Origin of the sequence: Prauserella sp. PE36 (genome assembly GCF_003311655.1) — a bacterium.
In the GTDB taxonomy this organism is placed as follows: domain Bacteria; phylum Actinomycetota; class Actinomycetes; order Mycobacteriales; family Pseudonocardiaceae; genus Prauserella_A; species Prauserella_A endophytica.
This window is the reverse complement of the sequence record NZ_QEQT01000050.1, coordinates 111136-167500: the sequence shown is the minus strand read 5'-3', so window position 1 is coordinate 167500 and position 56365 is coordinate 111136. Positions and strand designations below refer to the sequence as shown.

Genomic DNA, 56365 nt, shown 5'->3' with positions numbered 1-56365 from the left:
GCAACTCCTCCAGGGTGACCCGCAGCATCATCCGCGCCAGCGGGGCGCCAGGGCAGGCGTGGATTCCCGCCCCGAACGGGATCGCCTCGCGGAGGTTGGGCCGGTCGAGCGCGAAGTTCTCGCCGTCCTCGAACACGCTCTCGTCGCGGTTCGCGGAGGTGTAGACCAGTGCGATCGGCTCGTCCTTGCGGATGAGCCGCCCTCCGATCACCACGTCGCGCCTCGCCGTGCGGGACATGCCGCGGTACGGCGTGTAGAGCCGCAGGTACTCGTCGACGGCGGCGGGGATCCGCTCCGGGGCGCTCCGCAGGAGGCGTTGCAGGTCCTTGTGCTCTGCGAGGTGCGCGAGCATCGTGCCGATGAAGACGCTCGGCGCGACCATGCCGGTGACGAGCAGCTGGCGGACGCAGCCGAGCACCATGTCGTCCGGCAGTGGCTCGCCGCCGGGGCGGGCCGCGAGCAGCGCCGTGGTGAGGTCGTCGCCGGGGTCGAGCGCGGCGTCGCGCCGGTGGTCGATCACCTCGGCGGCGATGTCGTAGAGCAGCCTGCTGCTGCGCTTCACCTCCTCGTCGTCGACCACCTGGATGGCCCGCACGTACTCCGCGCTGATCTGCTCGATCCGTTCGGCCAGGTGCAGTGGCAGGTGGAAGAAGTCGGCGAAGACGTGTGCGGGGAAGACGCGGGCGTAATCGGCCGAGATGTCGGACTCACCCCGGGCGACGAGCTCGCCGAGCAGGCGCCCGGCGTGGCCGCGCACGGCGGGTTCCAGCGCGGTCATCCTGCCCCTGGTGAAGAACCGGTTGATGACGCGGCGGTAGTCGGTGTGCTCGGGCGGGTCGAGGTGCAGGGGCGGGCGGCGCCCGGTGAAGGCGAACTTCGGTACCACGTTCTGCACGCTGGTGGTGAACGTGTCGCTGTCGGAGAGAACGGCGGTGACGTCGGCGTGCCGGAACAGGGCCCAGAAGCCGCCGTAGGTCTGGCTGCGGGCCACCGGGCAGCGCCCGCGCAGTTCGCGGTAGGTCTCGTGCGCGCTCGTGAAGGTCTCCTCGGCGAGCGGGTCGAAGTCGTGCTCGTCCGGCTGGGCCGGCCTCGGTGCGGTCATGCGCTCACTTCCCTGGTCGTCTGGTGTGGTTCCGGCGCGGGGGCGGTGGTGCGGAGCAGCAGGCGCCTGCCGACCGCGCACGCGGTGACGGCGGCGGCGACCAGGAGGGTCACGTACGCGGCCACCACCCACGAGGCTCCGCCCGCGGCCTCGACGAGGAGTCCGGCGACGAGCGGGGTGGTGCCGCCGAGGATCGCGTCGCTCGTCTTGAAGCTGAAGCCGGCGCCGGTGACGCGGTCGGCGGGCGGGAAGAGCAGGACGTAGATCGGCACCGACGAGATGACCATGCCGTTGACCGCGATCTGGCCGAGCGCGAGCGCGCCGATCACCACGGCGCTGCTGCCGCTGTCGAGCGCGGCGAAGAGCACCCACGCCACCACGGCGAGCGCGACGGCGCTGCACTGGTACAGGCGCGCGAGGCCGATGCGGTCGATGCGGGACAGCAGCACGAGGGCGGCGGCGACGGCGATGACCTGTGCCGTGGTCATGAAGCCGAGCATCGTGGAGCGGTCGAGCCCGGCGTGGTTCACCGCGTACGACAGCGTGTAGGTGTTGAGCAGGTAGATGCCGGTGACCGCGGCGCCGGCGAGGAAGAACACGAGCGCCATGGGCCTGCCGTTGTGGGTCAGCACGCGCCACAGGTCGTGTTTCGGTCGGATGCGGGTGGCGACCTCGGTGCGGAACACCGGCGACTCGTCCACGCCGAGGCGGATCCACAGGCCCACGGCCACGAGCACGGCGCTCACCAGGAACGGGACGCGCCAGCCCCACGAGAGGAACGCCGCTTCCGACAGGCCTGCCGAGAGCGGCAGCACTGTGAGCACACCGAGGATCGAGCCGATCGGGCCGCCGATGCCCACCATGCCGCCCCAGAAACCACGTCGGTGAGCGGGTGCGTGCTCGACGGCGAGAGTCGCGGCGCCGCCCCACTCGCCTCCGACGGCGAGCCCCTGTGCGAGGCGCAGCACGGTCAGCAGGACCGGTGCCGCGACGCCGATCGTCGCGTAGGTCGGCAGCAGGCCGATGCCGATGGTCGCGAACCCCATCAGCACGAGTGCGGAGACCACGACGGTGCGCCGGCCGAACCGGTCGCCGACGCGCCCGAAAAGCAAGCCTCCCAACGGTTTAGCGAGGAAGCCGACGGCGAACGTGGTGAACGCGGCGAGCGTGCCCGCGGTGGGGCTGAGCGAGGGGAAGAACAGCTCGTTGATCACGAGCGCCGACATCGTGCCGTAGATGCCGAACTCGTAGTTGGCCAGGCAGGCGCCCATCGGGCCGGCGAGCAGGGCTCGCACGCCGGGGGAACGCCGTGCGGGGTGAGCGGGCGAGGCGGGAGTGGACACGACTGCCTCCACTTTGAGACATCGGGTGACCGGCTGTGCGGGCCGGACGGATGAGCGAAAGGCTACACACTCGTGTCCGCAAGGACAAGAACGAGTTGCCTATTGCTGGTCGAGGTCTCTGCCGATCGGGCCGGCCCAGCTCGAAGCCCCCTCGGCGGGCCAGTCGGCCTGGTCGGCGGGCTCCCCTCGCGCGATGTCGTCGCTGGTGCGGTAGGCGGCGAGGTCGGCGAGCGCGGGGGCGTGCGGCGCGAGCAACTGCCGAAAGCGCTGCTCGGCGATCGGGCCCAGCGTGTCGTAGATGTCGATGAAGCACTGCCGGGCCTCGCGCCGGGGCCAGTCGTCCGGCAGCAGCTCGCCGGGCAGGTCCGGGTCGAGGTCGGGAAACGCGCGCCACTCGGTCATGAGCAGCGTGCGCCCGATGAGTGCCTCGGCAGGGCCCACGGCGCCCGCGGCGACGCGGGCGCGTAGTCCGGAATGCCGGTCGAGGAAGGTCAGGTATGACGTGCGGAGGCTATCCAGGTTCCACGCGCGCAGCGGGTGTCCGGGCTCCGGCGTGGTGGGGGCCAACTCGGCGCGGGAGACGGTCGCGGCCTCGACCGCCAGCTCGGTGAGCACGTCGAGCGCCGCCGCGCCGGTGTCCCATGGGCAGACCCAGACGCCGTCGTAGAGCGGCGCGAACCCGAGCCAGCGCAGGCGGCTGCGCAGCGTGCGGCGATTCTCGCGCTGGTCCTCGGGGATCGAGAACATCGCGAACGTCCACCTGCCGTCCCACTCGCGCTTCTCCGCGCCGAACTCCAGCAGGCGCCTCAGGTGGTTGACGATCAGCTCGTGGGTACGGGCGGGCACGCCGTAGGCGGTGGTGCGACCCGACCTCGACGCCACGATGAGCCCGCGGGCCGCCGCCCGCCGGATGGCGGCGCGCGCGGCGGTCTCGGTGAGCCCGAACTCGCACAGCAGCCCGGCAAGCGCCGAGGACGGCAGGTGCTCTGGGCGCCAGAACCAGTAGTCGCCGAGCAACGTGCCCAGCAGTCGCTGCGAATGCTGTGGCCCGGCGTCCGCGCTCATGCGCCGAGTCTAGGCTGGCCGCCGCCTGCTCCCCGATAGGCAACACGATCATTGACGGTCGACACGCAAGTAGTTCATCCTGTTGCGGGCGCTCGACGACGGAGCTCCATCCGGGCTCGGCGCGGCGCCAGGAGAGAGAGGCATTGTGCCGTGAAGCTGTCGCTCCGCTTTCCGCTCGTCACCGCATTCGCCACGGTTCTCGTGGTCACCGCCGCGAGTGCGCTGTCCTCGCCGCCGGAGCCGCGGTCGCCGTCGGCCGCGCCGAGGGTTGCGGCGATCGACACGTTCCACGCCGTCGTGCGGGAGCCCGCTCGGCACGCGCGCGACCTCGCCGCCGAGTACACCGTGTACCGGCCCGCCGATCTCCGTGCCGTGCGGGGGAAGCTGCCGGTCGTCGTGTTCGGCAACGGTGCGTGCAGGCACACCAGCAACCACGTGCTCATCGGAACCCACATGCTGCTGGCCGCGCACGGGTTCCTGGTGGTGTCGGTCGGCGGCTTCGGCAACCCCACCTACGACGAGAAGGGCACGCCCGTGCCCGAGGTGCTGCTGGACGGCATCACCTGGGCCGAACGGGAGAACCGGCGCGCGGACAGCGCGCTGCGGCATCGCATCGACACGAAGCGCGTCGCGGTCGCGGGCAACTCGTGCGGTGGGCTGGAGGCCCTCGTCGCGGGCGCCGATCCCCGCGTGACGTCCGTGCTCTCGCTCAACAGCGGCTTCTTCGCCGACGGCCGCTACGGCTACGGCAGGGCGGAGCTGGCGAAGCTGCACACCCCGGTGCTGTTCCTCGACGGCGGGCCAACCGACCAGGCGCACGAGAACACCATCGCCAACTACGACCTGGTGACGGTGCCCGCGGTGCGGGCGAGCAACCCGTCGGCGGGCCACAGTGGATTCTGGTACGGCGTGCGGAACGGCGACACCGACGCGACCATCCGCGAGGAGGCCGTCACCACACTCGTGCAGTGGCTCGACTTCACGCTCAACGGCGACCGGGCCGCGCGCGCCTACTTCCTCGGTGACGCCTGCGGGCTGTGCGGCGTGCCGGGGTGGTCGGTGTCGGCGAAGAACTTCCGGGCGGGGGAGTAGCCCATGCGCGCAACGGTGCTCCGCCGCCTGGCGGCCGTGTTCGCCCTCCTGCTCGCCGCGGCGGGTCTGCCCTCGGTCGCGGCCGCCGAACCCGCTCACATGTGCCTCTCGGGCACATCCGTGCGGCACCAGTGCGCCGAGGGCGCCCTCGCCGACGGCACGCCCTACCGGTTCGTGCGGCCCGCCCAGTGGAACGGCATCGTGCTGGTGGACCTCGACTTCGCGAGCAGGGCGCCCGACGACGCCCTCGCGCGGCGCCTCATCGAACTGGGCTACGCGGTCGGCGGCACCAGCCGCACCGTCACCGGCTGGGACATCGCCGCCGCGATCGACAACCAGGCCGCCGCGCTGGACCGGTTCGAGGCGGCGTTCGGCGACGCGCGCTGGGCGATCGCCTCGGGACGGTCCATGGGCGGCATGGTGTCGGCCGGTGTCGCCCAGGTGCACCCGGACCGCTTCGCCGCCGCGGTGCCGTTCTGCGGTGGTCTCGGCGGAGCCGTCGGGCAGTGGAACCAGAAGCTCGACACCGTGTTCACGCTCAAGACACTCCTGTTCAGTGACACCTCGCTCCCGGTGACCGGCATCGCCGCCGACGTCGCCCGTGCGCAGCGGGCGTGGCTCGCGGCGGTGGGAGCCGCGCAGCGAACACCCGGGGGCAGGGCCCGCATCGCGCTCGCGGCCGCCATCGGCCAGCTGCCCGCGTGGGGCCTCACCGCCGAGGGGGAGCCGACGCCGCAACCGGACGCGCGCGACCCGGAGGCCCTCCAGGAGGGCATGTACCTCGCGCTGTCCGGTGGCGCGTTGCCGTACCTGGGCCAGGCGATGAGCAGCAGGCGCGCCATCGAGCAGCTCACGGGCGGCAACCCGTCCTGGAACACCGGGGTGGACTACGCCCGCCAGCTCGCGCTCGCCGAGCCTGCGCACCGGCGCGCCGTCCGCGAGCTCTACGCGCGCGCCGGACTGGACCTGGCCGCCGACCTGCGCGTGCTCGCCGGCGCTCCCCGGATCCGGCCCGACCGCCATGCGGTGTCCACTTTGGAGCAAGGCATTGTCTTCGACGGCGACCTGCGGATCCCGGTGCTGACCGTCAACCCGGTCGGCGACCAGATCTCGACGATGGCGCAGCAACAGTCCTACGGCGCCGTGGTGCGTGAGGAGGGCAACGCCGCGCTGCTGCGGCAGACCTATCTGGGCACGGCCGGGCACTGCACGTTCACCACGGCCGAGCAGGAGGCCGCGATCGTCGCCATGGCCCACCGGCTGCGCACGGGCCACTGGGGCCCGACGAACGCCGAGGCGATGAACCGGCTCGCCGGGTCGGACCGCTATCTCGGGTACCGGCCTCCGGTCTTCAACCGTCCCTACTACGGCGAGGAGAACAGGTGAGAGCGTTCTGGCAAGCCACGCTCGCGACGTTGTTGCTGGTCGGCACGGCGGCGCCGGCCGCCGTGGCGGAGCCGGAGCCGCGGGTGTCGCGGCCCGGTGAGTACTCGGGCTACGCGGAGGTGCTCTACGACGAATGGGTGCGCACGTCGCAATACGTGCCGATGCGCGACGGCACGCGGCTGGCCGTCGACCTCTACCGGCCCGCCGTCGACGGACGTGCGGTGGACACACCGCACCCGGTGGTGTGGGAGCACCAGCTGAGCCGTGCCTCGCGGGCCGAGGACGGCTCGGTGAGCCTGCGCGGGGTGACCAGCGGCATGGCGGAGCTGACCCGGTACGGCTACGTCGTGGCGTACGTCGACCGGCGGGGCAACGGCGCGTCCTTCGGCACGATGACCGGCTACCACTCGCGCACCGAGGCGGCCGACGCATACGACGTGATGGAGTGGCTGGCGACGCAGCCCTGGAGCGACGGGCAGCTCGGCGTGTTCGGCTGCTCCAACACCGGCGAGGCCGCGATGCACGCCGCGACGGCCGGATCTCCGCACCTGAAGGCCGTCTTCGCGGGCAACTACTCCTTCCACAAGTACGACGGCTTCGAGCGCGGCGGCATCCGCGCCAACTGGGGCGTCGGTCCGAACCGGACACTCGAGGAGGACCTGCGCAACCTCCCGGTCGACGCCGACCCGGACGGCGAGCTGCTGTACCAGGCCGCGTTGCAGCACCGGGACAACACCGTGCTGCGTGACATGTGGCGGCAGGCCCCGTTCCGCGACAGCTACGTGGACTCGGTCGGCGCGCGGCCGTGGCTCGACTACAGCGTCGCCACCCACTCACAGGAGATCGAACGCTCCGGCGTGCCGATCTACAGCTACGACGGCTGGGACGACGACTTCCGCAAGGAGATCCTCGTGAGCGCGGCGTCGCTGTCGAACCCGCACAAGGTGCTCATCGGTCCGTGGCCGCACTGTGGCCACGACGGGTTCGACCTGGTGGCGGAGCGGCACCGGTTCTTCGACTACTGGCTCAAGGGCATCGACAACGGGATCATGGCGGAGCCGCCGGTGCACTACTACACCGTTTCCGGTGAGTCGGGCCGGTGGCGCTCCGCGGAGTCGTGGCCGCCGAAGCAGCGCGCGGTGCGGTACTACCTCGCGGACGGTCCGACCGGCACGGTCGGGTCGGTGAACGACGGCGGCCTCACCACGCGGCCTCCCCGAGGCGGCACCGACGAATACCGCGTCGACTACTCGGTGAGCTGTCCGGAGCCGGTCGGGCTGAACCAGACCTGCCCGCAGGACGAGAAGGGCCTCACCTACACGAGCGCACCGCTGGCGGGCGACATCGAGCTGACCGGCCACCCGGTGGTGTCGTTGCGGCTTTCGTCGACCGCGGCGGACGGCAACGTGTTCGCCTATCTCGAGTCCGTCGCCCCTGACGGCAGCGTGCGCATCCTCACCGACGGCAGGCTCCGGCTGTCCCTGCGGGAGACCGCGGAGGCGCCCTACGACGTGCTGGGCACGCCGTGGCACCGCGCGTTCGAGCGCGACGCCGAGCCGATGCGGCCGGGCAGGGCGGAACGGGTGTCCTTCGACCTGCTGCCGGTGTCCACGGTGGTCCCGGCGGGACACCGCCTGCGGGTGACCGTCACCGGCGCCGACGTGCGCGAGAGCAACCGCCGGGAACAGAGCCCCGCCCCCGTCTACACCGTGCACCGGCGGCCGGGCGCATTCTCGTCGATCACCCTCCCGATCGCGCGCTGACAACCGTCCCCCAAGGCCACCTTTGTTGCGTTCAACGCAACAAAGGTGGCCTTGGGGGCGGTTACGTGACCCCTCTCAGCGCGTGCCGAGCGGGGTCTCCCTGAGAAGGAGTACCGCGGCGAGGGCCGCCACCGCGAGAGGGATCGCGAGCAGGAACACCGAGCCGAGGCCGCTCGTGTACGAGAGGCGGACCGCCTCGGCTAGGGCGGGCGGCAGCTCGGCGATCCGCTCGGGGGTGCCGAGCAGGCTCCGCACCTCGTCGCCGGCGAGCCCGGAGCCCGCTAGCGCGGAGGGCAGGTCGGTGTGCAGCCGGGTGGTGATCACAGCGCCGAACGCGGCGACACCGACCGCGCCGCCGAGGGTGCGGGTGAACGTCGCGGCCGAGCTGGCCACGCCGAGGTCGCCCGGTCCCACCGCGTTCTGCGCGATCAGCACGAGCACCTGCTGTGTCATGCCGGTGCCGGCGCCCAGCACCGCCATGCCGGCCGCGAGCCACCACGGCGCGGTGTCGGGCGCGAGCGGGGCCAGCATGACCATCCCAGTGGTGAGCAGCGCGCAGCCCGCGACGGGGAAGGCCTTCCACCGGCCGGTCCTGGCGATGAGATAGCCGGACAGGGTCGAGGCGACGATCATCGTGCCGACCTGCGGCAGCATCAGCAGGCCGGCGGTCGTGGCGTCGTGCCCCCGCACCACCTGCAGGTACTGCGGCAGGTAGATGATTCCGCCGAACATCACCGCGCCGAGCAGGAAGCCGGTGGCGCAGGCCACCGTGAAGGTGCGGGTGCGAAAGAGCCTCGGCGGCAGGATCGGGTCGGGCGCGCGCCGCTCGTGCAGCACCGCGAGCACGGTGAGCACCACGATGCCGAGTCCGAACGCGACGGTCGGCCACGACGGCCACGGCCACGCGCGCCCGCCCGCGGACAGCAGCACGACGAGCCCGGTGGCCGCCGCGGCGAACAGTGCGCCGCCGAGCACGTCCACGGTCCCGCGGTGCTCGGCGGGCCTGCGGTGCGGGGCGAGGCGGACCAGCAGGGCGGCGAGCAGGGCCACGGGCACCACGCCGAGGAAGCACCAGCGCCAGCCGAGCCCGGGCAGGCCGACCAGCAGCCCGCCGATCAGTGGACCCGCCACCGACGCGACGCCGAACGACACCCCGAACCACCCGGTGTAGCGGCCCCGTTCCCGCGCGGGAACCAGGCCGGCGATCAGGGTGTTGGTGAGCGCGAGCATCCCGCCCGCCGCCGCGCCCTGGACCGCGCGGCCCGCGATGAGCGTGCCCATGTCCGGGGCGCAGCCCGCGAGCACCGACCCGGCCACGAACACGCCGAGCGCGGCCAACAGCAGGGGCCTCGGGCCGTTCCGGTCGGCCGCCTTGCCCCACAACGGGGTCGAGACCGTCATCGTGAGCAACGCCGCGCTCGCCACCCACGGCACCTGGTCCTGGCCGCCGAGCTCGCCCGCGATGGTCGGCAGCGCGATCCCGACGATGGTGTTGGTGAGCGAACCGACGAACAACGCCACGAGCGCGCCGGACAGCACCGCCGGCATCGAGGGCGGTTCAGCCACGCGCGAGCACCCGGTGGTCGAGCCACTCACCGACCGTGTGCGTGATCGACGCCGCGTCGGCGCCCCTGGCGTCCACGTTGTCCGCGCGCAGCTCCAGCACCGGGATCCCGGCCGCTTCGAGCGCACGCGTGGTGAAGTACCCGCCGCGCGCGTCCTCGGACACGAGATGCACGACGCCGTCGACGCCGTGGTGGCGCGCCTCCTTCACGTACCACTCCGCCGACCACGGCGGCGTGTACAGCTGGTCGGAGAACGCGGCGAACCGCGCGGCGAGCGCGCGCAGCGGATCGTCGCCGTACCGCAGGTAGCCGTCCGCGGCGATCGCGAGGTACATCGACCACACGAACACGGCACCGTGGGACTCCTGGAACCGCCGGTAGAAGTCGAGGTCGAACCACAGACCCCGGCCGATCCACATGAGCCGGGCCCGCTCTTCGGGGCACACGGCGGCGCCGGTCCGGACGCGCTCCGCGACCTCGTCGTGGAACGCCTTCGCCGCGTCGCGCGCCCAGGTGGTGCCGCGATGCCACTGCGGGATCATCACGCTCGGAATGCTGTCCGTGACCGCCAGCGGGCACGGCCGTGCCCGAGCGATGAGGTCACGCGTTCGCCGGTTCCACTCCTGCTGCTCGTTGACCAGCGCCATGACCTCGCGAAAACGCGTCTCGGAGAACACCAGGCCCGTGGTCTGCTCCAGGAACCGGATCAGCCCTTCCAGCTCGCCGGTCAGCAGGTCGAGCCGGTCGCCGCCGACGGCCTCCTCCCAGCGTCTCGGCATCAGCTCCCACCACCGCACCGGGACGTCGTTCTCCGCCGCGCTCTCGAGCGGGTAGAACGTGATCCCCGGCTGCTCGCCCCAGACGTCGAAGATCTTGCGCGAGGCGTCGCCGGTGGTCTCCGCGAGCACGATCGACGGCCGGGGGAGCCCACCCCACGGCGCCGAGGCGGGGTCCTGGTCGAACAGCGACCCTAGGGAGACGGAGCTGTACTGCTCGACGTAGTCCGGGTAACCGCGCTCGCGCAGGTGCTCCAGATAGTCCTGGGTCCGCCGTTTCGCGGTGACGATCGAGGCCCACCACTGGTTCACGACATAGGGGATCCCCATCGCGCGGAAGATCTCCTGCGGCGCGTCGGCGTTCACGAGCGCGAGCGGAGCACCCTCGGCGGCGCTCGCCCGCAGATCGGCGAACCAGCCGCGCTGGTAGGCGGTGGCCGCTGTCGCCGAGGCCAGCCGCGCGCTCATCGGACGGCCCCCACTGGTCCGCGCAGGCCGGCGACCGCCGCGAGCGCCTCCTCGGTCAACCCGCCGTAGGGCTGGCGGACCAGCTGCACCGACGGCAGCCCGCACAAGGCCCGCTGCGCGGGGAAGTCCCACGGCGGCGCGTCGTCGTGCACGCGAGCGTAGGAGATCAGCGCCTCAGCCCCTCGGGTGCGGGCGGCCTCAGCGGTGTGCTCGGCACGCTGCCGGATCGACGCGCGCGGCGCCGAGGGCCCGTTGTGCTGGTACCGCTCGGCGAGCGCGAGCATCGTCGGCGCCTCCACGTCGCGGCGGGAGAGCAGGTCACCCCAGTCGTGGTCCTCGCCGACGATCACGAGCCCCGCCTCCTCCAGCGCCGCGTACACGCCGGGCTCGTCGTGGCCGCTGCCGGTGAGGAAAACGCGCAGACCGTCCACCTCGGACAGTTTCCCGGCGAGCAGTTGCTCGACCAGCGCGCACGCGTCCCGCACGAGCAGCCGCGTCGTGGCGGCCACCACGGACAACGCGTCTGTCCCGGTGAGCGGTGCGGGCCTGCGCCCGCGGAGGGCGCCGATCCGGCGGAGCAGCCCGCGCAGCCGGTTGTGCTCCTCGATCGCCTCGGCGAGGTCGTCGCCGGTGATCGGCCGGCCGGCCCATGTCTCCAGCGTCGCCCGCAGCTCGGTCAGCTTCGCGTGCACGTAGCGGGTGGTGGTGCGGTGCGGCAGATGCAGCACGTCCACGAGCTGCACGGGCGGCAGCGGCGCCGCCGGGTCGATCCGCTTCAGTTCCCTGACCGCGTAGAACAGTCGCGACGACGCCTCGCAGTCGCGGCCGACCACCAGGCCGTCGAGGCAGCCGTAGGCGCCGTCCAGCAGCCGGGTGAGCACCGAGCGCGCGACCGGGTCGAGCCCCGTGCCGAGGTAGCGGTCACCCGCCGTGCTCGGCTCACCCGGCGAGCCGGTCAGCCGCACCGGATGCGCCCCGGCGGCCGTCAGCAGCTCGACGGGCACGTCGGCGCCGACGTAGCCGATCACGGGGCGGCTCCCGCCGGGTCCGGTGGGCGTGGCGAGCCGCGCGAGGGCAGCGGACATGGTGCTCCTTTCCAGAAGGTGTGCGCGGCGGTGTCAGATCACGGCGTCGGCGGCGAGGTCGGCGAGCTCGTCCTCGGTGTAGCCCAGCCGTTGGCGGTACACGGCGTCGTTGTGTTCGCCGAGGGCGGGAGCGGGCCGGTCGAAGCCCGCCCTCGCCGAGGAGAAGCGGATGGGCACTCCGGTCGCCGCGAGGTCGGCGACGTCGCCGTAGCGCGGGTGCGTCACCGGGACGACCTCCTCGCGCTTGCGCACGAGCGGGTCGCGCACGGCGTCCCTCGGCTCCCGGACCTCCGCCGCCGGCACACCCTCGGCGGTGAACGCGTCGATCACCTCGGTGAGGGGGCGCGCCCGGCACCATTGCCGGATGAGCTCGTGCAGTTCGTCGGCGTGGCGCACCCGCTGGTCCCGGTTGCGGAAGCGAGAGTCGCCGATCAGGTCGGGCCTGCCGATCGCGCGCAGGACGCCGTGGGCGAACCCGTCGGTCGGCGCGCAGAGCGCAAGGTGCCCGTCGGCGGCCGGCAGGATCCCGAACGGCGCGAGCCTCGGCACCATCGAGCCGGTGCGCTGCGGCAGGCCGACCGCGTCGAACGCGTCGAACGGCTCGCACGCCACGAGCGAGGTCAGCGCCCCCAGCATCGAGACGTCGACGTGCTGGCCCTCGCCGGTGTGCTCGGCCTGTAGCAGCGCGGAGACGGTGCCGATGACCGCGAACAGCGGCGCGAGCATGTCGCCGACGGGAAGCCCGAAGCGGACCGGTCCCTCGTCGGGCTCGCCCGCGGTCAGCATCACGCCGGAGAGGGCCTGGATGATCGAGTCCATCGCCTTGCCCGAACCCGGTCCGCCCTGCGCGCCGAAGCCGCTGATCGAGGTGTAGACGATCTTGGGGTTGAGCTCGCGCACGGACGCGTAGTCGATGCCGAGCCGCTGGGTGACGCCGGGGCTGTAGTTCTCCACCACCACGTCGGCGTCGCGCACGAGATCGGCGAAGACGGCGAGCGCGCGCGGGTTCTTGAGATTGAGCGTGACGCTCTGCTTGTTGCGGCCGCGCACGAGCATCGAGACGGACATGTCGTCGGCGTCCTCGCGGGCGAGGGAGAGACCGTCGCGGCCGACGTAGGGCGCGTTGTTACGCGCCGAGTCTCCGCCGGTGGCCGGGTTCTCGACCTTGATCACGGTGGCGCCGAGGCCGGCGAGCAGCAGGGTCGCGTAGGGGCCGGCGAGGGCGGTGGTGAGGTCGATGACGGTGCGCCCGGCCAGTGGCTGGTCGGTCATGGTGTCCTACCTTTCGGTGCTCTCGGGCTCGATGACGACGCGGTCGCCGCGGTGGGAGAACCGGCCGTTCAGCCCCGCCGCGCGGGTGATCTGCTCGATGTAGGCGGTGACGCGCTCTCCGTCGGGGGTGCCGGCGCAGGGCACCGGGCGCCCCCGGTCGTCGATCCAGCACGGCACGAAACCGGCCTCGGTGAGGCCGTTCGCGTCGAACCGGCACCACGCGATCGCGGTGTTGCGGCTCTCGGGGTGGAACGGGTAGTACGGCATGTCCGGGTCGGGGGCGAAGCCGTACAGTTCCCTGCGGCGCTTCGCCCACGCCTCGAGCTCGGCGCTGGAGGCGCTGCCCACCCCGGGGGTGAGCGCGTGGGTGACCGTGACGAAGTTGCCGAGCCCGTGGAAGATCGGCTTGCCGCGGTGGGTCTCGATGCCGCGCATGATGTGCGCGTGGTGGGAGAACACCGCGTCGGCCCCCGCGTCGATCGCCGCGCGGGCGACCGGCCGCTCGTACATCGCGACGGCGGCGGGCGTGTGCCCGACGCCCTTGTGCAGCGACACGAGCACGACGTCGGCCTGCGCCCGGAGTGCCCGGACGTCGGACTCCATCGCCTCCAGGCTGTCCGGGTCGGCGAAGGTGTAGATCTTCGGCGGACCGCCGGGGCTGGCGTGGTCGAGCTCGTAATGCGTGAGCACGTGCACGTAGGCGCAGCCGGGTTTGCGGGACGTCGCCCACGACTCGCGCGGGCCGACGCAGTTGTAGGACAGCACTCCCACGCGCAGCCCGCCGCGCTCGACGACAGCGGGGGTGCGTGCCTCGGCGAGGTTCGCGCCCGCGCCGGTGGGCACGAGCCCGGCGGCGCGGGCGTGGGCGACCGTGTCGGCGATGCCGACGTCGCCCGCGTCGTGGATGTGGTTGCCCGCGAGGGTGACGACGTCGAAGCCCGCGTCGGCCAGCGCGGGCAGCGCGGCCGGGTCGGCGGGCGGCGCCGGGACGTCGGTGCTCTGCGAGACGGTGGTGGTCGAGTGCGGAACCTCGACGTGCCCGATCGTCACGTCCGCGGCCCGCAGCAGTGCGGCGGCGGGCTCCAGGAACGATGCCGGGCCGGGCTCGTCGAGAATGAGGTCGCCGACGGAGGCGATCGTGATCACGAGACACTCTCCACAGTGGACGTCGTAGGCCGCGCGTTGTGGTGCCGGGCGAGGAAGGACCGCAGGCGCGCGCTTCGGGGAGCGGTGAACAGCTCCGAGGGCGGTCCGGACTCCACCACGCGGCCCGCCTCCATGAACACACAGCGGTCGGCGACCTCGCTGGCGAAGGCCATCTCGTGGGTGACCACGACCATCGTCATGCCGTCGGCGGCGAGGCCGCGCATGACGCGGAGGACGTCCTCGACCAGTTCGGGGTCGAGCGCGCTGGTGGGCTCGTCGAACAGCGTGATCCTCGGTTTGGTCGCCACCGCGCGGGCGATCGCGACCCGCTGCTGCTGCCCGCCAGAGAGCTGACGCGGGTAGTGGTGGGCGCGGTCGGCCAGGCCCACCCGCTCCAGCAGCTCCATCGCCTCGGATTCCGCCTCGCTCCGCGCCCGGCGGTGGACGCGCACGGGCGCTTCGGTGATGTTGCGCAGCACCGTGAAGTGGGGGATGAGGTTGAACTGCTGGAACACCATGCTCATCCGGCTGCGCTGGGCGGCGACCCGGCGCTCGCCCAGCGCCCGCAGGCCACCCCGGTGCCGCTCGTGGCCGAGGAGCTCGCCGTCGAGATAGATCGCGCCCGCGTCGATGGCCTCGAGCTGGTGCACGCAGCGGATCAGCGTCGACTTGCCGGAGCCCGAGGGCCCGATCACCACGACGACCTCCCCTTCCCGCACGTCGAGGCTCACGTCGTCGAGTGCGGCGTGGTCCCCGAACGTCTTGCGCACGCCCTGCACCCGCAGGGCCGGTTGACCGGTCATGCTGCTGCTCCGTCCGATGTGGATACCGTGGGGCGACGCGCGCTCGTGGCCGCCGTGTGGCCGCGGGAGAAGTGCCGTTCCAGCCAGCGCTGGCCGATGGTGAGCACGGTGACCACCACCAGGTACCAGAGGCACGCGACGATGAGCAGCGGCACGATCTGGTAGGTCCGGTTGTAGATGACCTGGACCGAGTGCAGCAGGTCCGCCATCGCGATCACCGACACGAGCGCGGTTCCCTTGAGCACGCTGATGAACTGGCTGCCGCTCGGCGGGATGATCACGCGCATCGCCTGCGGGAGAACGACCCTGGCGAACGTCTGGGCCGGGGTGAGGCCCATGGCCTTCGCGGCGTCGCGCTGACCGGAATCGACGCCGAGCAGCCCCGCCCTGATGATCTCGGCCATGTACGCGGACTCGACGAGCGACAGTCCGATGACGGCCGCGGTGAGCGGCGTGATCACGGTGTTGGCGTCCCATGACGCGAACTCCGGTCCGAACGGGATGCCGATCGAGATGCGGGGCAGCAGGTAGGCGAGGTTGAACCAGAAGATCAGCTGCACCAGCGGTGGAATGCCCCGGAACACTCCGACGTAGACGGTGGCCGCCCAGCGCAGCGGCGCGAAGTCGCTCAGCTGCGCTGCCGCGAGCAGCCCGCCGACCACCGAGCCGATGGCCATGGCCACCACCGCGAGCAGCACGGTGGTGGCCAGCCCCGACAGCACGGTCGGCTCGAACAGGTACCGCGCGACGACGTCCCACTCGAAGCGGTCGTTGTTCACGAGGAACCAGGCGAGCTGCGCGGCGACGGCGGCGAGCGCGAGGCCGGCCGCCCAGCGCCACGGCCGCGCGCGCCGCCGGGCGGTGGCGACGTCGTCGAACGCCTCGGAGGGAGGCGCGGACAGGGTTGTCATGATGGGGGTCGCTCCTGCTTCGTGACGGTCGGGCTCAGCGCTGTGCGCTGGCGACGTTGAGCAGCGGCTTCTCGACCATGACCTCGGTCAGGCCCCACTGCTCCATGATCCGGCGGTACTCACCGGAGTCGAACAGCTCCTGGAACGCCTCGTGCAGCACCGGCCCGAGCCCGCTGTCCTTCGGAACGAACAGCGCGAGGTTGTCGGCCGTGGCGCCCTGCGCCTCGGTCTGCGTGACGTAGGTGTAGGTGTCCTGCTGCGCCCTGGTGACGTCGATCGCGGCGGCCTGCGTCATGCCGGCCGCGTCGGCGCGGCCCGACCGCGCCGCGAGCATGGTCGCGTTGGTGTCGTCGAGCCCGATCGTCTGCGCGGGCTGCCTGCCGCTGTCCGCGCAGAACTCCGACAGCTTGGCCAGCTGCTCTTCCACCACGCTCGCCTTGACCACCGCGACTCGCTTGCCGCACAGGTCTTCGGCGTCGTCGATGCCCGCGTTCGAGTCGGTCGGCACGACGTACGACGTTCTCGTGGTCATCCAGGTGATCGTGTCGAACTGCCGCTCGCGTTCGGCGGTGGCCTTGACGGGGCCGTTGAAGGCGTCGTACCGGCCGCTCAGCATGCCCTGCAGCGCCGCGGGGAGGTTGTTGACGATGCTCGTTTCCGGGCGCACGCCGAGCACCTCGCCCAATGCGTCCTGGAAGTCCTTGTCGATGCCCGTGATCGAGCCGTCGGCACCCACGGTGCGGTAGGGCGGGTGCGAGTCGCCGGCGAACCGCAGCACGCCGGAGTCCTTGACGGACTGGGGGAGCGCGTCGTGCAACGCGGGCACCGAGGACTGGGCCTGCTCGGGGCCGTCGTCCTGGGCGGCGGCGCCACAGCCCGCGGTGGTGAGCGCGGCGGCGATGGCTATCCCGAGTAGGCGGTGACGGCGGGTGAGGTGGCGCATGGCGGTCTTCTCCCTGCGTTGGGCCTAGAGCCAGGCGTGGATCCGGTGGGACGCCCCCGGGCCGAGGAGAGTGCCGGGAGCGTGGTTGTCGTTGATGGCGACGAGCGTCGCACGAGCTGTCGCCTATTTCAAGTCTCGTGCGACACTTGATGTGGATCTGCCATGCGACAACACGAAGGCCGACCGGAGCCGTAGTCTTGGACAGACCGTGATCGGCGAATGACGCAGCAGGAATGTCGAGGGATGTCAGGAATGACCACGGACCCGTCGAGGGCCGAGCTGCCCCGCCCGCAGAACGGCGCGGAACCGCAGCTGCTGCTGACGTCGCTGCTGGGCGACTTCTGGTACTGGCGCGACGAGCACATTCCGGCGACCGCGCTGGTGAGGCTGCTCGCCGACTTCGACGTGACATCGGACGGCGCACGGGCAGCCATGCGCAGGCTGGCGGCGCGTGGGCTGCTCGCGGTGTCGCGCAGCGGCCGGACCACGGCCTACGGCATCCCCGCCCGCACCTCCGAGGTGATCATCGAGCGGACCCACCGGATGCTGACCTTCGGCGCCTCGGCGCCGGACTGGGACGGCCGGTGGACCGTGGTGGCCTTCTCCGTGCCGGAGCAGGATCGAGGCGTGCGGACCACCCTGCGGTCGCGGCTGCGGGTGCTGCACTTCGCCGCTCTCTACGACGGCGTGTGGGTGTCGCCGCACGACCGGACGCGGGAGGTGCTGGAGATGCTCGATGAGCTGGGGGTGCGGACGGCGACCGTGCTGCGCTCGGAGGAGGTGCCCGGGGTTCCGGAGCAGGGCAGTCCGCGCTCGGCTTTCGACCTGGCACCGCTGGCCAAGGAGTACCGCGCGTTCGCCGAGCGGTACGAGCCGCTGCTGGAGAGCCTCGACGCCGGGCTGATCGGCCCCGCACAGGCGCTGCGGGCACGCACCGAGCTGCGCGTCGACTGGCGGCAGTTCCCGGAGACCGACCCTGACCTGCCTGCGGAGCTGTTGCCCGAGGGCTGGGACCGGCCAAGGGCCCAGCGGGTCTTCGTGCAGATCTACGACCGGCTCGGCCCGCTCGCCGAGATCCGGTTCCGGCAGATCCTCGGGTCCGTGGCCCCCGAGCTCGTCGACTTCGCGTCCCACCACGACTCGGCGACGGTGGCCAGGCTGTTCGCCTCACTCGGCGATCGCAGGGCGCACGGCGACACGCCGTTCGAGCAGGCGGCGCAGGCGAGGCGGCTCGCCGAGGCCGCGCGCAGGCGGGGCTAGTGCCCCCCGCCCGCGCCGTCGACCTGCCACGTGAGCGTCACCGTGGTGCCCGCATCGGCGCAGCGGATCTCGGCGCGGTCGCTCAGCGCGTGGATCAGCGGCAGGCCCCTGCCGTGGCGGATGCCGGGCTCGGCCGGGGGTGTCCGCCAGCGGCCGCGATCACTGACGATGACCGCGACGCCGTCGGCCTGGCGGCTCGCGTGCAGCTCCAGCACACCGATGGTGCCGGCGGGATAGGCGTGGGTGACCACATTGGCCATCGCCTCGTACGCCGCGATCGCGATCGCGTCCCGCGTCTGTTCCGGCAGGCCGAGGCCGCGGGACCACTCGGCCAGCTCACCGCGTAGCTCGGTCGCGTGCCGGGCGTGCGCGGCGCACCGGAGGTGCAGCCTGGCAGGCACGTCCGTGGCGTATCGAGCCGGACACATAGCGATACCTCTTGTCAGCTCCCTGCGCCGGATCTCTCCGGCCTTCCCCGATGGGACTACCCGCAGGGGAGTGACCAATTCACCCGCTGTGTGTGTGTTTCTAGCGGCCCGCGGCGAGCGCCTCGTCGAGGCTCGGGTGAATGGGCAGCTGCTCGTCGAGCCCCACGACCTGCAGCGACCGGGCCGTGGCGCGGCCGGTGGCGACGACCCGCACGGTGGTGTTCTCGCCGGCGGCCTGCTGCGCGGACACGAGTGCGGCCATGCCGGCGGAGGCCAGGAACGTGACCCCGGTGAGGTCGATGACCAGCACCGGCGGCGTACCGCGCAGCGCCGTGGTGACCATCTCGTCCAGCTTCGGGGTGGTGAGCATGTCGAGTTCGCCGGTCACCACGAGCGCGACCGCGTCCCCGTGCTGCTCGGCCTGCACGGTGACACCGCCCGCGTTGCCGGACGGCGGGTGCGGACTGCTCGGGTTCGGATCGGGTGCTGGCATGGGGTCCATCCTTCCCCAGCCGTCGCGGGAACGAAACAGCACCCGCAGCGCGGCGTTACGAGCCCCACTGCAGTGAAGGCCACCATCACTGCGTGGAATCAGACACAGCGGCGCGCAGCGCCTCCGTTTGGGTGGTGGTGGGAGACGGGTGGGCGCAGCGATGGTGGCCTTCACTGCGGTCCCGCGGCGCTCTCCGGGCCGCCTACCCGGGTGACTGTTGCCACCGCGTGCCGTGGGCTCAGCGAGTCAGCAGCTCGCGCAGCGCCTTGATCACCTCCGCGGGGCCCTGCTCGGCCATGAAATGCCCCGACGTGACCGTGCGGTGGTCGAGGTCGTCCGCCCACGCCCGCCACACCGCCGCCGCGTCGTAGCCGAGCGCCGCGCCCCAGTCCTGCTGCAGCACGGTGACGGGCATCCGCAGGCGGTTGCCCGCCTCGCGGTCGGCCGTGTCGTGCTCGACGTCGATGGTCGCCGAGGCCCGGTAGTCGGCCACGATCGAGGGAACCGCGGCGCCGGAGGCCCGCAGGTAGGCGGCGCGCACGTCGGCGGGTAGCGCGTCGCCAGGCCCGGACCACGCGTCGAGGAAGTGGCCGAAGAACGCGTCCGGCGCGGCGCCGATCAGCGTCTCGGGCAGTCCGGGCGGCTGGGCCATGAGGTAGAGGTGGAACGCGACGGCCGCGTTCGCGCCGTGCAGGACGTCCCACATGTCCGGCGTGGGCAGCACGTCCAGCGACGCGAGGTGCGTGATCGTGTCCGGGTGGTCCAGCCCGGCGCGGATGGCGACCAGCGCGCCGCGGTCGTGCCCCGCGAGTGCGAACCGGTCGTGACCGAAGGCGCGGGCCAGCGCGACGACGTCGGCGGCCATGGTGCGCTTGGAGTAGGTCCGTGGGTCGGCGCCTTCGGGCTTGTCGCTGTCGCCGTAGCCGCGCAGGTCCGGGCAGAGCACGGTGTGGTCGGCCGCGAGGTCCGCGGCCACGTGCCGCCACATCAGGTGCGTCTGGGGAAAGCCGTGGAGGAGCACGACGGGGCTGCCCGAGCCCGCGACCGCGACGTTGAGCGCGACGCCGTCTGCGACGGGAACTCGCTGGTAGTCGAATCCGGTGAGTTGCATGCCCCCAGCATCGGCCGCGCCGATCAGCAACGGATCAGCGAACGCCGAGCGCTTAGAATCGGGCCCCGATGGGCTCGTCGGTGCGGTTCGGGGTGCTCGGTCCGCTCGTGGCCGAGGACGCGCGCGGCCCTGTCGACCTCAAGGGGCCCCGGCATCGGGCCGTGCTCGCGAGGCTGCTGATCGCCAGGGGCCGGGTGGTGCCGGTGAGCCGGCTCGTCGACGACCTCTGGGTCAGCCCGCCTGACGGCGCGGTGGGCGCGATCCAGACCTTCGTCGGCGCGTTGCGCAAGGCGCTGGAACCGGATCGGGCCCCGAGGAGGCCCGCGCGCCTGCTGGTCACCGTCCCGCCCGGATACGCCCTGCGCGCGGAGGCCGATGCGGTGGACGCCTGGCGGTTCGAGGCCGGCGTCGCAGCGTCCGGCGAGGCACTGGCCCGAGGTGCCGCGCGTACCGCGTTGACCACTGTGGACGAGGCGCTGGCGTGGTGGCGCGGGCCGGCCTACGCCGGGTTCGCCGACGAGCCGTGGGCGCGGGGCGAGGTGACGAGACTCGGCGAGCTGCGGCTGCTCGCGGTCGAACGGAGGGCGCAGGCACTGCTGGACCTTGGCCGGGGAGCCGAAGCGGTGCCCGAGCTGGAGGTCCACGTCGACGCTCGGCCCTGGCGCGAGGAGGGGTGGCGGTTGCTCGCGCTGGCCCGGTACCGCGCCGGACGCCAGGGCGACGCGCTGGAGACCCTGCGCCGCGCCCGTGCGGTGCTGGCCGGGGAGCTGGGCGTGGACCCCGGGCCGGCGCTGCGCCGCCTGGAGTCCGACATTCTCACCCAGGCGCCCCAGCTGGACCCGGCACCTCCGGTGCGGACGCAGGCCCTGGTCGGCCGCGCCGCCGAGCTGGCCCGGCTCGCCGCCGCGGCGGACGCCGCCGTCGCGCGGGGACGGCTGGGGCTCGCCCTCGTGTCCGGCGAGGCGGGCGCGGGCAAGACCGCGCTCGCCGAGGCGCTGAGCGCGCGGCTCGCGGCACGGGGCTGGGGCACCGCGTGGGGCGCGAGCCTGGAGCAGGACGGTGCACCGGCCGCGTGGCCGTGGACCCGGATCCTCACCGAGCTGGCGGGAGCGGGGCCCGCTCCCGCCGAGCCCGAACCCGGTACCGACCCGGCGGCCGCGCGGTTCCAGCGGCACCGCCTCGTCGCGGAGTTTCTCGGCGCCCACGCTCGGCGCGCGCCGCTGCTGCTCGTGCTCGACGACGTCCACTGGGCCGGTGAGGAGACCCTGGAGCTGCTCGCGGCGCTCGTCGCCGATCCCGTTCCGGCGCCGGTGCTCGTCGTGGCGACCTATCGCACCACGGAGTCCTCGCCGCCGCTGACCGCGCTGCTCGGCCGCCTCGCCCGTGCGGAGCCCACGCGCGTGTACCTGGGTGGGCTGCCAGCCGGGGAGCTGCGCGGCCTGGTCCGCGCCACCACGGGCCGGGACATCGACGCCGTCACCGCCGGTGTGCTGCACGAGCGCACGGGCGGCAACCCGTTCTTCGTCAGGGAACTCGCGCGCCTGCTCGACAGTGAGGGCGGGCTGTCCGGGGTGCCTGCCGGGGTGCGCGACGTGGTCCGGTACCGCCTGGACACGCTGCCCGAGCGCGTGCGGACGGTGCTGAGGGAGGCCGCGGTGGTGGGCACGGACGTCACACTGGAGCTGCTGTCCGGCGACGACGTGCTCGACGCCGCAGAGAGGGCCGCGGGGGCGGGGTTTCTCGTCGAGCACGAGCCGGGGCGATTCCGGTTCGCCCACGCGCTGGTGCGCGACACCCTTTATGCGGACCTGTCCGGGTCGCGCCGGGCCCGCCTGCACGCGGCGATCGCCGGGCGGCTCGAACGGCTCCATCCCGGCGATGTCGCCGCACTGGCCCACCACCACGTCCTCGCCGGTGCCGCCGTCAGCGCGGAGCGCGCCGTCCGGTACACGCGCGCGGCGGCCGAACAGGCCGAGCGGCGCTTCGCCCCGCACGAGGCGGCCCGGCTGTGGCGGGCCGCGCTCGCCGCCGACGACCGCGCGGGCGATGGCGACGTCCGGCGACGCCTCGATCTGATCATGGGACTGGTGCGTGCGCAGGCCGTCACCGGCGGGCTCAGCGAGGCCCGCGTGCACCGGGCCGAGGCGCTCACGCTCGCCGAGCGGCTCGGCGACCCCGTGCTCACCGCGCGCGTGCTGGGTGCCTTCGACGTGCCGGCGATCTGGACGGAGCCCGACGACCCCGCCCTCGCGCGGCGCATCGCCGAGGTCGCCGAGCGTACGCTCGCGGCGTTGCCCCCGGAGGAGGCCGCGCTGCGCGGTCGCCTGCTCGCGACGCTCGCGCTGGAGCTGCGCAACGCCGGCGGCGACCGCGCGCGGGAGGCGGCCGAGCGGGCCGAGTCCATCGCCCGAGGGCTGGCCGACCCCGCACTGCTGGCGTTCGCGCTCAACGCCCGGTTCATGCAGTCCTTCGACCGCGCCGGGCTGGCGCCCGAGCGGGTGCGGATCGGCGCCGAGCTGGTGGAGCTGGCGACCGCGAACGCGCTGCCGACCTTCGAGGTGCTCGGCCACCTCGTGCTCGTGCAGGCCCACTCGGCGCTCGCCGACTTCGGCGCCGCCGACCGGCACGCCGAGGCGGCCGCGCGGCTCGGCGACGACCACGCCATCCCGCTCGTCGGCGTGTTCACGCAGTGGTACGAGGCGTTGCGGACCGCGGTGACGGGCGCGCCCGGCGCCGCGGACGCCGCCTACCGCGTGGCCGCCACGCGGCTGACCGGCACGGGAATGTCCGGAGTGGACAACGGGATTCTGCCGCTCGCGCTGCTCTGCCACCGCCTGCAGCGCGGCGGCTCACCCGATCCCGGCGGGGACACGGACTTCGGCGGCTACACGCCGTGGTGCCTGCCGCTCGTGCTGCTCGCCGAGGGCCGCAGCGCCGAGGCACGGGAGTCGGTGATCCCCGACTCGCCGAGGGACCTGCTCTTCGAAGCGCGGACGTGCCTGCACGCACTGGCCGCGATCCCGCTCGGCGATCACGAGGCCATGGCCCGCCTCTACGCCGAGCTGGAGCCTGCCGCGGGGGAGCTGGCAGGCGCGGGCAGCGGGCTGGTGACGCTCGGCCCGGTCGCGCACCACCTCGGCGACCTCGCCGCCGCGCTCGGCCGCACCGCCGTGGCCGGGAAGCACTACCGGCAGGCGCTCGAGGTCGCCGAGCGGGCCGGCGCGCCGCACTGGGCCGAGGCCGCCCGGAGGCGCTTGAGCTGATCATCGCGTGCTCGAGCCCGGACGGTCGCTGATGCCACGCGACCTCGGGATCCGCCGCGACCCGAGCGACCACGCCCTCGCCCGCTCACCGCGCGAGTGCACCGCACCCCGGCCGCCGCTCGTGGCACTCGGCGAGCTGCGGGACGGGTGCGCGGCGCGGGACACGGCCTGCGCCGACGTGTCCGGGCCGCGTCCGCGGAGCTCGTCTGGCCACAGAGGACCAGCTGGTCACCTCACCGGCCTGAGCGCAGGACCTCGCGGAGCGCGTCCAGCACGGCGGGGTCCTCTATCGTCGATGGCACCGGAACCTGCTTGCCCTCGACGATGCCCCGCATGCTCGCCCGCAGGATCTTGCCCGACCGCGTCTTCGGCAGCGCGTCGACGATGGACACCTGCCGGAACGCGGCCACGGCCCCGATGTCGGCACGCACCGCGGCCACCAGCTCCTCGCGCAGCGCTTCCTCCCGCACCTCGGCGCCGGCCTTGAGCACCACGAACCCGCGTGGCAGCTGCCCCTTCAGCTCGTCGGGCACCCCGATCACCGCGCATTCGGCGACCGCGGGGTGCGCCGCCAGCACGGCCTCCATCGCACCGGTCGACAGCCGGTGCCCGGCCACGTTGATCACGTCGTCGGTGCGGCCCATGACGAACAGGTAGCCGTCCTCGTCGAGGTAGCCGCCGTCGCCCGTCAGGTAGTAGCCGTCGTAGCGCGACAGGTACGACGCGACGAACCGGTCGTCGTCACCCCACAGCGTCGGCAGCGTGCCCGGCGGCAACGGCAGCCGCAGGCAGATCGCGCCCTCCGAGCCCGAGGGCAGCTCCTCGCCGTCCTGGTCCAGGATGCGCACGTCGTAGCCCGGCATCGGCACCGACGGCGAACCAGGCTTGATCGGCAGCGGGGACAGCCCACGCGGGTTCGCGGCCACCGCCCACCCGGTCTCGGTCTGCCACCAGTGGTCCACCACCGGCACGCCGAGCGACTCCCCGGCCCAGTGGTGGGTCTCCGGATCGAGCCGTTCCCCGGCGAGGAAGAGCGTGCGCAGGCTCGACAGGTCGTACTTCGCCACCTCGCGGGCCTCGGGATCCACCCGCTTGATCGCTCGCATCGCGGTGGGCGCGGTGAACAGCGCCTTCACGCCGTACTGCTCGATCACCCGCCAGAACGCGCCCGCGTCGGGCGTGCCGACGGGCTTGCCCTCGTACAGCACCGTGGTGGCGCCTGCCAGCAGCGGCCCGTAGACGATGTAGGAGTGGCCGACCACCCAGCCCACGTCCGACGCGGTCCACCACACGTCGCCGGGGCCGATGTCGTAGATGTTGGCCATGCTCCAGGCCAGCGCGACCGCGTGCCCGCCGTTGTCCCGCACCACGCCCTTCGGCTTGCCCGTGGTGCCGGAGGTGTAGAGCACGTACAGCGGATCGGTCGCGGCCACCGGCACGCACTCGGCCGGCTGTGCCGAGGCCAGCAGATCGTTCCAGTCGTGGTCGTGCTCGCCGAGTTCGGCACGCAGCCGCTCGCGCTGGAACACCACCACCGACGGCCTCGGCCCGCCCGCGGCCGCGATCGCCTCGTCCACGATGGGCTTGTAGGGGATCACGCGCGTCGGCTCCACGCCGCACGAGCCGCACACCACCACTTTCGGCGCCACGTCGGCGATCCGCACCGCCAGCTCCTTCGGCGCGAACCCGCCGAAGACCACCGAGTGCACGGCACCGAGGCGCGCGCAGGCGAGCATCGCGATCACCGCCTGCGGCACCATCGGCAGGTAGATCACCACGCGGTCGCCCTTGCCGACGCCGAGCCCGCGCAGCGCACCGGCGAAGCGCGCGACCTCGTTCAGCAGCTCGGCGTAGGTGTAGTGCGCGGTCTCGCCGGTGACGGGGGAGTCGTGGACGAGCGCGAGCCGGTCGCCGTTTCCTGCCGCCACGTGCCGGTCGAGCGCGTTGTGACAGGTGTTGAGCTCCCCGTCGGGGAACCACCGGCAGAACGGAGGGCGGCTGTCGTCGAGCGCCCTGCCGGGTCGCCGAGACCACACGACCGCCCCGGCCGCCGACAGCCAGAACCCCTCCGGATCCCTCAGGCTCTCCGCGTAGACGTCGGCGTAGCCGCCCATGTCCGTTCTCTCCGTTCGCCTCAGTGGTCCAGTTCGGTCAGTTCTTCGTCGGTGAGCAGCCGGGACCGGATCAGGAACCGCACACCCTCGGGGGCCTCCAGGGAGAACCCGCTGCCCCGGCCCGCTACGACGTCGATGGTCAGGTGGGTGTGCTTCCAGTACTCGAACTGCGCCGCCGACATCCACACCGGCACCGGCGAGGGCACCCCGGCGACGTCGAGGTCGCCGAGGTGCACGTCGGAACCGCCGGTGCGGAACTCGCCCGCCGGGTAGCACATCGGCGCGCTACCGTCGCAACAGCCGCCGGACTGGTGGAACATCAGCGGCCCGTGGTCGGCGGCGAGGCGCCGCAGCAACGCCGCGGCGTCCTCGGTGAGAGCCACCCGGTTCACGGCCATGATCAGAAGAAGCCCTGCGCGTTGGGGGAGTAGGACACGAGCAGGTTCTTCGTCTGCTGGTAGTGGTCCAGCATCATCTTGTGGTTCTCGCGACCGATGCCGGACTGCTTGTAGCCGCCGAACGCGGCGTGCGCCGGGTAGGCGTGGTAGCAGTTCGTCCACACGCGACCGGCCTGGATGTCGCGGCCCGCGCGGTAGGCGGTGCTGCCGTCGCGCGACCAGACACCGGCGCCGAGCCCGTACAGGGTGTCGTTGGCGATCTTGATGGCGTCGTCGTAGTCGTCGAACTTCGCCACCGACACCACCGGGCCGAAGATCTCCTCCTGGAAGATCCGCATCTTGTTGTCGCCCTCGAACACGGTCGGCTGGATGTAGTATCCGCCGGACAGCTCGCCGCCGAGGTCGGCCTTCTCCCCACCGGTGAGGACCTTCGCGCCCTCCTGCCTGCCGATGTCGATGTAGGAGAGGATCTTCTCGAACTGGTCGTTGGAGGCCTGCGCGCCGATCATGGTGTCGGTGTCGAGCGGGTGGCCCTGCTTGATCTTGCCGACGCGGGTGACGGCGTCGCCGACGAACCGGTCGTAGATCGAGGACTGCACCAGTGCGCGCGACGGGCACGTGCACACCTCGCCCTGGTTCAGCGCGAACATCGCGAAGCCCTCCTGCGCCTTGTCGTAGAAGGCGTCCTGGGCGGAGGCGACGTCGGCGAAGAAGATGTTCGGGCTCTTGCCGCCGAGCTCCAGCGTCACCGGGATGATGTTCTCGCTGGCGTACTGCATGATCAGCCTGCCGGTGGTGGTCTCACCGGTGAACGCGACCTTGCGGATATCCTTGTGCTGGGCGAGTGGTTTGCCCGCCTCCACGCCGAAGCCGTTGACGACGTTGACCACGCCGGGCGGCAGCAGGTCGGCGATCAGCCCGATCAGCACGTGGATCGACGCGGGGGTCTGCTCTGCGGGCTTGAGCACCACGCAGTTGCCCGCGGCCAGTGCGGGCGCGAGCTTCCACGTCGCCATGAGGATCGGGAAGTTCCACGGGATGATCTGGCCGACCACGCCCAGCGGCTCGTGCAGGTGGTAGGCGACGGTGTCGGCGTCGATCTGCGAGATCGCGCCCTCCTGCGCCCTGATGGCGCCGGCGAAGTAGCGGAAGTGGTCGATCGCCAGCGGGATGTCGGCCGCCAGCGTCTCGCGCACCGGCTTGCCGTTCTCCCACGATTCGGCGACCGCGAGCTTCTCGAGGTTCTGCTCCATCCGGTCGGCGATCTTGTTCAGCACCGCCGCGCGCTCGGCGGGCGCGGTGCGGCCCCACGCCGCGGCGGCTCCGTTCGCGGCGGCGACGGCACGGTCGACGTCCTCGGCGGTGCCCCTGGCGATCTCCGTGAACGTCTTGCCGGTGACCGGGGTGGGGTTCTCGAAGTAGGCGCCCTTGGCCGGCGCCACGTACTCCCCGCCGATGAAGTGGTCGTAGCGCGGTTCGAAGGCGACGACACTGCCGGCTTCGCCCGGCGCCGCGTACTTCGTCATGTGGCAACCCTCCTGTTGGTGATCGGCGCGTGCTTCCTCGGCGCACCGGCAGCCAACGTAGGTAACGCGACGTTGCAGTGTCGTTGCACGAGGTCGTCGCCGCAGGTGGGCCGTAGGTGGGAGTTGCCTTGCAGAACGAGGGGACGCCCGGCATGCTGCCTGCTGGACCGGAGCGTTCGTTTCGCCTATGTTCCGGCCGAGCAGCCCTCGTCGACGTTGCCGTGGAGTGCCGATGAAAGCCGAGACCGTGAACACCGCGGGCCCCGCGACAACCCTGAGCCTGTCAGCGGATCCGCCGGCGCAGTTCGCGTTGCTGCAGGAGGTCAGAGAGGCCACGCTCAGTGGCAGCCGTCCGCCCGCATCACCTCGTTCGGTGATTTCCGAGTCCTGGCAACGGTCACTCGCAGCGCACATCGACCCGGAGGACTACCGACCTCCGGTCGTCTACCAGCCCGACGAACTGGCCGACGTGCGCTCCGCGCACCCGCTGCAGGCCGTGTTGCCACCGCTTCGGGAACTGCTGGTCAGCATCGCGGACGAGTCCCAGCACGTCATGATCGTCACCGACGCCGAGGGCACCATCCTGTGGCGCGAGGGACCCGCCGGGTTGTGCGCGCAGGCGGACCCGGTCGGGTTGTGTGAGGGCACCCGCTGGGCCGAGGAGTCGATCGGCACCAACGCGATGGGCACGGCGCTCGCGCTGGACGCCCCCGTGCAGATCTACTCCGCCGAGCACCTCGTGCGGACCTACCACACGTGGACGTGCGCGGCGGCGCCGATCCACGACCCCGACACCGGCGCCGTGCTCGGCGCGATCGACATCAGCGGCCTGCTCGACGCGCTGCACCCGGCCACGGTCTCGCTGGTCAACGCCACCGCCCAGCTCGCGGAGAACCACCTGCGGCGACGGATGGAGCTGCTGGACGAGCAGCTGCTGACCAGGAACATGCCGCACCTGGCGCGGCTGCGCGGCGAGCCCGGCGCGCTGCTCACCCCGACCGGGCGCGTGATCGCCGCCGAGCGGCTCGGGCACTGGCCCAAGCGCGTCGCGGTGGGCCACGGCAGCGACCGGATCCTGCTCGACGACGGCAGGGAGGCGAGGCTGGAGCCGCTGCCGGAGGGCTACCTCCTGCGCGTGAAGCCGCCCTCGACCACCCGCAGGCCCACCCTGACGCTGACGTTCCTCGGCGACAACCCCGTCGCTGTGATCAACGGCAGGGAGCTGCCGCTCACGCTGCGGCGGGCGGAGATCCTCGCGCTGCTCGCCCTGCACCCGGCGGGGCTCACCGCCGAGCAGCTCGCGCTGCAGCTCTACGGCGACGACGGCAACCCGACCACCGTGCGCGCCGAGATCCACCGCCTGCGCACGCAGCTCGGGGCGCAGGCCATGCGCGCCAAGCCCTACCAGCTGTGCGCCGACGTCGACGCCGACTTCCTGACCGTGCGCACCGCGCTGCGCGAGGGCGATGTCGCGGCCGCCGCGGCGGCGTGCCCCGCGCCGTTGCTCGCCCGCTCCGACGCGCCCGCGATCCGCGCGGAGCGCGACCAGCTGGTGGCGGCGCTGCGGTCGGCCGTGCTGGACCACCGCGACCTCGACGCACTGTGGGCGTTCGGGCAGAGCGAGACCGGGCAGTACGACGCCGAGGTCTTCGACCGGCTCGCGCGCGAGCTGCCCTCGGGCGATCCCCGCGCCTCGGTGGCGCTGGCCAGGCTGGAGTGGCTGCTCGCCGAGGACTGAGCGTCCGGACTCAGCTCAGCGGCGGGGGCGCGCTGCGGTAGGCGGGGGGAGTGGCCGACAGTCCGATCGGGTTGCGCGTGAGGCGCGCGGCGGTGCCGTCGTCGCGCGGGATGCTGACGATCGGGTCCAAGCCTAGGTCCGCGGCGAGCCGGAACGCGCCGGCGAGGTCGTTGACCACCCCTGCGGGCACCCGCGCCGCGCTGAGCTCCTTGGCCCAGTCGGCGGCTGGCCGCTCCGCGAGCAGGCGCACCAGCTCGGCGCGCAGCGTCTCGCGGTTCTCCACGCGCGCGGTGTTGGTGGCGTAGCGCGAGTCCTCGGCCAGCCCGGCCGCGCCGAGCCGCTCGCACAGCACCCCGAACTGCCGGTCGTTGCCGACCGCGAGTACCAGGTCCCCCTCACCGCACGGCAGCACCTCGTAGGGGGCGACGCTCGGGTGCGCGTTGCCCATCCGCGCCGGAACCACCCCGCCCGCCGTGTAACCGGTGCCCTGGTTGACGAGTGCGGCCAGCAGCGACGACAGCAGGTTGATCTCCACGCGCTGGCCCTCACTGGTGGCGTCGCGATGGCGCACGGCGGCGAGCATCCCGACGGTGGCGAACAGGCCGGCGAACACGTCGACCACGGCCACCCCGACCTTCTGCGGCTCGCCGTCCGGGCTGCCCGTGATGCTCATCAGCCCGCCCAGCGCCTGGATGAGCAGGTCGTAGCCGGGCAGCTCGGCGCCCCGGTCGCGGCCGAAGCCCGTGATCGAGCAGTAGACGAGCCCGGGGTTGTCCGCGCGCAGGTCGTCGTAGCCGAGCCCCAGCCGCTCCATGAGGCCGGGCCGGAAGTTCTCCACCACGACGTCGGCCTCGCGGGCGAGCGCGCGGGCCCGCTCCAGATCGGCCTCGTCGGTGAGGTCGAGGGTGATGCTCTCCTTGTTGCGGTTGACCGACTGGAAGTAGGTGGCCTGGCCGCTCTCGTCGAAGGGCGGACCCCAGCCGCGCGTGTCGTCGCCGGTGCCCGGACGTTCGATCTTGGTCACGGTGGCGCCGAGGTCGGCGAGCAGCATCGTGGCGAACGGCCCGGCCAGCACGCGGGAGAAGTCGACGACGCGCAGGTCGCCCAGTGACGAGCTCATGGGTACGAATCCCCTCGTTTAGATTTTCGAAAATCTAAGCTATGGTCTCGCCAGGACCACGTCAAGGAGAATCAGCACGATGCCCAGTCACAGCAGCGCCGCCGCACTCGACCCGCGCGACTTCCTCGCGATCGACCACCTGCTCTCGGACGAGGAGCGCGACATCCGCGATGTCGTGCGGTCCTTCGTCCGCGACAACGTCGTCCCGAACGTGGGCGAGTGGTTCGAGGAGGGCCGGATTCCCCGTGAACTGCCGCGTGAGCTGGGCAAGCTCGGCGTGCTCGGCATGCACCTCGACGGCTACGGCTGCGCAGGGGCCAGCGCGACCGCCTACGGCCTCGCGTGCCTGGAACTGGAGGCGGGCGACAGTGGCGTGCGCAGCCTCGTGTCGGTGCAGGGCTCGCTCGCGATGTACGCGATCCACCGCTGGGGCTCCGAGGAGCAGAAGCAGGAGTGGCTGCCGCGCATGGCGGCGGGGGAGGCCGTGGGCTGCTTCGGCCTGACCGAGCCCGACTCCGGCTCCGACCCCGGTTCGATGCGCACCTACGCCCGCCGCGACGGCGACGACTGGATCCTGCGCGGCCAGAAGATGTGGATCACCAACGGCTCCCTCGCCGATGTCGCCGTGGTGTGGGCCAGCACCGACGAGGGCGTGCGCGGTTTCGTGGTCCCGAAGGGCACCAAGGGTTTCACGACGCAGGACATCCACAGCAAGATGTCGCTGCGCGCGTCGGTGACCTCCGAGCTGATCCTCGACGAGGTGCGCCTGCCCTCCTCGGCGATGCTGCCGGGCGCGACGTCGCTGCGCGGACCGCTGTCGTGCCTCAACGAGGCGCGTTACGGCATCGTGTGGGGCGCCGCCGGCGCCGCGCGCGCGTGCTACGAGGCCGCGCTCGACTACAGCACCACGCGCGTGCAGTTCGGCAAGCCCATCGCCTCGTTCCAGCTGCAGCAGCAGAAGCTCGCGAACATGGCACTGGAGGTGAACCGCGCGACGCTGCTGGCACTGCACCTCGGCCGGATGAAGGACGAGGGCAGGCTGCGCCCCGAGCACGTCAGCATGGGCAAGCTGGGCAACGTCAACGCCGCGCTCGACGTGGCGCGCACGGCGCGGCAGGTGCTCGGCGCCAACGGGATCACGCTGGAGTACCCGGTGATCCGGCACATGAACAACCTGGAGTCGGTGGTGACCTACGAGGGCACCGCGGACGTGCACTCGCTCGTCATCGGCGGTGCCGTCACCGGGATCCAGGCGTTCCGCTGACGAGACACGGATAGGGTCGAGCGGTGAGCACGCGTCAGTCCGGCCCCGGCACCACGGCACAGCACGCGCTGGAGGGCCTGCGCCGGGCCATCATCGCCGGCGACCTCCGGCCGGGCCAGCGGGTCCGGCAGGAGGAGATCGCCGACAACCTCGGCGTGAGCGTCGCGCCGGTGCGCGAGGCGCTGCGGGTGCTGGAGCAGGAGGGCCAGGTCGAGTACCGGCCCCGGCGCGGCTACTTCATCACCGAGCTGTGGGCGAGCGACCTCGCGGAGATCTACGCGCTGCGGCAGCTCCTCGAGGAGCGGGCCGCGCGCAAGGCGCTGCCCACCCTCGACGACGACGCCATCGAGCGGATCGCGCTCGCGGCCCGCGACTGCGCGGAGGCGGCCGAGCGCGGGGATGTCGCGGCGGAGCTCGCCGCCAACCGCCGGTTCCACTTCGGCATGCTGGAGTCGCCGGACCAGGTGCACACGATGCGCCTGATCCGGCTGCTCTGGGACTCCACGGAGTCCTATCGCGCGCTGTACTACAACTCGCCGGAGGAGCGGGCCGAGACGGTGCACGCGCACGACGCGATCCTGGAGGCAGTGCGCCGCCGCGACGCCGACGCGCTCGTCGCGGAGCTGGACGCGCACCGCTCCCGCGCGCTGGAGGTCCTCACGGGCATCCTCGACGGCGACGGCGAGCGGTAGCGTCACGAACCGGACACGAAAACCGCCCGGGTGCAATGCGCCCGCCCCTTCCCGCGTGGGTAGGGGTGGAGGTGGTTCGTGGACGGTCACGGCGTGGCGGCGGACCTCGAGGCGTGGATCGACGTCCACGGCGGTGCCCTGCTGCGCTTCGCCTACCTCCTGACGGCCGACCGCGACCGCGCGGCGGACGCCGTGCAGGACGCGCTGGTGGCGGCCTACCCGAGGTGGGAGCGGATCGTCGCGCACGGTGACCCCGGCGCGTACCTGCGGCGCAGCGTCGTCAACGCCCACACCTCGCGGTGGCGGAGGTCGCTGCGCCGGGAACAGCCCGTTGCCGACGTCGCGGGGCTGGCCGGGCAAATCGACGACCCCGCGGACCGTATCGCCATCGAGGACGCGCTGTGGCTGCTGTGCCGCTCGCTGCCCCGCAAACAGCGCGCGGCCGTGGTCCTGCGCTACTACGAGGGCCGCTCGGACGCGGAGATCGCGGCCACGCTCGACTGTTCGGTCAGCACCGTGCGCTCGCAGATCCACCGTGCGCTCGCGACGTTGCGGACCCGGCTGGCCGATGACGAGGAGGAGGTCAGCTCGCCATGACCGAGCAGGACGACCGGATCGCCGAGGCGCTGACCGGGGCGCTGCGCCGCCATGCCGAGGGGGCACCCTCCTCCGACGGTCTGGCCGAGCGGGTGCTCGCGAGAACGTCCACCCGGCGGACGCGGCGCGGGTTCGGGGCGGTGGCGGCCGTGGTGCTCGCCGTCGTGGTGCTGTCGCTCGGGGCCGTGTTGCTGGCTCAGGACAGGGGCGGCGACCCGGTGGCGGAGCCGGTGCTTCCGCAGGGCTGGCGGTGGGAGTCGTACCGGGGCGTCGCGATCGGGGTACCCACGTCGTGGGGCTACGGGGTTCCCGGCCCGAGCTGGTGCTCGAGGACCCCGGAAGCGGAGCGACCGCCGTTGAGGTCCGGCGCGGTCGGCAGGCCCGCCGGCATGCGGGCGGTCGGCTGCCCTTCGCAGTACCCGCCCCTGGCCGAGCGGGAGCAGTGGCTGACGTTCGAGGACTCCGGAGAGGTGGGCATCCGCGAGTTCGACGGGGGCTGGGTGGAGGAGACGCGGGAGCTCGACGGCGTGTTCGTGACGCTGTTCTCCGCGAACGACGCGTTGCGGGCGCAGGTGCTCGGCACGCTGCGGCCCACGAGCGAGGAGCTCGCCCTCGGGTGCGGACCGATGCATCCCGCCGCGGAGGGCCGCGGCTACCGGCCGGAGCCGGGTGGACCGCTGGCGCCGGGCGAGGTCCGGTCGGTCTCGGTCTGCCGTTACGCCCGCAGCGACGCCGTGCCGAGCGGGCCGCCACTGCTCGCGGCACGCGTGGTGAGCGGTGACGAGGCGCTGCGGCTCGCCTCGGCGGTGCTGACGGCGCCGGAGGGCGCGGGCCCCGACGATCCGGAGAGCTGCGCGCCCGAGTACGACTACGGCCCGGAGCTGATCCTGCTGCACCTGCGTGCCGACGACCGGTCCCAGGAGGTGCTCGTGCGCTACGCGGGCTGCGAGGGCAACGGCACCGACGACGGCACCACCCGCCGCGCCCTCACCGGCGACCTCATGTGGGCCCTCGACGCCCCGCCGACGAGCCCCGGCCAGTTCCAGGTGGTGGTGGCGCAGCTGATGCGCTGACCCCGTGACCCCACCTCATTCGCCGCGGTCGGGTACACGCTGTGTGCGCTACGCGAGCGCTCAGGCCGCGGCCTCCTCGTCGGCCGGGGCCGGCGTGCCGCGCCGCGCCCAGAACGTGGCGAGCAGCGCGCCGGACACGTTGTGCCACACCGAGAACAGCGCGGCCGGCAACGCGGCGAGCGGGGCGAAGTGCGTCGTCGCGAGGCTTGCGGCCAGGCCGGAGTTCTGCATTCCCACCTCGAAACTGACAGCGCGGCCGGCGGACTCGTCGAGGCCGGTGAGCCGGGCGGCGGTGTACCCGAGCAGCAGCCCGGCGCAGTTGTGGGCGATCACCGCGAGCACGAGCAGCAGGCCGCTGGTCAGGATCACGTCGGCGTTGGCGCCGACCACGGCGGCCACCACGAGCAGGATGCCGCCCGACGACACGAGCGGAAGGTACGGCAGCACCCGCGCGACGAGGCGGCCCGCCAGCGCGCGGACCACCACGCCCGCCACGATGGGCAGCAGCACCACCTGGAGGATCGACGAGAACAGGTCGCCGAAGCCGACGGGCAGGTCCGATCCGGCCAGCCACAGCACCAGCAACGGGGTCAGCAGCGGCGCGAGCAGGGTCGACACGGAGGTCAGCGTCACCGACAGTGCCACGTCGCCCCTGGCGAAGTAGACGATCACGTTCGAGGCCGTGCCGCCGGGCGCGGCGCCCACGAGGATCATGCCGATCATCAGCATGCCGCTGAAGCCGAACAGCGAGCCGATGCCCCACGCCGTCAGCGGCATGATCAGGTACTGGGCGAGCAGGCCGATCAGCACGGCGTGCGGACGGCGCAGCACCAGCGCGAAGTCCGCGGCGCGCAGGGTCAGCCCCATGCCGAACATGATCACGCCGAGCAACACGGGCACGTAGCCGGAGAGCTGCGCGGCCTGGTCCGGCACGACCATGCCCGCGAGCGCGCCGAGCAGCACGAGCAGCGCGAACCACCGGCCCGCGAAGTCGGCGACCTTCCTCAAGACACCCCGCTGCTCTGCCATGTCCTCCGCCAGGATCGTTCCGACTGGGCCGGTCGATCACTGTAGGACACGGACGGGTGTGTCCCGCCTCACCCAGCGGGGTACTGGTTCGCGCGCAGCAGCCGCGCCAGGTGCGCGGCGTTGCGGGCAAGGGTCGCGTTGGTGGAGGCCACGGCCTTCGGCGTCTCGTCGAGGTCCTGGTAGTCGGTGGGGTTCATGGCCTCGCTGTTCCAGTAGGTGCCGCCCTGTGCGGGAATGGTGAAGCCGGTGTCGGCGAGCGCCTGGTACAGGTCCGCGGTGATCTTGTGCGCGCCGTCCTCGTTGCCCACCACGGCGGTGACGGCGACCTTGCCGAACATCGACGGCCTGCCCTCGTCGTCGGTCTCCGACAGCTCCGCGTCGAGCCGCTCCAGCACGCGCTGGGCGACGCTGGACATGTGCCCCACCCAGGTCGGCGTCGAGATCAGGAGGATGTCCGCCTCGGCGATCCGCTCGCGTAGCCGTGGCCACTCGTCGCCGTCGCCCATGTCGGGCTCCACGCCGGGCTTGATGTCGTGGTCCACCACGCGCACCACATCACCCTCAACGCCGTGGGACTTCAGCTCGCCGAGCACTTGCTCGGCGATGAGCTGGCTGCTCGAGCGTTCGGTCGACGGTTTTAGGCTGCACGCGAGGGCGAGCGCGCGCAGCGGAGCGTTGGTGGACGTCATGCCGGGCGGGTACCCGGTGCGCCGGCGACTATGCGGGTTCGGGGCGCAGCGGCAGGCGGACCTGGAACCGGGTGTCGCCGGGAACGGACTCCACGCGCAGGTCGCCCCGGTGCTTCTTGACCACGATCCGCCACGAGATGTCCAGCCCGAGTCCGGTGCCCTCGCCGAACGGCTTCGTGGTGAAGAACGGGTCGAAGATCCGGCCGCGGATCTCGGCTGGCACGCCGGGGCCGGTGTCACCGATCTCGACCAGCAGACGGTCGCCGTCGGCGGCCGTGCGCACTGTGAGCATGCCGCTGCCGCCCATCGCCGACACCGCGTTGTCGATCAGATTGGTCCAGACCTGGTTGAGCTCCGCGGCGTAGACGGGGATCGGCGGCAGGTTCCGGTCGTAGTCCTTGACCACGGTGACGCCGTCTCCGATCTTGCGGCCCAGCATGGTGAGCGTGCTGTCGAGCAGCTCGTGCACGTCGACCGTCCTATTAGGAGCGCGGTCGAGCTGGCTGTACTGCTTGGCCGCGCCGACGAGGCTGGAGACCCGCGTGGTGGAGTCCTCGATCTCGCTCATCAGCTGCTCGGTCTCGATGGTGTAGTACAGCCAGCGGATGGCGCCCTCCAGATGGCTGGACTCGCCGACGGTCGCGGCGACCTTCTCCAGCCAGTCCGGTCCGAGGCCGGCCGCCACGAACGTCGACGCCATCTCCCAGCCGCCGCCGATGCCGTGGTCGTCGAGCCAGTCGGAGGCGGCGTCCTCGCGGTCGCCCGCTTCGATGGGGCTCAGCGCCGTGGCCTTGGCGGCGTGCTCGACGGCGTCCTCCTGAAGCAGGATCAGCGACTCGAGGGTGGCCCGGTCGAACGGGCCCGCGGCGATGAGCCTCAGCTTGTGCCGCATCGCGGTGACGCGCTCGCGCAGCGCCCCGGTGGCCCGCACCGCCGCGGCGGCCGGGTTGTTCAGCTCGTGGGTGAGCCCCGCCGACAGCGACCCGAGCGCGAGCAGCCGCTCCCGCTGCCCGATGACCTGCTGGGTGTTGTGGAACCCGAAGAACAGGCCCTCCAGCATGTGCACGGCCATCGGGAACCACTCGCGCATCACCGTGGCGAGCTTCTCGGCGTCCAGCACGTAGAACCGGGACGGCTCGGTGACGGTGAGGGTGTTGTTGTAGGTCTGGGGCACACGGTCGCCGAGGTAGGCATGCCACGCCCCGGCGTAGACCCCGCGCTGTGTGGTGCGCTGGATCTCCACCTCGTCGTCGCCGACCTTCCTGGACAGCGCGACGCCGCCCTCGATGAGGACGTAGAAGCACGTGGCCGGGTCGCCCTCGGCGAAGAGGACGCCGGGCTCGACGGCCTTGACGTACCCCTCGTGGCACAGCCGGTCGAGCTGCTCGTCGGTGAGCTTCTCGAACAGAAAAAGGGTGCGCAGCTCTTCGGCGTCGCAGGGCCGCGTGGTCATGGCTTCTCCAGGTAGCGGTGGACGAGTGCGACCGCCATCGCGCCGTCGCCGACGGCGGAGGCGACCCGCTTCATGGAGTCGGCGCGGGCGTCCCCGGCGACGAACACACCGGGCAGGCTGGTCTCGAGGTGGTAGGGGTCGCGGTCGAGCGTCCAGCCTGGTGGCCGTCTGCCGTCGACCACCAGGTCCGGTCCGGAGAGGACGAACCCGGCGTCGTCGCGGGCCACGACGCCGTCGAGCCAGCCGGTGTGGGGGCTGGCGCCGATGAACACGAACAGCCACGACGCGTCGATCGTCTCCACGGCGCCGCTGGGGATGTGCCGCAGCTCGAGCTTGTCGAGGTGCTCGGTGCCGTGTGCCGCCACCACCTCGGTGCACGGGCGGACCGAGACGTTCGGCAGCGTGGCGATCTGCTGGATCAGGTAGTGCGACATCGACGCCTCCAGCGACGGGCCGCGCACCAGGAGGGTCACCGACCGGGCGTGCTGGGCGAAGTGGACGGCGGCCTGCCCCGCGGAGTTGGCCCCGCCGACGATGTAGACGTCCTCGTTGGCGCAGTTGGCGGCCTCGGTGAGCGCGGAGCCGTAGAACACGCCGCGGCTGGTGAGCTCGCCGCAGCCGGGTGCGCCGAGCTGCCGGTAGGTCACGCCCGTGGCGAGAATGACCGCGTGGGCGTGCAGCTCGGAGCCGTCGGCGAAGCGGACCGACCGTGCGGAGCCGTTGGCCTCGAGGCCGACCGCGTGGCGGGTGGTCAGCACCTCGGCGCCGAACCTGGTGGCCTGCCGGCGCGCGCGGTCGGTGAGCTGCGAGCCGGACACGCCGTCGGGGAAGCCGAGGTAGTTCTCGATGCGGGAGCTCTGCCCGGCCTGACCTCCGGTGGCGGTGCGCTCGACGAGCACGGTGCGCAACCCCTCCGACGCCGCGTAGACGGCCGCGCCGAGCCCCGCCGGCCCGCCGCCGATCACGACGACGTCGTAGAAGTCGGCCGACGGCACCGTCGAGAGCCCGACGCGCTCGGCCAGCTCGGCGTCGCTCGGTTCGATCAGTGTCTCGCCGCCGGGCGCGACCACGACGGGCAGCCGCAGCCCGTCGGTGCCCGCCGCGTCGAGCAGCCGCCTGCCGTCGGGCTCGTCGGCGAGGTACCAGCGGTATGCGATCTGGTTGCGCGCCAGGAAGTCGCGGACCTCGTGCGACCGGGCGGACCAGCGGTGGCCGACCACCCTGGTCTCGGTCACCGGCGTGTGGTCGGCGGTGCGCCACGCGTCGAGCAGTGCGTCGACGACGGGGTAGAGCTTCTCCTCCGGCGGATCCCACGGCTTGAGCAGGTAGTGGTCGAGGTCCACCACGTTGATCGCGTCGATGGCGGCGCCCGTGTCGGCGTAGGCGGTGAGCAGCACGCGCCGCGCGGCGGGGTAGAGGTCCATGGCCTGCTCGAGGAACTCGATCCCCGTCATGCCGGGCATCCGGTAGTCGGCGAGCAGCACGGCCACCTGGTCGCCGCGCAGGATCAGCTCGCGCAGTGCCTCCAGTGCGTGCTCGCCGGACTCGGCCCGCACGATCCGGTGGTGCTCGCCGTAGCGACGGCGCAGGTCCCGTGCCACGGCGCGGGAGATGCTCGGGTCGTCGTCCACGGTCAGCAGGACCGGTCTGAGGCCGGCCAGACTCTGGGTCACGGCGTCGAGTATGCCGCCCATGGGGCATGACCAGAACCGGCTCCGCGGTTGGGGTCGTTCAGCGGCGGGTACGTGGTCCCCATGACGAAGGGCGGCGACGCGATGATCGGGGTCAGCAGGGTGATGCCGGTCCCGCCGGACGCGGTGTTCGGGGTGCTGGCCGATGGCTGGTCGTACGCGGGCTGGGTGGTGGGAAACGCCCATATCCGCAAGGTCGACCGGGACTGGCCGGCCGAGGGCAGCCGGATCCACCACAGCGCGGGGATGTGGCCGGTGCAGGTGCCGGACACCTCGACGGTGGTGGCGGTGCGCCAGGACGAGCTGCTGGAGCTGGACGCTCGGCTGTGGGTGCTCGGGCGGGCGCGGGTGCGGTTCACGCTGCGGCCGGAGGAGGACGGCGCGACCAGGGTGATCATGGAGGAGCAAGCGGTGTCGGGACCGGCCGGGCTGGTTCCGGCTGCGGCGCAGGCGCTGCTGCTGAAACCCCGCAACGCCGAGGCGCTGGCCCGGCTCTCCGACATCGTGGTGGCCCGCGCGAGCGGGGACAGCAAGCCTCAGGCCTGAGACTGGTGGCTCGGCCTGCCCCACGGCACGGCCTGCAGGCGTTCGGGCACCCCGGACGGCGGCGGCGCGAGCGGGGCGCTGCCGGCTCCGGCGCCCGCGCGCAGCCCCGTGGTGAACTCGGCGAGCGTCTCGTGCGCGCTGTGCGCGGGTTCCCAGCCGAGTTCCGCGCGCGCCTTCGTGGTGTCGACGAGCGCGGCCTGATCGGCGAGTGCGAGCCAGCCGGGGTGCACGGGTTGCAGCCCGGCCCGCCACGTGAGCCACGCGAGCGCCGTGGCCACGCGCCGGGGCACGGGTAGCCGCGGCCCGCCGAGCCCGGCGGCGACGTCCCCGGCGGTGAGCACGGGTTCCGCGGCGAGGTTGAACGCCCCCGCGGCGCGGCGGGCGAGGATGAGCCGCAGCGCGTCGGCGACGTCGGCGGAGTGCACGAGTTGACCGCGCAGACGGGGCCACAGCGGCAGCGGCAGCCACGGCCTGCCGACCGCGTGGCCGGGCAGCAGCGTGCTCAGCAGCCAGCCCGCGAACTGGCCCGCGGCGTCGTGCTGGAGGATCGCGCACGGCCGGATGCGCGCCGTGACGGTCGTGGGCGTGCGCTGCTCGAACTCGTCGAGCTCGCGTTCCAGCCACGCCTTGCCCCTGCTGTAGGCGCTCTGCGGGACGCCGTCGCGCCGCCAGCCCTCGGTGACGCGGGACCACCGGGGCGGGGGCGAGTAGGCGGCCACCGATGACGCCACGACCACGTGGGGCACCCCTGCCTCGCCCGCCGCCCGCAGCAGGTTGCGGGTGCCGACGACGTTGGTGCGCCGCATGGGCGGATCGCCGCGGCGGGGGTGGATCGCCCACGCGAGGTGCACCACGGCGTCAGCGCCGTCGAGCACCCCGGGCAGCACGTCGGGCGCCACCGGCCCGCCGAGGTCGCACGCGACCCAGCCGGCCCGGTCGTACGGCTCCTGGCCTCGGTCCGGCGGCCTGCGCGCCACGCCCGTGACGCTCCACCCCGGCTCGTGGCGGAGCAGGCGCAGCAGTGCGGTGCCGACGTTGCCGCTCGCGCCGGTGACGACGATCCTCATGTCCCGGAAGGTCCCCGGTGGAGGGTGGTCCGAAACCCCAGGTGTAGTGGGACAGCCGCGGGGGAAGCCAGCGTGGCGTGGAACGCGTTGACGAGACCGCCGACGCGGTCGTGATCGGAGCGGGCCCGAACGGCCTGGTGGCCGCGAACCTTCTCGCCGACGCGGGCTGGGCCGTGCTGGTACTGGAGGCCGCCGGCAGCCCCGGGGGAGCGGTGCGGACGGCCGAGCTGATCGAGCCCGGCTTCCACCACGACGTCTTCAGCGCCTTCTACCCGCTGGCGGCGGCCTCGCCCGTCATCGCGGGCCTCCGGCTGGAGGAGCACGGGCTGCGCTGGCGGCACGCGCCGTCGGTGCTCGCGCACGTGCTCCCGGACGACCGGTGCGCCGTGGTGTCCCGCTCGCTGGAGGACACGATGGCGTCGCTCGCGGAGTTCGACCCCGCCGACGGGCGGGCGTGGGCCGAGGAGTTCGCCGCGTGGTCGGCGATCCGGGACCGGTTGCTGGACGCGCTGTTCACGCCGTTCCCGCCGGTGCGGTCCGCGGCGGGGCTGTTCCGCGCGCTCGGCGTCGCCGACGGGCTGCGGTTGGCGCGCATGGTGACGATGCCCGCTCGCGCGTTCGGCCGGGAGCGCTTCGGCGGCGACGGAGCCCGGCTGCTCCTCGCGGGCAACGCCCTGCACACCGATCTGGGGCCGGGGCACGCGGGCAGCGCCGTGTTCGGCTGGCTGCTGTGCATGCTCGGCCAGGACGTCGGGTTTCCCGTGCCGGAGGGCGGCGCGGGCCGGCTCAGCGGCGCGCTGGTGGAGCGGTTGGCGGCCAGGGGAGGGCGCGTCGCGTGTGGCCGGGAGGTGACGGGGGTGCTGACGGCGCGCGGCCGGGCGCTGGGGGTCGCCGACGCCTCGGGCGCCCGGGTGCGGGCGCGCCGCGCGGTGCTGGCCGACGTGCCCGCGCCGACGCTGTACCTGCGCCTGGTGGGGGAGGATGCGCTGCCGTCGCGGTTCGTGACGGACCTGCGGCGGTTCCAGTGGGACGACGCCACGGTGAAGGTCGACTGGGCGCTGTCGGGGCCGATCCCGTGGAGCAACCCGCAGGCGGCCGGAGCCGGGACGGTGCATCTGGACAACGATTTGCCCGGCCTGTCCCGCTACAGCGCGGAGCTGGCGGCGGGCAGCGTGCCCGAGCAGCCGATGCTCGTCGTCGGTCAGATGAGCACGGCGGACCCGACACGCTCGCCGGAGGGCACCGAGACGGCGTGGGCGTACACGCATGTGCCGCGCGGGCACGCGTGGGACCCCGACCGGCTGCGCCGCTACGCCGACCGGATCGAGGCGATCGTGGAGCGGCACGCGCCGGGCTTCCGGAGCCGGATCCGCGGCCGCTACCCGCAGGGGCCGCGCGAGCTGGAGCGTGCCAACCCGAGCCTCGTCGAGGGCGCTGTCAACGCGGGCAGCGCCGCCATGCACCAGCAATTGGTCTTCCGGCCCGTGCCCGGCCTCGGGCGGGCCGACACCCCGATCGATCGTCTGTTCCTCGCGGGCGCCTCGGCGCATCCCGGGGGAGCGGTGCACGGTGGGCCGGGCGCGAACGCCGCCCGCGCCGCACTGGCGAGGGCCGGGCCGGCCGGGCCGCTCTACGCGGGGTTGATCCGGCGGCTGCACGACGCGGTCTACGCGCGGTAGCGGCGCAGCATCCTGGCCACGGCGCGCTCGACGCGGTCGCGGTCGCGGTCGGTGCGGATGCCCTCCCTGCCCACGCGGCGCACGGCGGCCTCCACGGTGGCGCCGTCCTCGTACGCCTCGATCACCCTCGGGTCCACATAGGACTTGCGCGCCACCGTGGGGGTGTTGCCCAGCTCCTCGGCCACCTCGCGCATGGCGGCCGTGACCGCGCGCTTGCGGCCGCGCTGGGAGGAGGGCCGGTCGGACGCCGCGAGCGCGACGGCGGCGAGCACGGTCGCGTTCCAGGTGCGGAGGTCCTTGACGGTGAACTCGTCGCCGGCGAGTTCCTTGAACCGCTCGTTGACCTCGCCCGCGTGGAGCTCGTGCCAGCCGCGGCCGTCGCGGCAGACGAACAGCCGGTCGGTCTCGGCCCGGCACCGCCGCAGGGCCTTGAGCACCGCGGCGAGCTCACCGTCGCGCATGGTCAGCTCGCGTTCGAGCCCGCCCTTGGCGGTGTAGGAGAAGGTCAGCTCGTCGCCGCGGATGCGCACGTTCTCGCGCAGCAGTGTCGTGGCGCCACGGGACCCGTTGGCCTCCAGGTACTCCTCACCGCCGGTACGGAACACACCGCGGTCGATCATGCGCAGCGCGGCGGCGAGGACGCGGCGCCGGTCGAGACCCCGGCGAGCGAGATCGTGTTGGATGGTCTCGCGCACTTCGGGCAGTCTGCCTGCGAGCGCGAGCACCCGCTCGTGCTTCTCCTCGTCACGCGCCCGGCGCCATTCGGGGTGGTAGAGGTACTGGCGGCGCCCGGCGTCGTCGAAGCCGACGGCCTGGATGTGCCCGTCGGGATCGGGACAGATCCACACCCGGCGCCACGCGGGCGGGATCACGAGGCCGTCGACGCGGTCGCGCGTGCGCGGGTCGGTCACGGGGGAGCCGTCCGGAGCCCGGTAGCTGAAACCGCGGCCCCGCCGTTGTCTGCGGATACCCGGCGTGGACGGGTCACTACGCCGCAAACGCATGGTTCGGTGATGCCCCCGAACAGGGAAAAGGAAACGCCGGGCTCGTCACAGCGGGCTCAGGGTGTCGGCCGCGAGCGCGCGCATGACGCCACGCAGTCCGTGCACGGCGATGCGGCGTTGCCGTTGCGCGCCGGTGCCGCGCCGCGACAGCCGGGCGAGCAGCTCGCGGACGAGCGCGAGGTCGCCGGTCTCCTCAAGCGCGGCCGTGGTGCGCTCGAGCAGGAGGGCCACCAGCTCGTTCGCCGGGCGCGCGCACTCGTGCCACGGGTCGACGGCGGGCCCGGTCAGGCCGTACCGCGCGGCGGACCAGAGCGCCGCGGCGGCGACGCGGTCGTTGCCGTGAGGTGCTTCCCGGCCCGCCGCGAGGTCGGCGAGTGCGGCGTCGACGAGCGCCCGCGTCAGCATCGCCTGCAGCAGGGCCTCGTCGGCGGTGGTGGCCGCGTCGGCGGCCCGTACCTCGACGGTGGGCAGCGTGGGGGACGGGCGGGCCAGCCAGAACGTCATGCGGTCGTCCACCAGCGCGCCACACGCCAGCAGCCGGTCCACTTCGGACCGGTACTCGCCGAAGGAGGCGAACCAGGGCGGGATTCCCGCGGCGGGGAAGCGGGACTGCTCGATGATGCGCCAGCTGGCGTACCCGGTGTCGCGGCCGTGGGCGAACGGCGAGTTGGCCGACAGCGCCAGGAGCGTGGGCAGCCACGGCCTCAGGTGGTTCACGACCGCGACGGCGTGGTCGCGGTCCGGCACCTCGCAGTGCACGTGGCATCCGCAGGCCTGGTAGCCGCTGACGAGCGCGCGGTAGCGCCCGTCGATGAGCGCGAACCGGGCATCGGGTCCCCCGGGTGGTTCGGGTCCGGCGAGCACGGGCGCACCAGAGGAGACGAGAACGGCGTGCGCGCGCTCGGCTGCGGCGCCGAGCACCCGCCTGCCCGCCAGCAGATCGGCGTGGAGTTGCGTGCGGGTGGAGCGGATGGCCGTGGCGGCCTCCACCTGGCTCGCTCGCAGCTCGGGCTGGCACGTGCCCGCGTAGGGCTCGGCACGGGCGAGCACGTCGGCAGCGGCCGGGACGGTGTGCCAGGCGACCGGGTCGGCGAGCAGGAACTCCTCCTCGACGCCCAGCTTGCGGGCCGGGCTCAGTCGTCCGGTCCCTCGTTGAGCCGGCGCAGCGGCCGGGTCGCCGGGCCCTGGATCACCGAGCCGTCGGTGCCGAACCGCGAGCCGTGGCAGGCGCAGTCCCACGTCCGTTCCGCGTTGTTGAAGGTGACCAGGCAGCCGAGGTGGGTGCAGCGGGCGCTCACGGCGAGCAGCTCGCCGTCCGGCGCGCGGTAGGCCGCGGTCATCCTGGTGCCGACGCGGGTGACCGTGGCCTCACCCGCGGGCAGGCCGTCCAGTTCGGACGGTGTGCGCAGGGCGCGGGCGTGGTCGCCGACGAGGTGCCGGGCGACGGCGACGTTGTCCCTGACCACTTCGGGCGCCGAGCGCAGGTGCGCGCGGTTGGGGTCGTACAGCGAAGCCGCCGGATTCTCCTCGCCCAGGATCAGGTCGCGCAGCAGTTGCCCGGCCGCGGTGCCGCCCGTCATGCCCCACTGGCCGAAGCCCGTGGCCACCCACACCCGGCCGGTGAGCGGGTGGTACCGGCCGACGTAGGGGACGGAGTCGGGAGTGGACATGTCGTGGGCCGACCACCGGTGGGTGACGCGCAGCTCCAGCAGGTCTCGCGCCCACGCGGCGAGCCTGCGGTGCCGGGCCTCGACGTCGAGGTTCTCGCCGGTGCGGTAGTGCTCGCCGCCGACGACGGCCATCGGCTCGGCTCCGCTGTCGTAGCCGCGCACCGAGTGGTGGGTGACGGCGTCGAGGTACATGCCGGCCGGGATCCGTTCCACCGGCACCGGACCGGCGACCACGAGGTCGCGCACGGGGTCGAGGCGGGCGAAGAACAGGCCACGGTCGAGGATGGGGTAGTGGGTGGCCACCACGACGTGGTCGGTTCGGACCCGCCCGCGTGGGGTGCGGACGCTCAGCGTCGGCCATTCGGTCACGGCCTGTGCGGGTGTGCGCTCGGCGATGTGCCCGCCGAGCCGGTCGATCTCGTCGGCGAGGCCGAGCAGCCAGCGCCGGGGGTGGAACTGGGCCTGCCCGGTGAAGCGGACGGCGCCGACGGCGGGGATGTCGAGCCCGATGTCGTCGGTGAACGACGCGGGCAGCCCGGCCCTCGCGGCGGCGTCGGCCTCGGCTTTCAACTCGTCGAGCCGGTCGGTGTCGGTGGTGTAGACGAAGGAGTCGCGGCGGGCGAAGTCGCAGTCGATGCCCAGTTCGGTCGAGGTCTTGGCGATCCAGTCCACAGCGGCATGCTGGGTCTCGGCGTAGCGCACCGCCGCCTCGCGGCCCTTGGCGCGCTCCAGCCCGGCGTACTTGAGGGCGTGCTGCGCGCTGAGCTTGGCCGTCGTGTGCCCGGAGACTCCCGCGGCGATCTCCTTCGCCTCGAGCACGAGCACGGAGCGGCCGTCGCGCGCGAGCAGGTACGCGGTGGTGAGTCCGGCGATGCCCGCGCCGATCACGACGACGTCGGCCTCGGTGGGCAGGGCACGATCTGCGCGTACCGGGGCGGGGGCGCTGTCGATCCACAGTGAGCGCGGTTCGGGCAGGTCGGCAGCGGGCTCCATGTGACTCCTCCTCGGCTCGCCCCAGCGGAGTTCCCTCTGCGCACCGGGTGAAACGCTCGCTCACGCGGCGCGTCGCGTCCGATCGGACGCGGGCCACACATACGGCAGGTCGTCGGGCACGGCGGGGAACCAGCGGCGGTAGTGGGCGGGGTCCTTGCGGACGAGCGCGGACTGGTGGCTGCGGTGGAAGGCATGGTCGCCGAGCCACGGCGGCACCTCACCGGCCTCGGCCAGCTCCGCCTGCGTCCTTGGCTCGGTGATGCCGACGGCCCCGGCCAGGTCGGCCCTCAGTTTGCCGGCGCAGGTGTCGGCGTGGCCTTCGGCGCACCACACGGCGCACACGTCGAGGCCGTACCGGGTCAGTGCCTCCTCGTAGCCGGTCCACATCCGCACCGCGGGATGGTGCCGCCAGCCGTAGGTGGGCACAGTGAGGCCGCGCAGGATCTGCAGCGCCTCCACGCGCTGGCGGCCCAACCTGCGCCGGTCGAGCACGTGCGCGGAGTCGAGGAAGCCGGGGTGGGGGAGGAAGGTCTGCATCAGGCGACCGGCTCGCCCGGAAACGCCTCGTGTCCCCGCAGCCCGTCGGTGCGGCGGTTGCGTTTCAGCTCCGCCTCGTGCAGGTGCCGCCTGCCGCCGGTCAGCTCGCGGGCCTGTCGTTCGAACGCGCGGAACACGTCGTAGTAGGTGTCCTCGTAGTCCTCCACGACCTGGTAGGTCCACCGGCCGGGGAGCACGTTGCGGCCGAGCAGTTCCGTCTCCAGTCGTTCCGCCAGGTCGTGGTGGCCTGCGTGGCGCAGGAGGTCGATGGCCTCGTCCAGTGTGAAGTCCGCCGTGCCGGTGAGCCGGTGGAAGGCGTAGAGGTGTCCGCGCGCGACCTCCACGGTCTCGAGCGCTTCGGTGAGCTTGCCGACGGCTTCGACGGTGGCCGGGTCCGGCTCCGGGGCTGATGTGTATGTCATGCCGGCGCGGGTACCCGAACTGCAAGACGTGATGCACAACCGTCGCGTCGTCCCCCAGCGAGACAAGGAGTGTGTGGTGAGCACGATCACCAAGGCCGTAGACGTGAACGTTCCGGTCTCGACCGCGTACAACCAGTGGACCCAGTTCGAGTCCTTCCCGGAGTTCATGGAAGGCGTCGAGGAGGTCCGTCAGCTCGACGCGACCCACACCCACTGGGTCACGAAGATCGGCGGCAGCACGCGGGAGTTCGACGCCACCATCACCGAACAGCACCCCGACGAGCGCGTCGCCTGGACGTCGGACTCCGGGCCCAACCACGGCGGCGTGATCACCTTCCACCGCATCGGCGACAACGTGACCCGGGTGACGGCCCAGATGGACATCGACCCCGAGGGCTTCGCCGAGAACGTGGCCGACAAGACCGGCATGATCGACCAGCGCGTCAACGGTGACCTTCAGCGGTTCAAGAAGTTCATCGAGGAGCGCGGCCGTGAGACCGGCGCCTGGCGAGGGGACGTCCAGCGCCCTGGCCCGTGAGCCTGTTTTCGTAGCCGCCCCAAGGCCACCTCTGTCGTGGGCACGGCGAAGGTGGCCTTGGGGCTGTTGGTCACTTACCGGTGAAGCGGGCTTCGCGGCGTTCGAGGAAGCTCTGTAGGCCTTCCTTCGCGTCCTCGCTAACGACCACGCCGGGCAGCGTCGCGCGGAGATGCTCGGCGGCGGCCCGCTCCGAGCCCGACCGAAGGGCCACCCTCGCGTTGGCCAGCGTGCCCTGTACCCCGAGCGGTGCCTGCGCCGCGATCAGCTTGGCCAATGCCATGGCGCGGTCCAGCTGCTCACCGGGTTTCACGACCTCCTGCACGAGGCCGACGCGGTACGCCTCGTCCGCCCCGAACTCCTGGCCGGTGAGGAGGAACTTCATCGCGTTGCCCCACCCCAGCTGGGCGGGCGCCCGCAGCGTCGCACCACCGAAGGGGAGGATGCCTCTCCCGATCTCCAGCTGCCGGAATCGGACGTCCTCGGCGGCGATCACGATGTCACTCGCGAGCGCCAGCTCGATCGACAGCGTGAAGGCGATGCCCTGCACGGCCATCACCACCGGTTTCGGCACCGGCTCCTTCCACAGGCCGAAGGGATCGTGTCGCCCCGCGCCCGCGAGCGCGTCAGGACCGTGCTCGGTGACCGCCGGCCACACGTCTCCCAGGTCGAGCCCGGCGCTGAAGTGCTCGCCGTGGCCGAAGACCACACCGGCCCTGGCTTCCGGGTCGTCGGCGAGCCGGTCGTAGGCGAGGGCGACCTCGTCGATCGTCTGCCGGTCCCAAGCGTTGCGCTTGTCCGGCCGGTTGACGCCGATCAACAGGACCTGCCCGTCGCGTTCGACGGTGACTCGTGGGGACACGCTCGACCTCCTGCCATGGGTTACGTCTCACCGAGGTTCTCACGAGACTGGTGTATAATGGCCTATACGGCGCGGGAATATGGGACTCGTTCATCTCCCGCCGCCTCCAACGACAACCCAAAAAAGCCAGGAAGGGAGGGGCTGCTCGACCGGATCGCCGCAGTAGTGCATGCCCACGGGTGTGGTGCCGGTGCGGGTGTCGAGGTCGTGGCGATCCGCGTTCCCTTTCCCTGGGGACGACTGTCCCTAATGGACAGTTTGTGCGAACCGCCGCAGCCCCTCGAAAGCGCCTACAGCACATCCCGCCGCCGCAGCAACCACGCACCAGCAACGGCGAACACGACGAGATAGGCGCCGACCACCGCGGCGGCCTGCCCGGCGCCCACGAGCGCGGACACTCCGGGCGTTCCCTGTGGCGCACCCAACGCCGCCACCAGCGACCCGGCATTCGGTCCCGGCAGCACCTTCTGCGACTCGGCGACCCAGTCCAGCAACGGCGCCGCCACGGCGGCCAGCAGGTTCTGCACGGCCAGCAACCACACGAGTCCCAGTCCGATGGGCAACGCGATACCCCGGAACGCGACAGCCAGGAAGACACCGAGCATCGCCCACATCGTCGTGATCAGCCAGCCGCCACCGGCGCCGACAACCAGCTCGCCGACGGAAGGCCACACCACAGGTTGCCCCTCCATGAAGGCAACACCCAGCCCCGCCAAGGCGCCTGTCACGAGCAAGGCCGCCACCAGCACAAGCGAGCCCAGGCCCACCACCAGAACCTTCGCCGCGAAAACGCCCAGCCGCGACGACCCCTGCGTGAGCACGGTCTTCCAAGTCTCCCAGCCGTACTCGCTCCCGGCCACGAGCACCCCGAAGATCAACGCGAGCGCACCGACGAACACCGGCGTTCCGGCAATGGTGTTGCCCACCAGTTCGGCCGGGAGCATCGACTCCAGCCCCCGGCCACCACCGGGCCCCTCCGACTGCCCGGTGTACCCCAGATACGGGATCACGTAGGCAAAGGTCAACGTGAGTACCACACCCACGCCCAGCAACAGCCAGTGCGCGGGGCGGCGAATCTGCTTGATCGACTCGGCGCGAACGTCATCGAGTACCACGAGAACCACCTCCGGTGAGTTCGAGGAAAGTCTGTTCGAGATCGGCCTCGGCGGGCCGAAGCTCACGGACCGAAAGTCCAGAGTGGACCAACTCCGCGTTGATCGTGGCAGCCAGTCCTGCCTCGACGTCCAGCCGAAGGACGTGCCCGTCGACCCGGACCCGGTCCTCCCCGACGAGCGCGGCCACGCGGGCCCTGGCGTCATCGATCGGATCGGCCACGACCAGCAGCCCGCTCGCGCGCAGCTCCGCCACCGACAGCTCGGCGACGAGTCGCCCTCGGGAGATCATGCCCACGCGGTCGCAGATCTGCTGGACCTCGCCGAGCAGGTGACTCGACAGCAGGACGGTGCGCCCTTCGTCCGCGAGGCCGCGGACCACGGCGCGGATGTCGGCCATCCCGGCCGGATCGAGACCGTTGGTGGGCTCGTCCAGGATCAACAGCCCGGGGTCCTTCAGCATCGCCGCCGCGAGCCCGAGCCGCTGCTTCATGCCGAGGGAGTACGTCGAGTACCGGTCGCCGGCGCGTTCGGCGAGGTCGACGATGTCGAGCACCTCGGCCACGCGCCCGCGTCCGACACCCGCATGGCGGGCGAGCACGCGCAGGTTGTCGCGGCCCGAGAGGTACGGATAGAACCCGGGCCCCTCGATCAACGCCCCGACACCCGCGAGGCGTCGCCCCGCACCCGAAGCGTGGCCGAGGAGCCGCACGTCACCCGACGTCGGCCGGATGAGCCCGAGCAGCATGCGCAGGGTCGTGGTCTTGCCCGCGCCGTTCGGGCCGAGGAAGCCGTAGACCTCGCCATGGCGCACGGTGAGGTCCAGTTGGTCGACGGCGACGAGGTCGCCGTAGCGCTTGGTCAGCGCGGTGGTTTCGACGGGATCGCTCATGGCACTTATCGTGGGCGCGAGGAGGCGCGCAGTCGTCCGCCCGGAAGCGCGTTACCCGCTTACGTCCGCCGACGTAGGCTGCGGACGTGACCGACACCGAGTGGCAACGCCGTATCGACGACGCGTGGGCGTCGTTCGACCAGCACACCGAAGCGGACTTCCTGGCCCTCATCGACCGCCTCGCCGCCGAGCGGCCGCCGGAGGACGCCGTGGCGCTGTTCGAACGCGCGGGCGCGTTCGACTCGACCGGCCATCCCGGCCAGGCCGTACAGCTCTACCGCAAGGCGCTGGACCACGGACTCGACGGCGAACGCAGGCGGCGCGCGGTGATCCAGCTGGCCAGCTCGCTGCGCAACCTCGGAGAGGTGGACGAGAGCGTCGCGCTCCTCACCGCGGAACTGGACCTGACGTCCGACCACCTCGACGACGCGGTCAGGGCCTTCCTCGCGCTCGCCCTCGCCGACGCGGGCAGGGGGCGCGAGGCGGTTTCGCACGCGCTCACCGCACTCGCGCCCCATTTGCCCAGGTACCAGCGCTCCGTGGCCAACTACGCCCGGGAGCTCATCCGGTGACGAGCGCCGCGAGCTCCTCCGCCAGCGGCAGGCTCGCCGCCACGACACCCGACCAACGCCGCCGCAGGTCGGGATCGATCTCCAGCGGCCTGCCCCGTGCGTCCAGCACGGCACCACCCGCTGCGGGCACCGTGACCATGGCCGCCGCGAGGTCGACAATGCGGTGGGTGTCGGATCCCGGGTCGCAGAAGGCGTCCGTGGAGCCTTCCGCCACCAGTGCGGCCTCCAGCACCGTGCTCGAGAGGATCCGCACGCGACCCGCGGTCTGCTCCACGCGCCACCACGCATCGGCGCTCGCCGGTTTCGGCCGCAGCATGCTCACCGCAGCGCCCTTGACCCTCGTGCGGCCGCTCGTCCGGTACCGCACCGGCCGGCCGGCCACGGCGTGCCAGGCCCGTCCCGTGTCGAGCCACGTCGTCAGCGCCTCCGTGGGCCTGCCGTCGACGGCCACCACGCCGCCGAAGCAGCACAGGGGCACGCCGGCGGCGGCGTTGGCCGAGCCGTCCATGGGGTCGACGACGAGCGTCACAGCCGAGCCGTTGTCGACGAACCCGGCCTCCTCGCTCAGCAGGTTCACCCTCGACTGAGCCGCCGCGCCGGCGATCGCGTCTTCCACGAGCTGGTCGACGCGCATGGTGGGGGTGCCGTCGGCGCCGTCGGCGATCTCCTCGGCGAGCTCGTCCCTGGTGAAGCGGCGTCGCGCGGCGGCGTAGGCCGCCGACGCCGCGCGGGCGGCGGCGGCCAGTGCGTCGTGCACGCCCTCGGGCAGCTCGGGTTCGGGAACGGGCCAGGCGATCTTCGTGCTCACAGCTCCATCCTCACCGGCTCGCCCGCGCGCAGCACGGCGGGAACCGCGGGCCACGGGGTGCCCGGCGCCACAAGCGCGAGGTCGGCCCGCAGCCCCGGCTCGAGCCGGCCGCGGTCGGGGAGCCCGGCGACCTCGGCGGCGCCGCCGGTCACCAGCGCCACGGCCTCGGGCAGACTCACCAGTCCCTGCCCGGCCAGTAGCAGCGCGGCGCCGAGCAGTCCCGACGGCAGGTAGTCCGACGCCAGCGCCGTCACGAGGCCGTGCGACACCAGCTCCCGCGCGGACGCGTTGCCGTTGTGCGAGCCGCCGCGCAGCACGTTCGGCGCGCCCATCACGACGGCGAGCCCCTGCTCCCTCGCGGCCCGCGCCGCGTCGACGGTCGTGGGGAACTCCGCGACCAGCCCGCCCCGCTCCCGTAACGCGGTGATCTCGGCGGCCGAGTCGGGGTCGTGGCCGAGCAGCCGCACCTTGCCCGCTCTGGCCTGGCTCCCGAGCCACTCCAGCGACTCGTCGCGCACCGCGAGTCTGCCCTCCCGATCGGAGATCAGCTCGTCGACGTGTTCGCGTGCTTCGGCGTCACTCATCCCGCGCGTGCCGGCGAGGTAGCGCTCGTAGTACGTGCGGTCGGCGTACTGGCCCTGGCCCGGCGTGTGGTCCTCGTGCGACACGAGCGCTGGGCCATCCACATCGGCGAGCCGCTCTCGCAGTGCCGCGAGGCCAGTGGGGCAGCGCACGTCGAGCCGGTACAGGATCCGGTGGTCCACGAGCGCGTCCCGCTGGACGTCCACGGTCCGGCACAGGTCCAGCGCAGTGGCGACCGACCGCGCGAGGCCCCGGCCGAGGCTCTCCTCGAATCCGGCGCCGTGGAACACGGTCGTCACTCCTGCCGCCCGCAGCTTGCCCTCGAACGACAGCAGCGCGAACTCGATCGGCAGCTCGGCGCCGGGCCTCGGCAGGCGTTCCTTCTCCAGTCCGTCGCTGTGCACGTCGACCAGTCCCGGCAGGCACAGCAGTCCCTGACCGTCCACATCGGCCACCACACCGGGGCGGTGCGGCTCGACGGCCGCGAGCACACCGTCGCGTACGGCCACCAGCGCGTCTTCCAGCACCCGGTCCGGCAGGACCGCGCGCACGTGACCCAGTACGTAGTCGTTCGGAGGGGCCGCGAGCGTCCACGGCGCGGTCAGTGTGGTCATGCCGCCTCCAGCAGCTCGGCAGGGGAGCCCTGCTCGGCGATCAGCCCGTCGCGCATCAGCACCACCCGGGTGGCGAGCCTGCGCATGGCGTCGAGGTCGTGGAACACCGCCAGCACGGCCACGCCCTGGCCCGTCAGGGCCTGGACGAGGTCCAGTGCCGCCTCGCGGTTGGCGGGGTCGAGCGCCGACACCGGTTCGTCGAGCAGCAGCAGCCGCGGCGGGCGGACCGTGCCCGCCGCGAGGTTGACGCGCTGGCGCTCGCCGCCGGAGAGCACGGAGCAGTCGACGTCCCACAACGCCTCGTCCAGGTTGAGCCGCCGCAACGACTCGGCGGCCGCTTCGCGCGCCTCGATGGCGTCGAGCCCGCGCCGCCTGGCCGCGGCCGCCACCACCTCCATGGGACCGGTCCTCGGCGGCGCGCTCAGGAACTGTGAGACGTAGCCGAACTCGCGGCCGCGCAGCCGCGCCATCGCGCGGTCGGGCAGTTCGGTGAGCTCGAGGTCGCCCAGCCGCACCGAGCCGGAGTCGGGCAGGTAGGTGCGGTGCACACAGCGCAGCAGCGACGACTTGCCCGCGCCGCTCGGTCCGGCGAGCGCCACGTGCTCGCCTTCGTGGACGTCGAGGTCCACGCCGTGCAGTGACGACACCGTGCGCCCGTCGATGGTGTGCAGGGTGAAGGACTTGCGCAGCCCTCGGATCGAGAGCACCGGCATGGCGGTCACCTCCGTGCCGCGGCGACGAGCCGCTGGGTGTAGGGGTGGTGCGGGTCGTGGAAGAGCTGGTCGGTGAGCCCGCGCTCGACCACGCGGCCGAGCTGCATCACCAGCGTGCGGTCGGTGAGCGCCTCGATCACCGCGAAGTCGTGGCTGACCACCACGGCGGCGATGTCGCGCTCGGCTAGCAGGCCGCGCAGCAGGTCGAGCACCCCGGCGGCGACGGAGGCGTCGAGCCCGGTGGTGGGCTCGTCGAGCAGCAGCACCGGTGGTTCGGTGGCGAGCGCCTTGGCGATCTGCACGCGCTGGCGCATGCCGCCGGAGAACGTCCTCACCGGATCATCCATCCGGGACAGTGGCACCTCGACGCGGTCGAGCAGTTCGGCCGCGCGCCTGCGGATGTCGTGGTAGCTTCGCCAGCCCGCGGCCGTGAGCCGTTCGGCGATGTTGCCGCCCGCGGTGACGCGCAGGTCGAGGCCCGCGGCCGGGTTCTGGTGCACGACGGCCATCGAGTCGACGCGCAGGCGCCTGCGGGCGTCACCGGGCAGTGTCAGCAGGTCGGTGCGCCCCTGATCGAGGGCGGCGAGCCGCACTGCCCCGGTGGTGGCCTGCTCGTCGCCGATCACGCAGCCGAGCACGGTCGATTTGCCCGACCCGGACTCGCCGATCACGCCGAGTGCCTCACCGGGTGCCACGTCGAACGACACGTCCCACGCGGCGACGATCGCGCCGGTGGCCGGGCTGATGGCGGTGCCGTGCTCTGGTCCGGTGCCGGGAACCGCGTCGGCCGCGCCGGGGCCGAACACCTTGCCGAGGCCGTCGACGCGCAGCGCCCAGTCCTGCCCTTCCGGCAGCACCGGGCGCGGGCGCCCGGGACGCGCCGTGGTGGTGGCCGGCGCGCGCAGCCGCGCCGAAGGGTCGGGTAGCAGGTGCAGCGGGGCACGCGCGTGGTGCGCCTCGGTGTCGGCGTCGCCCTCACGCACGCGGGCGCACCATTCGGTGTCGCTGCACGCGTACGCGCCCGTGGTGCCCGCCTCGACGAGGAAGACGTCGTCACTGCCGCACAGCACACATCGCGCTCCCGGCGCGTGCTCGACCTCGAACGGCACGTCGTCGAACGTGAGCGGCCGGACGTCGGTGTGCGGCGGGATCGCGTAGATCCGTTTCTCCCTGCCAGCGCCGAAGAGACTCAGGTGCTCGCTCTCGTGCAGGCGCGGCACGTCCCAGCGGGGTATCGGCGTCGTCGCCAGCACGTAGCGGCCGCCGACGAGCACCGGGTAGCCCGTGGTCCTGGTGATCATGCCGTTGCGGACGAGGTCCTCGTACAGGCTGACCCACATCGCCGAGTAGTCGCCCTCAGCGTGCATGCGGGCGCATTCGACCACCGACTTCTCCACGCCGCGCAGGGGCTCGGGCACGGGCACCTGCAGCACGAGCACCTGGCCCTCGCGCAGGCGTTCCTCGGGCACCCGGTGCCGGGTCTGCACGATCGTGGCCTCGCGGGTGTCGGCGGTGCCGGCGCACCCGGTGGTGGCGGCGATCATGCGGCGCAGGTTCGTGGCGTTCACGCCGGCGTCGTCGCCCTGGTCGATCACCTTCACGGTGTCGTCGGCGCCGATCACGCCGAGGGTGACCTGGAGGCCGCCGGAGCCCCAGCCGCGGGCCACGGGCATCTCCCGCGAGCCGAACGGCACCTGGTAGCCGGGCACGCACACGGCGGTGAGCGTGGCGCGGCGGATCTCGCGCTTGGCGCCCTCATCGAGGATGCCCAGGTGGAGATCCTCCTCCCGCTCGGTGAGCAGTGTGTCCAGTGTGGACGTCATCGGCACTCCTGTCCTGCCGGTTCGGCGACGCGGGGGCCTGCCTCGGCCGCGGCGCGCATGGCCTGCTTGCGCTCGACCATCGAGCGGAACGTGACGTAGTGGGGGAGCTTGAGGTGCTCCAGGAAGCCTGCGGAGTCGAGGCCGTCGGTGGTGAGCAGCAGCAGCTGCTCCAGCGGTCCGGTGCGGCCGAAGCGGCGGTTGGCGACGTCGAGGTTGGCCATCGCGATGGCCTTGCGCTCGTTGTGGCCGAAGCACAGGCCGTAGCCGACGTCGAAGCGGCTGCGGTCCTCGTCGGCTCCGTCGAGGTCCTCGATCGCCTCGGCCTCCGTGGCGCGGAACTCGCCGACCCGCACCGGGTTGCCGGTGTGCGGGTGACGCACTCGCAGCGGGAGCCTGCCGTGGCGGACCTCGCCGAGGGTCACCTCGTGGATGTCGCCGTCGGGGCCGAGGATCGAGCGGTACCACAGGGCGACGAGAGCCCCGGTCTCCGCGCGGGCCATGGACGCGAGCGCGGCGGACCGTTCGGCGGGTGGCCGGGCGGGCTTGCGGGTGATGTCGAACGGTTCCGGGTCGTCGACGCGCCGGTGGTCCACCACGAGGTCGAGCTTGCGGAGCAGGTCGAGGAACCGGCCCGGCCTGCGCTGGGTCTCGGTCCGCTCGGTCCGCTCGGGCGGCGTCGCCGGCGTGTGGGACCGCCGCGGCGGGGGACCGGCGGGCTGTTCGAGCAGTCTGCCGGTGTAGTCGGTGGTGCGGCCGAGCAGCTGTGGGCCGTCGGGCTCGCGGAAGGCGGGCACGATGCGGCGCAGCACCACCATCTCGTCGGGGTCGATGGGCTCGCTCACGGCCAGCCTCGGCAGCGTGGACCGGTGTGCGCGCACCAGGTGTGCCGCCTCCAGCGGGTCGCCCTCGGCCTGCCGCAGCGCGGCCGCCGACGTGTCCGCGTGGTACAGCCCGGCCTCGCCCATGACGCGGTCGACGGCGAGCCGGAACCGGGCGGTGATCTGTTCGTTCGGCGCCCACGGCGCGGGTGCGTGGTCGCGGGCGCGGCGGACGAGGTCTTCGGCGGCGAGGATCGCCTCGAGCCCGCCGCGTGCTCCGGAGTAGCCCATCAGTCCTCCCTGCTGGTGACGAGTTCGAGGTGGGTGCTGCGGGGCAGGCCGAGCAGCCTGCCGTCGGGTGCGACGAGCAGCAGGTCGATCCCGGCGGGGAAGTCGCCGTGTCCCCTGGCGGCGGCGAACCCCTCGGGCAGGCCCCGCGGCGCGATCACGACCTCGC

At 72.7% G+C, this 56365-nt stretch carries 51 protein-coding genes (2 of these 51 running past the window's edge); 14 read left to right on the top strand and 37 right to left on the bottom strand.

Going from position 1 to position 56365, the window contains the following annotated elements; genetic code table 11:
- The 3 genes from DI005_RS11800 to DI005_RS11790 all read right to left on the bottom strand — a co-directional run.
- On the bottom strand, window positions 1–1102 hold the 5' portion of the coding sequence (locus tag DI005_RS11800) for a cytochrome P450 (RefSeq protein ID WP_113642130.1). The gene continues 113 nt to the left of window position 1, outside the view; 1102 of the gene's 1215 nt are visible here — the first part of the coding sequence; its start codon is at window positions 1100–1102; the stop codon falls past the left edge of the window.
- Window positions 1099–2445: an MFS transporter gene (locus DI005_RS11795; RefSeq protein WP_147263840.1), complete on the bottom strand. Its 1347-nt coding sequence runs from the start codon at window positions 2443–2445 to the stop codon at window positions 1099–1101. Before DI005_RS11795 ends, DI005_RS11800 begins: the two co-directional genes overlap by 4 nt.
- A 99-nt stretch (window positions 2446–2544) precedes the next feature.
- Window positions 2545–3510 (bottom strand): PaaX family transcriptional regulator C-terminal domain-containing protein, encoded by a 966-nt coding sequence (locus tag DI005_RS11790; RefSeq protein WP_113642128.1) that lies wholly within the window; start codon window positions 3508–3510, stop codon window positions 2545–2547.
- A 150-nt stretch (window positions 3511–3660) separates the two neighbouring features.
- On the opposite strand from DI005_RS11790, the gene DI005_RS11785 reads away from it, so the two are divergent.
- From DI005_RS11785 to DI005_RS11775, 3 genes are read left to right on the top strand one after another with little or no spacing between them, the layout of a single operon-like run.
- The gene (locus DI005_RS11785; RefSeq protein WP_113642127.1) at window positions 3661–4602 is read left to right on the top strand and encodes a hypothetical protein; all 942 of its coding nucleotides are present in this window, start codon (window positions 3661–3663) and stop codon (window positions 4600–4602) included.
- Window positions 4603–4605: 3 nt separating this feature from the next.
- Window positions 4606–5988, top strand: coding sequence for a hypothetical protein (locus DI005_RS11780; RefSeq protein WP_233520096.1), 1383 nt, complete (start codon window positions 4606–4608; stop codon window positions 5986–5988).
- Window positions 5985–7751 (top strand): CocE/NonD family hydrolase, encoded by a 1767-nt coding sequence (locus tag DI005_RS11775; RefSeq protein ID WP_113642126.1) that lies wholly within the window; start codon window positions 5985–5987, stop codon window positions 7749–7751. The genes DI005_RS11780 and DI005_RS11775 overlap by 4 nt, the downstream gene beginning before the upstream one ends.
- Before the next feature lie 75 nt (window positions 7752–7826).
- Here DI005_RS11775 and DI005_RS11770 read toward each other — a convergent pair whose 3' ends face one another.
- Genes DI005_RS11770 through DI005_RS11735 form a run of 8 tightly spaced genes read right to left on the bottom strand, consistent with a single transcriptional unit; the run spans window position 7827 to window position 16720 of the window.
- Window positions 7827–9317, bottom strand: a complete 1491-nt coding sequence (locus tag DI005_RS11770; protein ID WP_233520095.1) for an MFS transporter — start codon at window positions 9315–9317, stop codon at window positions 7827–7829.
- Window positions 9310–10560 (bottom strand): 2-hydroxyacyl-CoA dehydratase family protein, encoded by a 1251-nt coding sequence (locus DI005_RS11765; RefSeq protein WP_112269425.1) that lies wholly within the window; start codon window positions 10558–10560, stop codon window positions 9310–9312. The genes DI005_RS11770 and DI005_RS11765 overlap by 8 nt, the downstream gene beginning before the upstream one ends.
- On the bottom strand, window positions 10557–11645 hold the full coding sequence (locus DI005_RS11760) for a 2-hydroxyacyl-CoA dehydratase subunit D (RefSeq protein ID WP_113642125.1): 1089 nt from the start codon (window positions 11643–11645) through the stop codon (window positions 10557–10559). Before DI005_RS11760 ends, DI005_RS11765 begins: the two co-directional genes overlap by 4 nt.
- Before the next feature lie 33 nt (window positions 11646–11678).
- On the bottom strand, window positions 11679–12917 hold the full coding sequence (locus DI005_RS11755) for a CaiB/BaiF CoA-transferase family protein (protein WP_112269429.1): 1239 nt from the start codon (window positions 12915–12917) through the stop codon (window positions 11679–11681).
- A gap of 6 nt (window positions 12918–12923) precedes the next feature.
- On the bottom strand, window positions 12924–14063 hold the full coding sequence (locus DI005_RS11750) for a CapA family protein (RefSeq protein WP_113642124.1): 1140 nt from the start codon (window positions 14061–14063) through the stop codon (window positions 12924–12926).
- Window positions 14060–14866, bottom strand: coding sequence for an amino acid ABC transporter ATP-binding protein (locus DI005_RS11745; protein WP_112269433.1), 807 nt, complete (start codon window positions 14864–14866; stop codon window positions 14060–14062). The genes DI005_RS11750 and DI005_RS11745 overlap by 4 nt, the downstream gene beginning before the upstream one ends.
- Window positions 14863–15777, bottom strand: coding sequence for an amino acid ABC transporter permease (locus DI005_RS11740; protein ID WP_113642123.1), 915 nt, complete (start codon window positions 15775–15777; stop codon window positions 14863–14865). Before DI005_RS11740 ends, DI005_RS11745 begins: the two co-directional genes overlap by 4 nt.
- A 34-nt stretch (window positions 15778–15811) precedes the next feature.
- Window positions 15812–16720: a transporter substrate-binding domain-containing protein gene (locus DI005_RS11735; protein WP_112269436.1), complete on the bottom strand. Its 909-nt coding sequence runs from the start codon at window positions 16718–16720 to the stop codon at window positions 15812–15814.
- Window positions 16721–16972: 252 nt separating this feature from the next.
- On the opposite strand from DI005_RS11735, the gene DI005_RS11730 reads away from it, so the two are divergent.
- The gene (locus tag DI005_RS11730) at window positions 16973–17980 is read left to right on the top strand and encodes a PaaX family transcriptional regulator C-terminal domain-containing protein (protein ID WP_112269438.1); all 1008 of its coding nucleotides are present in this window, start codon (window positions 16973–16975) and stop codon (window positions 17978–17980) included.
- On the opposite strand, the gene DI005_RS11725 is transcribed toward DI005_RS11730, so the two are convergent.
- The 3 genes from DI005_RS11725 to DI005_RS11715 all read right to left on the bottom strand — a co-directional run bounded on the left by DI005_RS11725 (window position 17977) and on the right by DI005_RS11715 (window position 20012).
- On the bottom strand, window positions 17977–18381 hold the full coding sequence (locus DI005_RS11725) for an ATP-binding protein (RefSeq protein WP_228713758.1): 405 nt from the start codon (window positions 18379–18381) through the stop codon (window positions 17977–17979). The genes DI005_RS11730 and DI005_RS11725 overlap by 4 nt on opposite strands.
- 127 nt (window positions 18382–18508) lie before the next feature.
- Window positions 18509–18901 (bottom strand): STAS domain-containing protein, encoded by a 393-nt coding sequence (locus DI005_RS11720; RefSeq protein ID WP_112269441.1) that lies wholly within the window; start codon window positions 18899–18901, stop codon window positions 18509–18511.
- Window positions 18902–19139: 238 nt separating this feature from the next.
- Window positions 19140–20012, bottom strand: coding sequence for an alpha/beta fold hydrolase (locus DI005_RS11715; RefSeq protein ID WP_113642122.1), 873 nt, complete (start codon window positions 20010–20012; stop codon window positions 19140–19142).
- Window positions 20013–20080: 68 nt separating this feature from the next.
- Here DI005_RS11715 and DI005_RS11710 point away from each other — a divergent pair, with 68 nt between their 5' ends.
- Window positions 20081–23275: a BTAD domain-containing putative transcriptional regulator gene (locus DI005_RS11710; protein WP_113642121.1), complete on the top strand. Its 3195-nt coding sequence runs from the start codon at window positions 20081–20083 to the stop codon at window positions 23273–23275.
- A 233-nt stretch (window positions 23276–23508) separates the two neighbouring features.
- On the opposite strand, the gene DI005_RS11705 is transcribed toward DI005_RS11710, so the two are convergent.
- From DI005_RS11705 to DI005_RS11695, 3 genes are read right to left on the bottom strand one after another with little or no spacing between them, the layout of a single operon-like run.
- Entirely contained in the window at window positions 23509–25413 is a 1905-nt protein-coding gene (locus DI005_RS11705; RefSeq protein WP_255565693.1) for a propionyl-CoA synthetase, read from the bottom strand.
- Window positions 25410–25787, bottom strand: a complete 378-nt coding sequence (locus DI005_RS11700) for a DUF779 domain-containing protein (RefSeq protein WP_112269449.1) — start codon at window positions 25785–25787, stop codon at window positions 25410–25412. The genes DI005_RS11705 and DI005_RS11700 overlap by 4 nt, the downstream gene beginning before the upstream one ends.
- A gap of 2 nt (window positions 25788–25789) precedes the next feature.
- Entirely contained in the window at window positions 25790–27313 is a 1524-nt protein-coding gene (locus DI005_RS11695; protein ID WP_112269451.1) for an aldehyde dehydrogenase family protein, read from the bottom strand.
- Between the two features lie 232 nt (window positions 27314–27545).
- On the opposite strand from DI005_RS11695, the gene DI005_RS11690 reads away from it, so the two are divergent.
- Window positions 27546–29051, top strand: coding sequence for a helix-turn-helix domain-containing protein (locus DI005_RS11690; RefSeq protein ID WP_112269453.1), 1506 nt, complete (start codon window positions 27546–27548; stop codon window positions 29049–29051).
- Between the two features lie 10 nt (window positions 29052–29061).
- On the opposite strand, the gene DI005_RS11685 is transcribed toward DI005_RS11690, so the two are convergent.
- A complete protein-coding gene (locus DI005_RS11685) occupies window positions 29062–30171 on the bottom strand; it encodes a CaiB/BaiF CoA-transferase family protein (protein WP_113642119.1) in 1110 nt (369 codons plus the stop codon).
- 79 nt (window positions 30172–30250) lie between these two features.
- Here DI005_RS11685 and DI005_RS11680 point away from each other — a divergent pair, with 79 nt between their 5' ends.
- The 4 genes from DI005_RS11680 to DI005_RS11665 all read left to right on the top strand — a co-directional run bounded on the left by DI005_RS11680 (window position 30251) and on the right by DI005_RS11665 (window position 33797).
- Entirely contained in the window at window positions 30251–31435 is a 1185-nt protein-coding gene (locus DI005_RS11680) for an acyl-CoA dehydrogenase family protein (protein WP_113642118.1), read from the top strand.
- 23 nt (window positions 31436–31458) lie between these two features.
- Window positions 31459–32127 (top strand): GntR family transcriptional regulator, encoded by a 669-nt coding sequence (locus tag DI005_RS11675; protein WP_112269459.1) that lies wholly within the window; start codon window positions 31459–31461, stop codon window positions 32125–32127.
- Between the two features lie 78 nt (window positions 32128–32205).
- Window positions 32206–32724 carry a SigE family RNA polymerase sigma factor gene (locus DI005_RS11670; protein WP_112269461.1) on the top strand — a complete coding sequence of 173 codons (519 nt, stop codon included), beginning with the start codon at window positions 32206–32208 and terminating at the stop codon, window positions 32722–32724.
- Window positions 32721–33797 (top strand): hypothetical protein, encoded by a 1077-nt coding sequence (locus DI005_RS11665; protein WP_113642117.1) that lies wholly within the window; start codon window positions 32721–32723, stop codon window positions 33795–33797. Before DI005_RS11670 ends, DI005_RS11665 begins: the two co-directional genes overlap by 4 nt.
- 60 nt (window positions 33798–33857) lie before the next feature.
- Here DI005_RS11665 and DI005_RS11660 read toward each other — a convergent pair whose 3' ends face one another.
- The 4 genes from DI005_RS11660 to DI005_RS11645 form a co-directional block, all read right to left on the bottom strand.
- Window positions 33858–34826 (bottom strand): bile acid:sodium symporter family protein, encoded by a 969-nt coding sequence (locus tag DI005_RS11660; protein WP_112269465.1) that lies wholly within the window; start codon window positions 34824–34826, stop codon window positions 33858–33860.
- Window positions 34827–34894: 68 nt separating this feature from the next.
- Window positions 34895–35515, bottom strand: a complete 621-nt coding sequence (locus DI005_RS11655; RefSeq protein WP_112269467.1) for a flavodoxin family protein — start codon at window positions 35513–35515, stop codon at window positions 34895–34897.
- Between the two features lie 28 nt (window positions 35516–35543).
- Window positions 35544–36968, bottom strand: a complete 1425-nt coding sequence (locus DI005_RS11650; protein ID WP_113642116.1) for an ATP-binding protein — start codon at window positions 36966–36968, stop codon at window positions 35544–35546.
- On the bottom strand, window positions 36965–38641 hold the full coding sequence (locus DI005_RS11645) for an FAD-dependent oxidoreductase (RefSeq protein ID WP_228713762.1): 1677 nt from the start codon (window positions 38639–38641) through the stop codon (window positions 36965–36967). Before DI005_RS11645 ends, DI005_RS11650 begins: the two co-directional genes overlap by 4 nt.
- A 102-nt stretch (window positions 38642–38743) precedes the next feature.
- On the opposite strand from DI005_RS11645, the gene DI005_RS11640 reads away from it, so the two are divergent.
- Window positions 38744–39205 (top strand): SRPBCC family protein, encoded by a 462-nt coding sequence (locus DI005_RS11640; RefSeq protein ID WP_112269635.1) that lies wholly within the window; start codon window positions 38744–38746, stop codon window positions 39203–39205.
- On the opposite strand, the gene DI005_RS11635 is transcribed toward DI005_RS11640, so the two are convergent.
- Window positions 39196–40272 (bottom strand): NAD-dependent epimerase/dehydratase family protein, encoded by a 1077-nt coding sequence (locus DI005_RS11635; RefSeq protein ID WP_113642114.1) that lies wholly within the window; start codon window positions 40270–40272, stop codon window positions 39196–39198. The genes DI005_RS11640 and DI005_RS11635 overlap by 10 nt on opposite strands.
- Before the next feature lie 77 nt (window positions 40273–40349).
- On the opposite strand from DI005_RS11635, the gene DI005_RS11630 reads away from it, so the two are divergent.
- A complete protein-coding gene (locus DI005_RS11630; protein WP_113642113.1) occupies window positions 40350–41951 on the top strand; it encodes an NAD(P)/FAD-dependent oxidoreductase in 1602 nt (533 codons plus the stop codon).
- Here DI005_RS11630 and DI005_RS11625 read toward each other — a convergent pair.
- The 5 genes from DI005_RS11625 to DI005_RS11605 are packed head-to-tail and all read right to left on the bottom strand — an operon-like array spanning window position 41939 to window position 46577.
- Window positions 41939–42955: a DNA topoisomerase IB gene (locus DI005_RS11625; RefSeq protein ID WP_113642112.1), complete on the bottom strand. Its 1017-nt coding sequence runs from the start codon at window positions 42953–42955 to the stop codon at window positions 41939–41941. The two genes, DI005_RS11630 and DI005_RS11625, sit on opposite strands and share 13 nt — an antisense overlap.
- A 45-nt stretch (window positions 42956–43000) precedes the next feature.
- The gene (locus DI005_RS11620; protein WP_228713764.1) at window positions 43001–44194 is read right to left on the bottom strand and encodes a glutamate--cysteine ligase; all 1194 of its coding nucleotides are present in this window, start codon (window positions 44192–44194) and stop codon (window positions 43001–43003) included.
- The gene (locus DI005_RS11615) at window positions 44089–45618 is read right to left on the bottom strand and encodes an FAD-dependent oxidoreductase (RefSeq protein ID WP_113642111.1); all 1530 of its coding nucleotides are present in this window, start codon (window positions 45616–45618) and stop codon (window positions 44089–44091) included. The genes DI005_RS11620 and DI005_RS11615 overlap by 106 nt, the downstream gene beginning before the upstream one ends.
- 60 nt (window positions 45619–45678) lie before the next feature.
- Window positions 45679–46155, bottom strand: coding sequence for an MSMEG_6728 family protein (locus DI005_RS11610; RefSeq protein WP_112269481.1), 477 nt, complete (start codon window positions 46153–46155; stop codon window positions 45679–45681).
- The gene (locus tag DI005_RS11605; protein ID WP_112269482.1) at window positions 46155–46577 is read right to left on the bottom strand and encodes a hypothetical protein; all 423 of its coding nucleotides are present in this window, start codon (window positions 46575–46577) and stop codon (window positions 46155–46157) included. The genes DI005_RS11610 and DI005_RS11605 overlap by 1 nt, the downstream gene beginning before the upstream one ends.
- A 76-nt stretch (window positions 46578–46653) precedes the next feature.
- Here DI005_RS11605 and DI005_RS11600 point away from each other — a divergent pair, with 76 nt between their 5' ends.
- On the top strand, window positions 46654–47115 hold the full coding sequence (locus DI005_RS11600) for an SRPBCC family protein (RefSeq protein WP_112269484.1): 462 nt from the start codon (window positions 46654–46656) through the stop codon (window positions 47113–47115).
- A 70-nt stretch (window positions 47116–47185) separates the two neighbouring features.
- Here DI005_RS11600 and DI005_RS11595 read toward each other — a convergent pair whose 3' ends face one another.
- From DI005_RS11595 to DI005_RS11585, 3 genes are all read right to left on the bottom strand, one after another.
- The gene (locus tag DI005_RS11595) at window positions 47186–47974 is read right to left on the bottom strand and encodes a crotonase/enoyl-CoA hydratase family protein (protein WP_112269486.1); all 789 of its coding nucleotides are present in this window, start codon (window positions 47972–47974) and stop codon (window positions 47186–47188) included.
- Between the two features lie 290 nt (window positions 47975–48264).
- On the bottom strand, window positions 48265–49089 hold the full coding sequence (locus DI005_RS11590) for an ABC transporter permease (protein WP_112269488.1): 825 nt from the start codon (window positions 49087–49089) through the stop codon (window positions 48265–48267).
- Window positions 49076–49978, bottom strand: a complete 903-nt coding sequence (locus DI005_RS11585; RefSeq protein ID WP_112269490.1) for an ABC transporter ATP-binding protein — start codon at window positions 49976–49978, stop codon at window positions 49076–49078. The genes DI005_RS11590 and DI005_RS11585 overlap by 14 nt, the downstream gene beginning before the upstream one ends.
- 86 nt (window positions 49979–50064) lie before the next feature.
- Between DI005_RS11585 and DI005_RS11580 the strand changes: the two genes are divergently transcribed.
- A complete protein-coding gene (locus DI005_RS11580) occupies window positions 50065–50550 on the top strand; it encodes a tetratricopeptide repeat protein (RefSeq protein ID WP_112269491.1) in 486 nt (161 codons plus the stop codon).
- Here DI005_RS11580 and DI005_RS11575 read toward each other — a convergent pair.
- The 6 genes in view from DI005_RS11575 to phnH are tightly spaced (at most 5 nt apart) and all read right to left on the bottom strand, a layout consistent with a single transcriptional unit that may run on beyond the window.
- Window positions 50540–51358 (bottom strand): inositol monophosphatase family protein, encoded by an 819-nt coding sequence (locus DI005_RS11575; RefSeq protein WP_112269493.1) that lies wholly within the window; start codon window positions 51356–51358, stop codon window positions 50540–50542. The genes DI005_RS11580 and DI005_RS11575 overlap by 11 nt on opposite strands.
- Window positions 51355–52554, bottom strand: a complete 1200-nt coding sequence (locus DI005_RS11570) for an alpha-D-ribose 1-methylphosphonate 5-triphosphate diphosphatase (RefSeq protein WP_112269495.1) — start codon at window positions 52552–52554, stop codon at window positions 51355–51357. Before DI005_RS11570 ends, DI005_RS11575 begins: the two co-directional genes overlap by 4 nt.
- Window positions 52551–53267 (bottom strand): ATP-binding cassette domain-containing protein, encoded by a 717-nt coding sequence (locus DI005_RS11565; protein ID WP_112269639.1) that lies wholly within the window; start codon window positions 53265–53267, stop codon window positions 52551–52553. The genes DI005_RS11570 and DI005_RS11565 overlap by 4 nt, the downstream gene beginning before the upstream one ends.
- A 5-nt stretch (window positions 53268–53272) precedes the next feature.
- A complete protein-coding gene (locus DI005_RS11560; RefSeq protein WP_113642110.1) occupies window positions 53273–55090 on the bottom strand; it encodes an alpha-D-ribose 1-methylphosphonate 5-phosphate C-P-lyase PhnJ in 1818 nt (605 codons plus the stop codon).
- Entirely contained in the window at window positions 55087–56199 is a 1113-nt protein-coding gene (locus DI005_RS11555; RefSeq protein ID WP_113642109.1) for a carbon-phosphorus lyase complex subunit PhnI, read from the bottom strand. The genes DI005_RS11560 and DI005_RS11555 overlap by 4 nt, the downstream gene beginning before the upstream one ends.
- A protein-coding gene (gene phnH / locus DI005_RS11550) for a phosphonate C-P lyase system protein PhnH (protein ID WP_113642108.1) crosses the window boundary here: on the bottom strand, window positions 56199–56365 show its 3' end. It continues 430 nt past the right edge of the window; the window shows 167 of its 597 coding nt (coding positions 431–597); its start codon lies off the right edge, out of view — the gene reads right to left on this strand; the stop codon is at window positions 56199–56201. The genes DI005_RS11555 and phnH overlap by 1 nt, the downstream gene beginning before the upstream one ends.

Bases quoted from the DNA above. Each gene is read 5' to 3' on its own strand.
- DI005_RS11665 (WP_113642117.1), top strand. From the start codon at position 32,721: ATGACCGAGCAGGACGACCGGATCGCCGAGGCGCTGACCGGGGCGCTG.
- DI005_RS11650 (WP_113642116.1), bottom strand. From the start codon at position 36,968: ATGACCACGCGGCCCTGCGACGCCGAAGAGCTGCGCACCCTTTTTCTG.
- DI005_RS11780 (WP_233520096.1), top strand. From the start codon at position 4,606: ATGCGCGCAACGGTGCTCCGCCGCCTGGCGGCCGTGTTCGCCCTCCTG.
- DI005_RS11735 (WP_112269436.1), bottom strand. From the start codon at position 16,720: ATGCGCCACCTCACCCGCCGTCACCGCCTACTCGGGATAGCCATCGCC.
- DI005_RS11635 (WP_113642114.1), bottom strand. From the start codon at position 40,272: ATGAGGATCGTCGTCACCGGCGCGAGCGGCAACGTCGGCACCGCACTG.
- DI005_RS11625 (WP_113642112.1), bottom strand. From the start codon at position 42,955: ATGCGTTTGCGGCGTAGTGACCCGTCCACGCCGGGTATCCGCAGACAA.
- DI005_RS11640 (WP_112269635.1), top strand. From the start codon at position 38,744: ATGATCGGGGTCAGCAGGGTGATGCCGGTCCCGCCGGACGCGGTGTTC.
- DI005_RS11715 (WP_113642122.1), bottom strand. From the start codon at position 20,012: ATGCAACTCACCGGATTCGACTACCAGCGAGTTCCCGTCGCAGACGGC.
- DI005_RS11555 (WP_113642109.1), bottom strand. From the start codon at position 56,199: ATGGGCTACTCCGGAGCACGCGGCGGGCTCGAGGCGATCCTCGCCGCC.
- DI005_RS11695 (WP_112269451.1), bottom strand. From the start codon at position 27,313: ATGACGAAGTACGCGGCGCCGGGCGAAGCCGGCAGTGTCGTCGCCTTC.
- DI005_RS11690 (WP_112269453.1), top strand. From the start codon at position 27,546: ATGAAAGCCGAGACCGTGAACACCGCGGGCCCCGCGACAACCCTGAGC.
- DI005_RS11660 (WP_112269465.1), bottom strand. From the start codon at position 34,826: ATGGCAGAGCAGCGGGGTGTCTTGAGGAAGGTCGCCGACTTCGCGGGC.
- DI005_RS11755 (WP_112269429.1), bottom strand. From the start codon at position 12,917: ATGACCGACCAGCCACTGGCCGGGCGCACCGTCATCGACCTCACCACC.
- DI005_RS11740 (WP_113642123.1), bottom strand. From the start codon at position 15,777: ATGACAACCCTGTCCGCGCCTCCCTCCGAGGCGTTCGACGACGTCGCC.
- DI005_RS11655 (WP_112269467.1), bottom strand. From the start codon at position 35,515: ATGACGTCCACCAACGCTCCGCTGCGCGCGCTCGCCCTCGCGTGCAGC.
- DI005_RS11765 (WP_112269425.1), bottom strand. From the start codon at position 10,560: ATGAGCGCGCGGCTGGCCTCGGCGACAGCGGCCACCGCCTACCAGCGC.
- DI005_RS11790 (WP_113642128.1), bottom strand. From the start codon at position 3,510: ATGAGCGCGGACGCCGGGCCACAGCATTCGCAGCGACTGCTGGGCACG.
- DI005_RS11710 (WP_113642121.1), top strand. From the start codon at position 20,081: ATGGGCTCGTCGGTGCGGTTCGGGGTGCTCGGTCCGCTCGTGGCCGAG.
- DI005_RS11760 (WP_113642125.1), bottom strand. From the start codon at position 11,645: ATGTCCGCTGCCCTCGCGCGGCTCGCCACGCCCACCGGACCCGGCGGG.
- DI005_RS11615 (WP_113642111.1), bottom strand. From the start codon at position 45,618: ATGGAGCCCGCTGCCGACCTGCCCGAACCGCGCTCACTGTGGATCGAC.
- DI005_RS11585 (WP_112269490.1), bottom strand. From the start codon at position 49,978: ATGAGCGATCCCGTCGAAACCACCGCGCTGACCAAGCGCTACGGCGAC.
- DI005_RS11570 (WP_112269495.1), bottom strand. From the start codon at position 52,554: ATGACCACACTGACCGCGCCGTGGACGCTCGCGGCCCCTCCGAACGAC.
- DI005_RS11685 (WP_113642119.1), bottom strand. From the start codon at position 30,171: ATGAGCTCGTCACTGGGCGACCTGCGCGTCGTCGACTTCTCCCGCGTG.
- DI005_RS11565 (WP_112269639.1), bottom strand. From the start codon at position 53,267: ATGCCGGTGCTCTCGATCCGAGGGCTGCGCAAGTCCTTCACCCTGCAC.
- DI005_RS11700 (WP_112269449.1), bottom strand. From the start codon at position 25,787: ATGGCCGTGAACCGGGTGGCTCTCACCGAGGACGCCGCGGCGTTGCTG.
- DI005_RS11720 (WP_112269441.1), bottom strand. From the start codon at position 18,901: ATGCCAGCACCCGATCCGAACCCGAGCAGTCCGCACCCGCCGTCCGGC.
- DI005_RS11680 (WP_113642118.1), top strand. From the start codon at position 30,251: ATGCCCAGTCACAGCAGCGCCGCCGCACTCGACCCGCGCGACTTCCTC.
- DI005_RS11610 (WP_112269481.1), bottom strand. From the start codon at position 46,155: ATGCAGACCTTCCTCCCCCACCCCGGCTTCCTCGACTCCGCGCACGTG.
- DI005_RS11560 (WP_113642110.1), bottom strand. From the start codon at position 55,090: ATGACGTCCACACTGGACACACTGCTCACCGAGCGGGAGGAGGATCTC.
- DI005_RS11730 (WP_112269438.1), top strand. From the start codon at position 16,973: ATGACCACGGACCCGTCGAGGGCCGAGCTGCCCCGCCCGCAGAACGGC.
- DI005_RS11605 (WP_112269482.1), bottom strand. From the start codon at position 46,577: ATGACATACACATCAGCCCCGGAGCCGGACCCGGCCACCGTCGAAGCC.
- DI005_RS11745 (WP_112269433.1), bottom strand. From the start codon at position 14,866: ATGACCGGTCAACCGGCCCTGCGGGTGCAGGGCGTGCGCAAGACGTTC.